Source organism: Synechococcus sp. W55.1 (assembly GCF_047461655.1).
GTDB lineage: Bacteria > Cyanobacteriota > Cyanobacteriia > Thermostichales > Thermostichaceae > Thermostichus.
Map to the genome: position 1 here is coordinate 1 of NZ_JANSHN010000024.1, position 54,339 is coordinate 54,339.

The following is a 54,339-nucleotide window of genomic DNA, read 5'->3' on the forward strand; positions in this document are numbered from 1 at the left end:
ATCTAAAAAAACCAACTTCATCCTCTTTCCTCTATAAATTACTCTCTCTATCCTAACATAAGATCAACACGACCTAGGGCGGCTTTGTGCTGTGCTACCCGCAGCGGCAGGGTAGTCAACCGCTTTAAAAACCCAACAGTCTCACGACTGGATACAGCCTCAATAGGCTTTGTAGTTGTTCTTTGCAACGGTACCTTTGGGCAAAAGGGAACCGCCCTGGATGCCAGCACGCGCGTAGCGCTTGGGGAAACGCCTGGGGAGACGAGCACCGCTGCCGTAGAGGGGCAACCCGATACGGTAAGTGCTGTCGCAGAACCAGGAACCAGAATCTCCTGCCTTTGGGCAGGGGAGTATGTCAACCGTACAGCCCAGCGAGTCAGAGCCGTTGATGGGTGTGGGGGTGCTGTTTGATGTTGTCGGCATCCTTTACCTCTACAACTGCATTGAGGAGCCGTCGCGGCTCAACGCTGTGATTGAGCCTGAACACCCCCCGCTCTGGAGTGCAGGTTTGGTGTAAGGGGATGTGGCGAAACTGGGGCTTGTTGCGATAGGTGCGGGCCGCTGCTTGCACCCGTTCCACGAAGTTTTCCCCCAACAGCACCCCCGGCGGGAAAACATCGGTGGGCAAGGTGGGGATCCCGTTGTTCACGATCTCGGCATAGGTTGTGGCGTAGAGGAGAAGATAGGAAGTGCTGCGGCGTTCTTGGGCCAGGCAGTCCAAATCGGCAGCAGGTACCGGCTCGGCCACCAAAACCTCTACCAGGCGGCCTTCCTGATCCTGCTGGAAACAAGTGGCCACTCCCAGTACCACGTACTCCAGTCCTTGCACTGGGCTAGAGCCAAGGTGGGTTTGAGCAGTATCCGACATCGGTGCCGATCTCCAAGCGGGGGAGCGAACTTTCACGGCTCCGGCAAGCGCCAAGATCCCTCAAGCCGGGCGCAGTTCTCACCATAGCAACAATTTTTGCGTCGGGCAGCGGGAGCTGTTGCAAGATAGAAGGCAGATCCCAGCCCAGCTCTCTGTAAAGGATGGCAAGGGCGGCACTTGGCTGCAGGGATCCAAACTTTGCCTTACCCAAAAACTGGGCCCTCAAGGCTCACGGCTCGCTGACGCAGTCGCGACAGCTTGCGGAGCAGTAGGGAGCGGCTTTGTGCTATGCTGCCGGCAGCGGCAGGGTAGTCAACCGCTGCAGAAGCCCAACGGTTTAACGACTGGGTCAAACCCAAACAAATAATAAATAAATAGTTTTGTAATAGTTTTTTGTTGTCTGCAACAACACCCTAGGGCAGGGGGAAGCCGCCTTGAAAAAGAAAACCACTGGGGAGACAAGCGCCGCTGTCGTAGAGGGGAAACCTTCTTGCGAAAGCGAGACGGAGTCCTTTACGGTAAGTGCTGTCACGGAACCAGTAACTGGAATCCTCGCCCTCTAGAGCAGGGAGCATGTCAATGGGGCAAAGCGGGGTCAGTGCTGCCCGAGGGGAGCAAGGGGTTGGGTTCCAGGCACCTTTGGCAACCCTTGATTCATCATTATCTAGGAAATACTTGCTCTAAGGATCCGACCATGGCGGATGGCGAATACAGACCAGGCTTGGAAGGCGTTCCGGCCACACGCTCCAACATTAGTTTTGTGGATGGCCAGGCGGGGATCCTGGAATATCGGGGCATCCCCATCGAGGAATTGACCGCCCACAGTACCTTTCTGGAGACAGCCTACTTGCTGATCTTTGGCAAGCTGCCGACCCAATCGGAGCTGGACAATTTTGATCAGGCAATCCGCAGTCATCGACGGGTGAAATACCGCATCCGCGACATGATCAAGTCGTTTCCAGAGTCGGGCAACCCGATGGATGCTCTGCAAACCTGTGTGGCGGGCTTGGGGCTGTTTTACCCGCTGCGGGAGATGGATCCCGACTATGTATTCGGCACCGTCACCCGCTTGCTCTCCAAGCTGCCGACCATGGTGGCCATGTTCCACCAGATGCGACAGGGCAACGATCCCATTCCCCCGGACGATAGTCTGGATCACGCTTCCAACTTTCTGTACATGCTCTCGGGCAAGAAGCCGGATCCCTGGTTGGCCCGCATTTTTGACATCTGCCTGATCCTGCACGCCGAGCACACGGTCAATGCCTCTACGTTTGCCCTTCTGGTGAGCGCTTCCACGCTGGCTAACCCTTACAGCAGCCTGGCCACGGCGGTGGGTACCCTTTCGGGGCTGTTGCACGGGGGGGCCAACCAACAGGTGATGATGCTGCTGCGGCAAATTGGCTCGGTGGAAAATGTGCGCTCGTTTATCGAGGAGAAACTGGCCAAAAAACAGCGCATCATGGGCATGGGGCACCGAGTCTACAAGGTGAAGGATCCGCGGGCCACTATCCTGCAGCGGCTGGCCGAAGAGCTATTTGAGCGCTACGGCCACGACAAGTACTACGACATTGCCCTGGAGGTGGAGCGGGTGTGTGAGGAGTTGCTAGGGCCGAAGGGGATCTACCCGAATGTGGACTTCTACTCAGGGTTGGTCTACGCCAAGCTGGGGATCCCAGAAGATTTGTTTACACCGGTGTTTGCCATTGCCCGAGCGGCGGGTTGGCTGGCCCATTGGCGGGAGCAGTTGTCCGATAATCGGCTTTTCCGACCCACCCAGGTGTACACAGGTGAACGCCAGCAACGCTACATCCCTATAGAAGAGCGGGGTTGAGAGCCGTTTGACAGGGCGCTGGGCCGAGATCCAAACTCAGTAAGGCCCAAGTCGTGCGTGAGGTGGTGTGTTGAGCCTCTTGGACTCTCCCCTTTGGCGAGACGGATTCACCCTGTTTCTGAGCCTTGTGGTGCAGGCCATGCCATTTCTGCTGCTGGGGGTGTTTCTATCGGGGCTGCTGGCGGTGTTTGTCGAGGGATCCCAGTTGGCCCGTTTCCTGCCCAAAGGCAAAATCGGCAGCGCGGTGGCCGGTGGCGCTTTAGGATTCTTTTTCCCGGTGTGCGAGTGCGGCAACCTGCCGGTGGCCCGTCAACTGGTGATCAAAGGGATCCCACCCCACGTGGCGGTGGCCTTTCTGTTGGCGGCGCCGGTGTTTAACCCGGTGGTGATCTTTTCCACTTGGATTGCCTTTCGCTCCATGCCGGAGCTGGTGATCTACCGAGTTCTCTTTTCCTTCGGCATTGCGGTGGTCATCGGCTTGATCTTCAGCCTGCAAAAGGATTTCCAGCCTCTGTTGCAGCCGGCAGTCTGGCGGGAGCTGCAGCGCAATTGCTCCCAAGAAGCTGATCCGAAGAACATCTCCCGCTCGCCGTTGTTGCAGGGGGGCACCTTCTGGATTGGATCCCAGAGCCCTGCTCAAGGGGCCTCTGGCGGATCCCTGGCCACTTTACAAACGGCTGAAGATGTGTATCGCTCTGCTCTGGCCGCTGCGCCTTCTCCCTCCAGGAGACAAAAAGGAGTTCTCCTGCTGCAGACCTGGGCCAGGGAGATCCGCGAATTGGGATCCGTGCTCATCTTGGGCTCGGCGATGGCGGCCCTGATTCAAACGGTGATCCCGCGTTCGTTTGTGCTGGATTATGGCCAAGATGCATTGCTCTCAATCCTGATCATGATGGCCCTGGCCGGGATCATCTCCATCTGCTCGACGGTGGATGCCTTTTTCGCCCTCTCCTTTGCCGCCACCTTCACGCCGGGATCCCTGTTGGCTTTTATGGTGTTTGGGCCGATGGTGGACTTGAAAGCCATAGGCTTGATGCTCACTCTGTTCAAGCCCCGCGCCATTTTCTACTTCGTGATCTTGACCTTGCAGTTTACCCTAGTGGGAACTTTAGCCATCAACTACTATGGCAGTTAAAGCATTTGTTTGAACCTTTCTCCACAGATGCACCCTCTCCATCCACTCTTCGTCAAATACAGTCGCTTCAGTTTAGGGTAAGACGCCTGGGCTATTGAGAACAGCCTTCTGGCTCGGTGCACCCTAGGTGTGGGTGCAGTGTTCCGGTTTAAGTCGAAATGACCATAGAAAGAGTTGTCTGGATAAGGTTTATCACCAGAGTGCTCTGCTCCCAGACGGTTGAGAACTCAGGTGTTACAGGCATTATTGTAGTAAACTCAAGAAAGACATAGTCTGGATTTGATGATTATCGCGACTCTATTGGCAGCAGGACAAAGCTGTGAGCAATCTATACTCGGCAGACTTTAACTTGTGGATTGACCAAACAACCCGGCTATTGCGGGAAAGGCGCTGGCATGAAATTGACCTAACACACTTAATTGAAGAGGTTGAGAATTTGGGTAAGAGCGAACGACGAGGGATTACCAGTCAATTAACTCGCCTTCTGCTGCATCTACTCAAGTGGCAATATCAACCTCAGCGCCGTTCAGATAGCTGGCTAGATTCCATCACAGATGCGCGAACCCAAATCGGATTGGCCATAGAAGATAGCCCTAGCCTAAAAGGTTATCTGGTAGAGCAACTTGAAGAGAGTTATCAACGGGCGCGCCGCCAAGCAGCCAGGCAAACGGGGATAGAAATCTCGACATTTCCAGATGTCTGTCCCTACTCTCCAGAGTTGGTGCTTGCAGAGGACTGGCTGCCGGAAGTTTGACAGTCCACACCACAAAGCATTTAACGGTGGACAGCATTCCCACAGTACTGACTGTAGAGCTTTGGACTGGTGTTGTCCTGCCCAGACAATCCATCAGGGATTAAACATGGGCAATACAGATAGACCAAGGCCAATTGCTGTGCTACTGTTGCTATTCCTCAAGCAGAGGCGCGCTCCTGCCAGGTGCGCATCTTGCCCGGATTAAGCAACCCATAGGGATCCACTTCTTCTTTGAAACGAATCTGGCGCGGATCCATCACCTTACGCCCACCGTCTTCGATGATGAAAGTGTGGGGGTTGGCAATAAATACTCCCTGCTCTTCGTGGTAGCGCATGATCTCGTTCAGGCGCTCTTCGGTGGTAAATCGGACAATTTGCAGGCCGACGGGGGTAGCTTGCCCGTTGATGCGAATCAACTCCAGGTGCATCAGCACTTCGTCGCCAAAATACTCGTACATGTGCTGCACCAGCTTCAGCTCCCGATCGGCGGGAAAAGCCGATTGTAAATAAGTCAGGCTGGGATCCACGCTGCGGCAGTGCAAAGTGGTGTGGTTCCAAGAAAATTCCCCCAGCGAGATCCCCTTGCTGGCCTCCTGGGCCGTTTTGTTGTAAACCACTTGGCCCCCATGTTCCCGGACAAGCTCCAACAGCGGCTCCAGGCTGCATTCGGCCACCATCAACAGGGCCACAGCGGATCCTTCTGGCAAATGACCCCGCAGCGGTGCAAAGTAGCTGGGGATCGGCCAAGCGTGCAGGCTGACCAATTTCTTGAGGATCCCATCGGCATCTCCCAGGGCTTGGCCAAAATGGGCACAGGGCATAAAGCCCACTTCAGGGGGAAAGGCCACCACCAGCTCCGCCCAAGGATAAGCAGGCGCCAGCGGGATCTCCACCTCGGTGATGATCCCATTGAGGCCCCAGGCATGGCTTACTTTGAATACCTCATCTCCCCGCAGCTCCAGCACCCGGGGCTCTTCCTCCAGGGTGACCACCCGCAGCCCCAAGATGTTGCCGCGATCCCGCAGTTGGCCGTAGGTCACAGAGCCAATGCCGCCGCTGCCGCCGGCAATGAACCCCCCGATGGTGGCCGTGCGATAGGTGGAAGGAGCCATGCGGATCTCCCAGCCCATCTCCCGGGTGTGTTTGTCGATGGCCATCAACTTGGCTCCCGCCTGCACCCGCGCCAAGCCCGGCTTCGCCCAGATCACCTGGTTCAACTTGCTCATGTCTAGGATCACGCCCCCGGCCAGCGGGATACATTGGCCGTAATTACCGGTACCGGCACCGCGCACCGTAACCGGGATCCGCAGCCTGGCACAGGCCGCTGCCACCCGCATCACCTCGGCCTCATCGGCGGGGCGCACCACCAAATCTCCCCGCTTGTCGCTCAGTTGTCGGCTCAGCACGGGGCTGTAGTGGTAAAAATCCAACGACAACTTGGCCACCTGAGCCGGATCAGTGATGATCTCAATACCCTCTAAGTCAGAACGCAAAGCCTGCAGCTTGTCAGGAGCGGCAACGATCATAGGTATCCGTATTTGGGTGCAACGGTTCTTCAGACTCCATCATCGGCAGAAATTGCCTGCAAAAGGGTTTGCCGAGAACAGTATGGGAAGGATCCCTGTCCGGCCAGGTCGATTAGCCGAAGCGGCCCTCCACATAATCTCTTGTGGCTTGCTTGGTGGGGCTGTTGAAGATGACTTCAGTTCTGTCAAATTCCATCAGCTCGCCCACACGGTTGGATCCCACCAGCTCCACACTGAAGAAAGCCGTCATATCCGAGACGCGGCTGGCCTGCTGCATGTTGTGGGTGACGATGATGATGGTATATTCCTCCTCCAGCTCCTTCATCAGCTCTTCGATACGGCGGGTGGAAATGGGATCCAGTGCCGAACAGGGCTCATCCATCAAAATCACATCCGGCTGTACCGCCAGAGCGCGGGCAATACACAAGCGCTGCTGCTGCCCTCCCGACAGCGACTGACCATTTTCTTTCAACTTGTCTTTGACTTCATCCCAGAGGGCAGCCCGTTTCAGCGAGGTTTCCACCACCTCGTCCAAGTCTACCTTCATCCCCAGCACCCGCGGGCCGTAGGCCACGTTGTCGTAAATGCTTTTGGGGAAGGGATTGGGTTTTTGGAAGACCATGCCGATACGCCGCCGCACCGCCACCGGATCGACTTCTTTGGCGTAGAGATCCTTGCCGTGGTAGGTGAGCTTGCCCTCTACACGAGCACCGGGGATCAAATCGTTGGTGCGGTTGAAGCAACGTAGGATCGTGCTTTTGCCACAGCCAGAAGGGCCGATAAACGCAGTAATCTGTCGGGCTGGGATGTCCAGAGTAACATTTTTTACCGCCAGATTGGAGCCATAGTAGACATTCAGGTTCTCGGTCCTGAAAACGTAAGAGGTCTGGTTAAGAGATTGAGTTTGCATAGCAGCACTCACAAAAAGAGCTAGAGTTCGACGAAGAGTTCGATTCAAGACTTTGTTGAGAATCCTCAGGCTACCTCCTGGTTTTGTGCACCAAAAAGCGAGCGGTCAAGCTGGCCGCCAAAACAATGGCTAACAAAACCAAAGCGCCCGCCCAAGCCAGCTCCTGCTGCACTCTGAAGGGAATGATGGAGAAAAAGTAGACCATCACCGGCAAGGTAGCCACCGGGCCAAAGAGATTACTGGACCAGAAATTGTTGTTGAAGGCGGTAAAGAGCAGAGGTGCCGCCTCGCCTGCCGCTCGGGCCAAAGCCAGGATTAGCCCGGTTACGATGGCCGGTGCAGCTGCCGGCAAAACGACGCGCATTGTGGTCTGAAAGCGAGTTGAGCCCAGGCCAGTGGAAGCCAAGCGCATGTCGGGCGAAACCAGCAGCAACGCCTCCTCGGTGGAGCGGATGACAATCGGCAGCATCAGCACGCCCAAAGCCACACCTCCCGAGAAAGCCGAAAAGCCGGATCCCCTCACCACCACGGCATAGGCAAACAAGCCGCAGAGAATGGCCGGCACACCCGTGAGCACATTGCAGGAAAACTTAACCAAATAGGCCAAGCGGGTGCCGCGACCGAATTCAGACAAGTACACTGCCGCCAAGATGCCGAAGGGAAAGCTCAAAGCCGCCCCCGTAGCCAGCACCATTAAACTGCCGACAATCGCGTGACCAAAGCCCCCTTCCGCCAGGCCGGGGGCGGGGTAGCGGGTCTGGGTGAGGACATCCCAATTTATCCGCTGGATGCCTTCCTTGCCCACATCCCACAGCACCCAAGAGAGGGAAGCTATGATCACCGCCACAAAGAGGCCACTCAGCAGGGTTAGGACAATGCCTGTGTAATTGCGGACAGGGGCAATGGCGGCACGGGTAATGTCGATGTCAACCTTCTCGGGGGCAAGCTGTGCTGAGTCCGACATGATAACAGTGCTCCTTCATCTTCTTTCTGCTTCTGAAGTTACTGCTCCAGGTTTTGAAACTTGCGAATAATGATCTCGGCAACGATGTTGACCAATAACGTCAGCACCATCAGCACCACGCCGGCATACATGAGAGCCGAAACCTGCAAGCGTCCTGCCTCCCCAAACTGAGAGGCAATCAAGGCAGTAATGGTGGATCCCGGCTGCATTAGGGAGATATTGATGCGGTTGGCGTTGCCGGAAAGCATGGCCGCTACCATGGTCTCTCCCAGGGCCCGCCCCAGCGCCAGCATGATCGAGCTGACAATACCCGACAGGCCGGCAGGGATCATCACCGTTAAGATGGTCTCCCAGCGGGTTGCCCCCAAAGCCAAAGCCCCCTCTTTTAGGCTGCGTGGTAGAGATTCAAAGGTACTGCGGGTAATGGAGATGATGATGGGAGAGATCATGATCCCCAGCACCATAGCCACTATCAACAAGCTGGGCCCCCGCGGAGCCGGGCCACTCAAGAAAGGGATCCAGCCCAGCGTCTGGTTAATGGCTCGAAAGATGGGCCGCACTGCTGGAATCAGCACAAAGATCCCCCACAGCCCCAGCACCACACTGGGAATGGCCACGATCAGCTCAATGGCAAAGCCAATCGGCGCCGTTACCCACTTGGGGGCAAAACCTTCCGTCAAAAAAATGGCAGTGCCAATGCCCAGAGGGATGGCAAAAATCAAAGCCACCAGAGAGGTCACCAAACTGCCATAAATCTGTGGTAGCACCCCGTAGATGTTTTCCACCGGGTTCCAGCGGGCAGTAACCAGGAAGCCCAAGCCAAACTGCTGAATCGCCGGCAGAGCCGCTTCGGTGGTTTGAAGAATCAACCAGATGAGAATAATGCCGGCAAACCCTGCCAAGGCCAGCGTCAGGCGGACAAAGCCCACATCAACAGCCCGAGACAGGCTCGCCTTTTTCTCAATGTCAACATCGATATCTGGGTTTGGTGGTGAACCATAACCCGTAGCCGCTGAAGTCATAGCCCCTCTCCCGTGATCATCTTCGGTTCACAATCCTCTCTTCGGCCTAAAATCTCTTCTAAAGGATCCCACCGTGCAAAGCAGAAGCCAGCAGCCGACCGAGAAAGCATTTAACTGCCCACTCCGCCGGCCACCGGCTACCCTCTAGTAGAGTTCAGGCTGCACCCCGGTCATCGCACCGCATTGGGGTTAACGGTGATGGCATCCAGCTCTGCAAAGATCCGCTGGATAGCCGCCTCAGGCATAGGGATGTAGTCCAGCTCCTTGGTGATGGCTTGACCCTCTGGCCCCTGGGTCCACTTCAGAGCCTCCACCAGCTTGGTCAGCTTCTGCTGATCGGGATACTCGCGGTACAGCATCACCCAGAACAAGCCCACGATTGGGTAGTCATTTGGCCCTTCAGGGTCGGGCACCAACAGCGCAAAGTCATCAGGAATGGGAGCATCAAGCGCCGAGGTAGCTGCCTCAGTCGAGAACTCAACAATGTTGCCCGCTTTGTTTTCCAAGCGAGCAGTGGCCATGTTTTCCAGCTTGGCATAGGACTGGTTCACGTAGCCAATCGTCCCTGGCTCCTGCTTGATGGTGGCGGCTACGCCCTCATTCCCTTGGGCTCCAATGCCAACAGGCCACTCGACAGAAGTACCAGCACCGGCTGTCCAATTAGGGCAGACAGTTCTGATGTGGTTGGTGAACACAAAGGTAGTCCCAGAACCATCAGAGCGGTGTACCCAGGTGATGTCCAGGGGTGGCAGCTTGTTTGCTATACCTGGGTTATCGGCCTTGATGCGATTGTCGTCCCAGCGAGTGATCTCGCCGGTCACGATGCCGCAGTAGGTTTCCCGCTTCAGGATGAGCTCTCCGTCTTCAATGCCGGGCAGGTTATAGGCAAACTCGATGGCCCCTCCCCCCAGAGGCAACTGTAGGGGCTCATAGCGGTATTTAGCTCGGAAGCTTTCCAAGCGAGCACCGGAGAAAGGCGCCTCGGAAACGCCGAAGTCCACAGTGCCATTGATCACCTGCTCTAGGCCAGCACCACTCCCGACAGACTGATAGCTGACTTGCACAGTGGGGTCTACGGTGCGGTTGTAGGCGTCGAACCAACGTTGCAGCAAAGGAGCCGGAAAGGTCGCGCCCGCCCCGGAGATTTGCACGGTTTGGGCTTGAGCCGAGGTCGCTGTTAGAAATCCTACTGTTAGAGCGGTGAGGGAGAAAAGAGAAGCAGAAAGCAGGGTTCGCATAGGTAATATCTGTTGCGAATCAACATTTTCAACCCTATAACCTCAAAGTTAACAGAGGGATATCTAAAGGTTAACTTTGGGTTAAGTCAAGAGAAAAATCGATATTTTTTGAGTGTGCTGGCTCGTTTCCAAACCTTGATTTTCCATCTGGTGGTTTTGGCCAGTTTGGATTTCAGCAAAATCAGGATCCTGGAGCCCAGGATCCGCGAAAAGGCTTATGCTGCTGAACTTCTATCTCATTTGACAACCAATCAAACGGACACAACTTGAATAAGAGCTAAGCTTAGACGGCTGCAAAAAAACTCGATCCAGATCCAAGATGTGTAAAATTTGAGACAAAGATGTTGCTCCCCTCTCGGCAAGCTTGGACATGATTTCAGCAGGGCGGGAAAAGCTCTGGCCAGAGCTTCTTCCGACTTTTGACAGAGAGAATTAGCTAGGAGATGGACTTCAACACTCCAGACGTGGGGCAGCTCTACATGTTCCCCGAGCAGAGAAAGATCTGGGCTCTAAGCTGGGATCCACCCGCCCCCCATGAGGTACAGCAGGGCCATGCGCACCGCCACGCCGTGGGTGACCTGCTGCTCAATCAGGTTCAAGCCGGGATCCTCCATCACCTCGGAGCTGAGTTCCACACCGCGATTGACCGGGCCGGGGTGCAGAAGCTTGACATCCGGGTGGCACAGGCGCAGTCGTTGCCGCGTGAGGCCGAAGAAGTGATGGTACTCCTGCAAGCTGGGGAGAAGGAACTCGCTCATGCGCTCCTGCTGCAGGCGTAGGGTGATAACAAAACGCGCCCCTTCGAGGGCAGGCTCTAGCTGCCAATGGACAGGGAGCGTATGGCCGGGCACAAACTGGGCAAAATCCTTGGGCAACAGGGTGGGAGGGCCGGCTAAGTGAACCTCAGCTCCGGCAGCCACCAAGGCATAGATATCGGAGCGGGCCACTCGCGAGTGGAGAATATCGCCGACAATGGCAATTTTGATCCCTTGCAGCAACTCCAGACGGGGACGCCGGGGATCCAGATGGCTGCAGAGGGTAAACAAATCCAGCAAACCTTGGGTGGGATGTTCGTGCAGTCCATCCCCGGCATTGAGAACGCCCACAGGGGATCCGCGGCGGTCGATCTCGGCAGCTAATTGTTGGGGCACTCCTGCCTGGGCATGGCGAACGATTAAGAGATCGGATCCCATGGCCAGAAAGGTGCGGGCCGTATCCAAGAGCGTCTCCCCTTTGCTCAAGGAAGAGGTGCCTGGGGAAAAGTTGAGCACATCTGCCGAAAGGCGCTTGGCCGCCAGCTCAAAACTGGTACGGGTGCGGGTGGAAGGCTCGAAGAACAGCGTCACCACCACCTTCCCCTGCAAGGTGGGCACCTTGGGCAACCGCCGCGTCAACACCTCCTGGAAACTGGCGCTGGTCTGCAAAACCATCTGGTATTCTTCGGGAGTAAAATCCGCCAAGCCCAAGACGTGCTGCCGCTGCCAAACCATAGGGGATCCCTCAAATGCCCAAGCGGGCAAAGATCTCGTCTAGGTGAGTTAGGTGGCGCTGGGGATCAAAGCAGTCCTGCAGTTCTGCCTCGCTCAGGTGGGCCATCACTCGGGGATCCGCCAGCAGATTGGCGCGAAAGTCCCCCTGCGGCTGGTTCCAGGCGCGATGAGCATTTTCCTGCACCAGGCGGTAAGCTTCCTCCCGGCTCAAGCCCTTCTCCACCAAGGCTAGAAGCACCTGCTGGCTGAAGATGACGCCGCCATAGATGTTGAGGTTGCGCTCCATGTTGCCGGTGTGAACCTGCAGGTGGCGCACCAGGTCGGCCATGTTCACCAGCAGGTAGTGGCAGAGAATGGAGGCATCGGGCAGGATAACCCGCTCCACCGAGCTGTGGGAGATGTCCCGCTCATGCCAAAGGGGGATGTTTTCCAGAGCCGGAAGGGCATACCCCCGCAGGAGGCGGGAAATCCCGGTTAGCTGTTCAGATTTGATGGGGTTGCGCTTGTGGGGCATGGCAGAGGATCCCTTTTGGCCGGGGGCAAAGTACTCCTCAGCCTCCAGTACCTCTGTTCGCTGCAGGTGGCGGATTTCAGTAGCAAAGCGCTCTAGGGAAGAGCCAATCAAAGCCAAGGTTTGCACGTATTCAGCGTGGCGATCCCGCGAGATTACCTGTGTCGAGGCTGTATCGGGCTTCAGGCCCAGGCGAGCGCAGGCCAACTGCTCCACCTGGGGAGGCACGTTGGCGTAGGTGCCCACGGCGCCAGAGATCTTGCCCACCGCCACCACTTCCCGCAGGCGAGCTAGGCGCTCTTGGTGGCGCAGGCACTCGGCCAGCCACCCTGCCAGCTTAAAGCCAAAGGTAATCGGCTCGGCGTGAACACCGTGGGTGCGGCCGATCATGAGGGTGTAGCGGTACTGCCGAGCTTGGTCGCGGATAGCAGCGATGAGGTCGGCCAGGCGGGCTTGCAAGATCTCCACCGAGGCCACAAGCTGCAGGGCCAGGGCCGTATCCAACACATCCGAGCTGGTCAGGCCCAGGTGGATGTAGCGCCCTGCCTCGCCCACGTGCTCGTTGAGGTTGGTTAAGAAGGCAATAACATCGTGCTTCACTTCCGCCTCAATTTCCAAAACCCGCGCCGGGTCAAAGGCGGCTTTGGCTCTGATCTCCTGCAGGGCTTCTTGCGGGATCCGCCCCAGCTCCGCTTGCGCTTCACAGACAGCCAGCTCCACCTGCAGCCAGGTCTGGAGCTTGTGGGCAGTGGACCAAATCTGGCCCATTTCGGGCAGAGTGTAGCGCTCGATCAAGGTGCCTTTTCCGTCGGTACAGTAGGATGAGCTAGGCTATTTTAGCCTTTGGCGTCCCCCCTCGAGGAAAAGCCGCTGGGGGATCCCTGCGGGCTTGGCTTGCGGTGTCGAAGGAGCAGCAAGGAGTTTGCAGATGACCGTCGGAGCTGTGCCAACTCAGGGAAAAAGAGCTTGGACAGCCGAAGAATTCATGGCGTTGTCCAGGGAGGGACATCGCTACGAGATTGTTGATGGGAAGCCAATTGATATGGGAAGCGCGGGGGCACTCCATGGTTATGTCTGCAGCCTCCTATTGGCAGCTTTGACCCCCTACGTTTTGTCCAACAAGCTGGGGATCGTTTTAGATTCCAGCACTGCTTTTAAGATGAAGAGTGGAAATTGGCGCTCCCCTGACATCTCTTTTTTTGCTAAAGAACGCTTGCAGGGCATGGCTGAACTGCCCACAGGATTTTTGGAAGGCGCTCCAGATCTGGCTGTTGAAGTGCTTTCCCCCCGCAATACGGTTGAAGAAATTCATGACAAGCTGGTGGAGTACTTTGAAAATGGCAGCCGCCTGGTTTGGCTGGTTCACCCCAGCGAGCACTACGTCCTGGTGTATCGCAGCTCTCAAGAGCCTGACCGCCTCCTGAAATCGGTTGATCTTCTAGAAGGTGAAGAGGTTATTCCAGGATTTGCCCTGCCGGTGGCTCATCTATTCCAGAAGCTTTCCTTGTAACATCCCCCCGCCCTCACTCTAGCCAATAGAGCTTGGGCCTCCCAACCTTGCCATTGGGCATTCCTGCCCCGCGTCACAGAACGACTTGGCAGAGGAGTCGGTATCTCGACCCTGACTTTCCCGCCAGAGCGCGGAACTTGTAGCTCCCCGCACCCCTTGCAAGTTAAGTGCAGGGGGTTGCCCCTCTCGCCGACGGTCTATATTGAACTAGTTCGGGATCCGAAGAGGACGTCATTAGCGGTGCGGAGCACAATCAAGTGTCGATGGGGAAGGATAGCTCTGATAGGTTTCTTGGCAGCATTCCTCGCTCCTGCCCCTGCCATCTCTTTGCCTGCCTTCCCACCTCCTCCTGAGAAGACCTCGGCCCCAAACACCGCTTCCGAGTTCAACTGGCAGGGATCCCTCAAGTTGCTGCGGGGGGATCCCGTGGCTGCCCTGTCGGATCTGGATCGGGCGGTGCAGTTGGATCCCAGCTATGCTCCGGCCTATGTGAACCGCAGCTACGTCTACAACCAGTTGCGCCAGCCGGAAGAAGCTCTGGCCGATGCGGAGCGGGCCATTCAGTTGGATCCGCGAATTCCAGAAGCCTACTTCAGCCGCGGCGTGGCCCACCTGCAACTGGGGGATCGAGAAGCCGCCATGGCCGACTTTCGCCAGGCCTTGGCTCTCTTTTCCAAGAGCGGCAACTTTGCCAACCAGGCCATCCTGCAGCAACTGCTGCGCCAGTTGGGGGTGGAGTAGCCGCCCTTGGATTAAACCTAGGGCCACCTCGAAGTTGGGTAACCTGTCTGGTCTTTCCCCTCACTTGCGCTTAGGCGTCTGAGCGGTTGATTCTCCCAGCAACTTGTCAGAAAGCCGAGGCTCTCCCAACCACTCGGCCAGGGAAACTGCCTGAGCCTGCAGCCCAAAGACCTGACAGAACGACTCCACCAGCACCGGAGCTACGGCAGCCATCGTTACCTCCGGACAAAAGTGCACCAGGGATCCCACCGGGCGATCAGGGATCCCACAGGGCACGATGGCCTCGAAGGCAGCTAGATCCGGGCAGACATTCAAGGCAAAGCCATGGTAGGTCACCCAGCGGGAAACCTTGATGCCGATGGCCGCCACTTTGCGGCCCTGCACCCAAACTCCTGTCAAGCCAGGGATCCGCTCCCCCTGTAGGCCGAAGTGGGCCAAGGTCTGGATGACCACCTCTTCTAGCTGGCGCAGGTACCAGTGGAGATCCAGACGGTGGCGCCTGAGGTTGAGGATCGCATAACCAACCCACTGGCCTGGCCCGTGGTAAGTGACTTCGCCGCCGCGCTCCACCCGCAGGATTTCCGGCTCTTGTTCAGAAGGAGATTCCGGGTGGATAGCCGGGGATCCTATCGGCTGAGAAAGGCTCTTGAGAAACTTGGGATCGGCTCCTGCCCCCAAGGTGTAAACCGCAGGATGGGTGAGCAGCAGTAATCCGTCCGGCAACTGGGGATCCCGGATCATATGGGCCAGTCTTGCCTGCTGCCAAGCCCAGGCAGTGCGGTAGGGCACTTCACCCGGCAGGTGAACCTGCAGAAGCGGCAGTTGCACGGGGGATCCAGAAAAGTTCACCTAGCTTACAGGTTTAGTTAACCTGCGCCCGCAACCGCTCCAACAGGGCCCGCGGCTGCAACAGCCCCTCAATGCGGTCAATCGGCTTCCCATCTTTGAAGAGGATCAGCGTTGGCACCGCTTGAATGCCCCAGCGAGCAGCGATGGTTGGGTACTTTTCGGTGTCAACCTTCACAAAAGTAACCGCATCCCCCACCTGAGGTTTTACCTGCTCCAACACTTGCGCCATAACCTGACAAGGGCCGCACCAGGAAGCATAAAAATCCACCAGGATCGGGGTTTTGGATCCCTGAATCATGTCGGCAAAACTTTTGAATTGCTGTTTGTGCGCCATAGGAAACTCCCAGAGTGTTCTGAAAAGCCTGAAATGAAATCTATTTGTAAGCTAACTGTTTGAGACTAAAAATTAGGTAGGGATCCCGCTACGGCCTGCTTCGGTTTCCCGGTAGGATGGCTAGGGTTTGGGAGAAGAGCTAGAGCGTACCTGTAGTCTAGGGTGTTGTGGTGGACAAAGGGGCAGACTTTAGCAGGGTTTAAGGACTTGGAGGAGTGGGATCCCGATGGCAACAAGCAGCAGCATGGTGAATCGTGGCGTGTTGGCCACAGTGCTGGCCGGGGTAGGACTCAGCCTATGGGGGGCTTGGCGTTGGCTGTGGGATCCCTGGGGCTGGGCTCAGGTAGTGGCCGGGTTGCTGCTGAGTTTGGGCAGCTTGCTCTACTGGCTCAAGACCCGCCCCGCCGATCACCTGGTGGTGGAGCCCCAAGGCTGGCGCATCAGCCGCCACACCCCCGAGCACTGGGTCATTCAAGCGGAGTTTGTGGCTCGCAACCTCAACCCCCTTTTGGAAGTCACCTTGGCCCAGGTGCAGCCGCGACTGCATTTGCTCAGCGCTGGCTCCCCAGAAGGCATTGACACCCGCCTACGCCTGCGCTCTCGCCATCCGGATCTTCCCCCCCGGCAAGACAACTACTGGCAGGCTTACATCCTCACCCCCCAGAGCCAGACTGGCCTAGAAGTCGAGATCGAGCTGAAGGGGAAAGGGCTAGCGGATCTGCGCTCGGCCTGGCTCCAGCTGGACTACATCCAGTACGGGCGGCAGCGGCGCACCCTCAAGACCAGCCATCTCATCCTGCCGTTGCAGGAGGTGGAGCCCTTGCCAGAGCTGAACTGGCAGCAGCAGGGATCCCTCCTTTGGGCCGCCGTTCCCACCCATCTGCTGACCCCCAGCGATGACTTGGCCGAGGTGCTACGGCGGTATGTAGGCCCTCACATCCAGCCCGGCGATATGGTGGCCATCTCGGAAAGCGCCGTGGCTATTGTCCAGGGCAACTTCCGCCATCCCCTGCAGGTGCAGCCCGGCTGGCTGGCCCGCACCCTGTGCTACTTCTTCCCCTCCAAGACCAGTCTTTCAAGCTGCTACGGGATGCAGACTTTGATCGACTGCTCCGGGGCCTGGCGGGTGGTGTGGGCTTTTGTGGTGGGATCCCTGGCCAAGCTGCTGGGGATCCCGGGGGTCTTTTATGCCCTGGCGGGGGAGCAGGCCGATCTCATCGACGACGTTACTGGCACCCTGCCTCCCTATGACCAGTTCATCGTGCTGGGGCCGCGGGATCCGGCCAAGTTGGTGGGGGATCTGCATCGGCAGACGGGCTACGAAGTGGCCATCGTGGATGCCAACGATCTGGGGCAGGTCAAGATCCTGGCAGCCAGCCCCGGCGTAGAGCGGGAGCTGGTGGAGCAAGCCCTGGGCAAGAACCCCGCCGGCAATGCCGCTGAACAAACCCCCCTTGTGCTGATTAGGAAGATGACACCTGACTGAGGCTCTGCTGGGATCCGAGGGCTTGCATCGCCTGGTGAGTGGAGAGGAAGAAGCGCTCAGCGCCCACTTTCTCCACAAACCCAGCCTTTTGGAGGCGATCCATCACCGGCCCCTTCACCTCGGCCATGGCAAAGCCCACCCCTGCCTGCTGCAAACGTTCCACCAACTGGGTCAGCACTTCCAAAGCGCTGCCGTCGATGAAGTTGATGGCGCTGGCAACGAGCAGCACCTGCTCTACTTCTGGCCGCGCCGCCACCTCTCGCAGCAGATACTCCTGCAAGTAGGCCGCGTTGGCAAAAAACAGGCTCTCGTCCACCCGCACTGCCAAGATACGGGGATCGGTAATCACCTCATGGCGCTGCACGTTGCGGTAGTGCTCCGTACCGGGCACCTGACCCACGATGGCAATGTGAGGACGGCTAGCCCGCCAAAGAAAGAGCAGGATGGAGACTAACACCCCTATTCCGATCCCCTGCTCCACTCCGATCCCCAGCACACTGGCAAAGGTTACCAACCAAACCAGGGCATCGCCACGGTCGTAGCGCCAGCTTTGCAGCAGGGGGTGAAAATCCACCAGGGCCAGCACCGCCACCAGAACAATGGCCGCCAGGGTGGTCTGGGGCAAGAAGGTGAACAGTGGATCAGCCAGATGACCGTCAAAGCCACCAACAGGCCGGTGATTAGGGAGGCCAGGCCACTGTTGGCGCCTGCTTGAAAGTTCACCACCGACCGGCTGATGCCTCCCGTTACCGGATAGCCGCCACTGCAAGCTGCTGCCAAGTTGGCTGCCCCCAAAGCCACCAGATCCTGGTTGGGATCCACCTTCTGCCGCCGCTGGCTGGCCAAGGACTGCCCCACGGCATAGCTCTCCGTGAAGCCCACCAAGCTAATGGCCAAGGCGGTGGGCAGAAGCGCTGTCCACTGTCCCCAGCTCAACGGGGGAAAGCCCAAGGGGGGCAACCCGGAAGGAATGGAGCCAACAACAGATACCCCTGCCCTCTCCGAGAGGTTTAGGCCCCAGACCAACAGGCTGGTCACGAGCACAGCCGCTAGCGGTGCCCCCTTGGTCAAAATCAAGGCCCAACCTGGAGGCACACCCCAACGCCGCAGTTGGTGGGGCAACTTTCGCTGAGCGTACACCAGCAGGGATACGGCCAGCAGCCCTAGGCCAAAGGTTGCCCAGTTCACCTTGTCCAGGCTTTGCCACAGCCGCTGCACCAACAGCAAGAAGGACTCCGTATTGGCGATCTTGACCCCCAGGAGGTGGCGGAGCTGGCTGAAGCCGATGATCAAGGCCGCCGCGCTGCCAAAGGCAGTCACCACCGTGTGGCTTAAGAAATTGGCCAAAAACCCCAGCCGCAACAACCCCATGGCCCCCTGGACCAGACCCACCTCCAAGGCCAGCCCCAAAGCCAACTGTCCATACTCCGGGCTGCCCGGCAAGGACTCCGTCCCGCTGACGCGACCGGCCAGGGGCTCCAACCCCGCCGCCACCAACAGGGAGATGATGGCCACCGGCCCCACCGCCAGGGCACGGCTGGATCCCAGTAGCCCATAGACGATCACCGGCAAAATACTGGCGTACAAGCCCACTTGGGGGGGCAACCCGGCCAACAGGGCATAGGCCATGCTCTGGGGCACCAACAGAATGGCCACCACAAGGCCGGCGATCAGATCTCCCGGCAAATCTGATCGTTGATAGTGGAAGACCCAAAGGGACTCCTTAGCAAAGGGCAGGTACCGCGCCAGGATCCCTTGCCCCGAAGAGGAAGCAGAAGGGATCCCACTCATAGCGCCTGACCTCGGTTCCAGGGCATGCGAGCCAAGAGCAGAGCCATGCCACAGGTGTTGGTTACACCCGCAAACACCAGCCCAGCGCCCACAAAGCCACTCAGCAGCAGCCACCAGGGGTTGACAAAGGCCCCCAGAAGGGTTCCGGTGAGCACCAGGGATCCCGCCGCAATCTGCACCTGCCGCATGATGGAGATGGGAGCATTTTGGGTGCGGGTAACAGGCAGCTTAGCCGCTTTCCAAGCCTCGATCCCTCCCTTAAGGCTAATGACCTCCGGTCAGCCGCGGTCTAGCAACTGACAACCGGCGCGGATGGAGCGGCTGCCCATGCGGCAGTGCAACACCACCGGCTTCTCTGGCGTGGAAGCAGGCACTTTGGCCGGGTCAAAGGTAGATAGGGGCATGTTGATGGCCCCCGGGATCCGCTCATCGGCATATTCTCCCGGCTCCCGCACATCAATGAGCTGGACTCGCCCCTGATCCAGCCACTGTTTTAAGGTCAGGGCATCGATCTCCTTGAGACGGGGATCCCGTTCTTGCGAAGCGGAAGGGATAGGGTTTTGTTGGGTTACGGTCATGGTTGTCTCCTTGCTTCTAGCGTTGTCTAAAATGCAAAATGCAGCGATTTTTGGGATTAATCCCCCTCCTCAAGCAAATGACTGGGCTCACCGGGGTAAAACCGGCTATCCAGGATTTGCTCTGAGGAATAAGGGCAGGTTTTGGGGAAAATCTTTCTGGGCAGCTTGGTCTCCTCCAGGGCCAGCTTCAGCGCCCCCAAGTAAGACTTGGAGATGGCCTCTGGCAAATAGGGCTTGAGACTTGGGCTTTCTTCAAGAAGCTCCAGAACTTCCTGCCGCTGCAGCTGGAGGGTGAGGAGCCAGCTTGCGGATCTCCCCTCTGGCTGGTACTCCCACTTGAGGAGATGCCCAACCAAAACTGCAAGTCGGTTTCGCAGTTCCTGCCGCTGTTGCCTGCCCAACGATTCAATCTCCTCGACTAAATTGGGCAGATCCAGCTTCTCCCAGGCCCGATCCCGCAGAAATTGAGCTTGTTGCTGGATCCAAGCGTAGAAATCGCTCTCATAGAGACTTTCTCGATCCACGCTCAAACTCTCCATTTCTGGCAAGCCAATTGAGAGAAGGTTACCCAGAGCAGCGGGCTCTCACCATCGGAGTTTCACGTGAGCTCCCCAGCCGGCGGGGGCTTGCCCTGCACCTCACTGCCCAGAAGGAATTAAACCGCTGCTGCCACTTGGCCGCACTGCTCGTTGGCCGGCACCGCTTCCTGGATCTTCTTGGGCTGGGGCAGGTTGAGGCTGTTCATCAGGGCAATGAAGCTCTCACGGGAACGCAGGTTGCCCGTTTCCGGATCCACAAAGCGCGGGTTCCAGCGCTTCTCCTCGCCAATGGTGGAGACGGTGTGCCCGCGATAGTCGTGGCCAGGATAGACCAGCGTCTCATCGGGCAGCGTAAACAAGTGCTGGGTAACATGGTCGTACATCAGGCCGGGATCCCCGCTTTGGAAATCCGTGCGCCCACAGCCGCGGATCAGCAGGGCATCTCCGGTAAGGACGCGATCCCCATTCACGCGGTAGGTCATGTGGCTGTCGGTGTGGCCCAGGGTAGCGATGGCTTCAATGACGACGGATCCCACTTGCAGCGTTTCCCCATGACCGATGAAACGATCTGCACATTGAGCCTTGGCCTGTACTGGCACCACCCCTTGGCAACCGGTCAGTTCCCGCAGCTTCCCGGTTCCCGTGATGTGATCCGCGTGAACGTGGGTTTCCAGGCAGTACTTCAAGGTTAGACCCAATTCCCGAATCAGCTTCAAATCCCGCTCCACCTGCTCCAGCACTGGATCCACCAGGGCGGCCTCGCGAGTTGTCGGATCCGCGATTAAATCCGCGATTAAATAGGTGTAGGTGCTTGTTTCTGCGTCGAACAGTTGGCGAAATAGCATAGTGCCCTCCTGTCTGGTATCGAAAGCCCGACGTGAACTTGGACTTTCTAGGAACACTATATAACTATCTAGTGTTAAAATCAAGTTGCATGGACAGCGCAAGCAGGTTTGTTGATTGGGGAAAAGTCGGTGAGCAGAGCGGATGTGAATGAGTGTCGCACAATCCTGACGCCGCAGGTTCTCGACAGCGTGGCAGAGTACTTCAAGGTTTTGGCGGAACCCAACCGCCTGCAGATCCTGTGTCAGTTGCGCTCGGGGCCCAAGAACGTCACCCAAATCTTGGAAGCTACGGGTATGGGCCAGGCCAATGTTTCCAAGCACCTCAAGATCCTGACCCAGGCAGGGATCGTCAGCCGTCAGCCCAAGGGGGTGAGTGTTTATTACCAAATTGCGGATCCCATGTGCTTTGAGCTGTGTGAAATGGTATGTCGGCAGTTGGTGAGTCGGCTGCAACAGCAAGCCCGCCAACTGGAGCCGCTGGCAGCCATTCACCCAGGTCAACCGAGCTGAGGCGGAAAGGGTTCTCAAGTAGGTTGGGATTTCGCGAGCACCCGAAGGTTATTCCAGCCCCAGCCGCCGACGAAAGTAAGGGATGGTCTGTTGCAGCCCAACTTGCAGCGGGATCCGAGGCTCCCAACCCAAGAGGGCGCGGGCTTTGCCAATATCCGGCTGCCGTTGTCTGGGATCGTCCGTCGGCAGAGGCCGGTAAACGATGGGAGAAGGGCTGCCGGTGAGGGCGAGCACCTGCTGGGCCAGCTCCAGGATCGTGAACTCCTCTGGGTTGCCCAAGTTAAAGGGTCCGGGGTAGGGGCTGTTCATCAGCCGGATCAAGCCTTCCACCAGGTCGGAGATGTAGCAAAAGCTGCGGGTCTGGGATCCATCCCCATAGACCGTCAGGGGATCCCCGCGCAGGGCCTGGACGATAAAGTTGCTCACCACGCGGCCATCGTCCTCCCGCATGGCGGGGCCGTAGGTGTTGAAGATGCGGGCCACCCGGATCTCCGTCTGGTATTGCCGCTGCCAGTCGAAGGTGAGGGTTTCCGCCAAGCGCTTGGATTCGTCGTAGCAGGCCCGCGGGCCGATGGGGTTGACGTGGCCCCAGTAGTCTTCCGGTTGGGGATGCACTTGGGGATCCCCGTACACTTCTGAAGTCGAGGCCAGCAGGAACCTCGCTCCCGTTTTCTGGGCCAGTTGCAGCAGGTGGTAGGTGCCCCAGAGGCTGGTGCGGATGGTGCGGATGGGATCCGCTTGGTAGTGGGGGGGAGAAGCGGGGCAAGCCAGGTGGTAGATCTGCTGGATCCCAGCCTCTGCCAAAGCGGGCGGCAAGGGATCCGCCACGTCGTGCCAGATGAGCTGAAAGGCGGGGTTGTCCAGATGGGCCTGGACATTGAGCTGCCGGCCTGTGGAGCCATTGTCCAGGCAAATGACCCAGTGGCCTTCTTGCAGAAGGCGGGTTACCAAGTGGGATCCAATAAATCCCAGGCCACCTGTAACCAAGATTTTCATGAATTCCCCTTGTTTCTCAGCGCCTACCAGCCCACTCCGATGAGGGTTATGCCCGCCTGCTGCACCGCCTCCCGATCCAGACAGTTACGGCCATCGATGAGCAAGGGCCGCCGCATGAGCTCTGCAATCCGTCGGTAATCCAGTGACAAGAACTCCGGCCACTCCGTCACCAGCACCAGGGCATCGCAATCTTGGGCCAGGCGAAACACATCCGTTTCCACCACCACATGGGCCAACCCCTCCCGCATCCCTGAAGCGGACACAACGGGATCATACGCCTTCACCTTTGCCCCAAGGCGGTGGAGCTGCTCGATTAAGGTCAGGGAAGGGGCATCCCGCAGGTCGTCGGTGTGGGGTTTAAACGTGAGGCCCAAAAGGCCAACGGTTTTACCCTTGAGCACCTTGAGGGCCTGCTGCAGCTTTTCCACCAGGCGCTGCCGCTGTTCTCGGTTAACCTCCACCGTGGCCTGCAACAGCTTGGCCTCATAGCCATAGTCAGCAGCGGTTTGGATAAGAGCCGCCAGATCTTTGGGGAAGCAGCTTCCGCCCCACCCTATGCCAGCGTTGAGAAAGGCGCGGCCAATGCGCCTATCTAGGCCGATCCCTTCCGCCACCTGGGTGATGTCGGCGCCGGTGCGCTCACAGATGTTGGCCATTTCGTTGATGAAGCTAATCTTGGTGGCCAGGAAGGCGTTGGCGGCATACTTGATCATTTCGGCAGAAGCCAGGTCGGTCACCAGCAAAGGCACGGGATCCCCGCCCAGACCCTGCTGGCGACTGAGGATGGGTTTGTAAAGCTGCCGCATGATCTCAATGGCGTGGGGGCTGTTAGAGCCAATCACAATCCGATCCGGGTATAAGGTATCTTGGATGGCGCTGCCTTCCCGCAGAAACTCGGGGTTGCTCACCACGTCAAACTGCGGCGTCCAAGGGGAGAGCTCTAAGGTGAGAGATCTGGCCTCAGGATCCCTCCCCACTTCCCGGCTGCTCAGCCGCTGCTTGGCAGCTTCAGCGGCCCCGTCCAGAATGAGCATGCGCACCCAGTCGCCGGAGCCAATGGGCACGGTGGATTTGTTGACAATGACTCGGTAGCGCTCGTCCAGGTGCTGGCCAATTTCCCGCGCCACCGCTTCCACATAGCGCAGATCCGGCTCCCCGCTGGGCAGAGCGGGGGTGCCCACGGCAATAAACACCACCTCGCTGGCCCGGATCCCAAGGCCCAGATCGGTGCTAAAGTGCAGCCGACCCGCCGCAGTTCCCTCCCGCACCAGCTCTTCCAGGCCGGGCTCGTAGATGGGCAGGCGACCCCGCTGCAGCCCTTCAATCTTGGCGGGGTTGTTGTCCACACAGATAACGCTATTTCCTAGGTGAGCCAGGCAAGCCCCTGTTACCAGGCCCACATAGCCAGCGCCTACCACAGCAACGTGCATACTCAGAGTTCGCTCCCCAATCGGCGGCCACTTGACTAAGCCTTAGCAGCTTGCTTTTAGGGTACCCTCCCTTACCCCTATTGAGGTCGGTGACAGAATAAAGCAGGATATCTGTGGATCCCCGCCCGAGCTGCAGTGAGCTTTCTGGATTCTGCTGCCATAGCCAGCCGCCGTCAGCGCCAAGTGCAGAGGGTGCTGTACGTCACGCTAGGGCTAAATGTCCTGGTGTTTCTGATCAAGTTAATCCTGGGGCTGACGACGGGATCCCTAAGCCTAATTGCCGATGCCCTGCACAGCTCCACCGACAGCGCCAGCAACATTTTGGGCTTGGTGGCCATGCGCTTTTCTTCGCCAGAGCCCGATGCCGACCATCCCTACGGCCATCGCAAGTTTGAAGCCATTGGAGCGCTGGGGATCGCTGCCTTTTTGGGGATGGCCAGCCTGGAAATCTTGCGCACAGCCGTGGAGCGGTTTTGGGAGCCCCAGCCCCACCTGCAGATTGACGAGCTAACCTTGGGGGTGATGGTGGGGGTGTTGGGCATTAACGTCTTTGTTACCCTCTACGAGCACCGCTGGGGCAAAGCGCTATCCAGCTCGCTGCTGTTGGCCGATGCTCGCCATACCCTCAGCGACGTTGGGGTAACGCTGACGGTCTTGCTGGGGTTGGCCGGCGTGCATTACTGGGGGATCCCTTGGCTGGATCAAGCCCTGGCTTTGCCGGTGGCGCTGCTGGTGCTCCGAAGCGGCTGGGAAGTGCTGCAGGAGAATCTTCCCTACCTCACAGATCGGGTGGCGATCCCTGCCGAGGTCCTGCGGGATCTCATCCTGAGCGTGCCAGGCGTGCTTGACTGTCATGACATCACTTCCCGCGGGATCCCAGGGGAAATGGTCTTTATCGAGATGCACCTGGTGGTGGAGCCACAGGACATTGAGTCCGCCCACCACCTTACCGAGGAAGTTGAACGCCTCTTGCAGGAGCGCTACGGGCCAGCGCGGATCCTCATCCACCTGGAGCCTCGCTCCCATATCGAGCAACCCTAGCAGGAGCTCGCCACCTGCCAACAGATAGCCTAGCCAAACCTCAGGGATCCTGATGTTTCCAAAAGAACACCAAAACGGTATCAACGCCTCTGCGAGCGTCCCTCAAAATCTCGGAAAAGCCCATTCTTTCGTCGGATCCCTCGACGCCTTGTGCCACAAGGCTTTCCGGCCCCAAAACCCCCTCGCCGAAACTCTTTTTGCCCCCTTTTTTCCGGATCCCTCGCAAACGGGTCTTGCATCCCTTGCCCTGCTTGGCTTTAATAGGGGTGGAGTTCCCCCTTCGGGGGGATTCCTAGAAATTGGAAATAGTACATTGTTTTCCCGTCAACAGTCCGAACCACCAACTTGGTTCCCCCTTCGGGGGGATTCCTAGAAATTGGAAATAGAGGCAGGTTTCGTCATTCCCTGCCAAAATCGGAGTTTGACATGGAAGTTCCCCCTTCGGGGGGATTCCTAGAAATTGGAAATACCGAAAACCATTCGAGACAGATGGCACTCTTGCCGTTCCCCCTTCGGGGGGATTCCTAGAAATTGGAAACGGTAACGAGTTTACTACTATGTCTGGCACACGCCATTGATGTTCCCCCTTCGGGGGGATTCCTAGAAATTGGAAACAGAAAGTGACCGACACAAATCCGACACCTGCAGGGTAGGGTTCCCCCTTCGGGGGGATTCCTAGAAATTGGAAACCTTGATTGGGGGAGGTTAGATTAACGTAACGTGCAGTTCCCCCTTCGGGGGGATTCCTAGAAATTGGAAACTCCTAAACAAATGGAGTACGCCGTACTGGCATGTTCCCCCTTCGGGGGGATTCCTAGAAATTGGAAACTACCCAGGACTTCAAACCTGCAGTCGAGTATACCGGCCGTTCCCCCTTCGGGGGGATTCCTAGAAATTGGAAACCTGTCAACCAGTTTTCACCTGAAAATACCACAATCGAATAGAAGTTCCCCCTTCGGGGGGATTCCTAGAAATTGGAAACGTTAAAGACGTAGCAACGTCCTTGGAAGACTTCATAAACGTTCCCCCTTCGGGGGGATTCCTAGAAATTGGAAACTGATCTCATGAGGAAGCGTTCTCAGCAGAGATTCCCGTTCCCCCTTCGGGGGGATTCCTAGAAATTGGAAACGTTCTTTCTATCCCGTGAAGGGAGGTACAAAATGAAGTTCCCCCTTCGGGGGGATTCCTAGAAATTGGAAACAGGATATTAAACAGTTTACGCAATACATAACGCTAGATCCTGATAAGTTCCCCCTTCGGGGGGATTCCTAGAAATTGGAAACTGGCTGTTAACAACCCAGCCTTGGAAGCAAAAGCGAGTGTTCCCCCTTCGGGGGGATTCCTAGAAATTGGAAACATGCCCACTCGTTGTGCTGGATTGCGGAATATACATGTTCCCCCTTCGGGGGGATTCCTAGAAATTGGAAACTTGTCCGATGGACAACTTCAGCGCATTCTTAGTTGGGTTCCCCCTTCGGGGGGATTCCTAGAAATTGGAAACACCCATCCATCATTAGTGTAATACACCACCACATAGTAGTTCCCCCTTCGGGGGGATTCCTAGAAATTGGAAACGTGACCCCAACAACCTGGAACCGTCCGACACTCGGACTCCGTTCCCCCTTCGGGGGGATTCCTAGAAATTGGAAACTTTGTAGAAGTTCAGCCATTGTAAACATACATCCTCCCTTCTGTTCCCCCTTCGGGGGGATTCCTAGAAATTGGAAACATGGTTAAAGCCTCCCTTTACGGAGTAGAAACAACACGTTCCCCCTTCGGGGGGATTCCTAGAAATTGGAAACCCACTTTGAGACTGTTTCCCGCCGCGACAAAGAGACGTCGTTCCCCCTTCGGGGGGATTCCTAGAAATTGGAAACACTAGACAAAAGCCGACAATACGGCAGCCTTTTTATTGTTCCCCCTTCGGGGGGATTCCTAGAAATTGGAAACTTTCACCTGGGTGTTGTTTCTACCCTGATAAGGGAGGGTTGTATGTACAGTTCCCCCTTCGGGGGGATTCCTAGAAATTGGAAACTCCATAATTACCTCCCTTATCAGGGTAGAAACAACACCCGTTCCCCCTTCGGGGGGATTCCTAGAAATTGGAAACACCTTTGGCCTGAGCTTTGTCTAGCTTAGTTAGCAGGTTCCCCCTTCGGGGGGATTCCTAGAAATTGGAAACACCAGCCAGTCTTTCGGAACGTGCCGACGGGATCGGTTCCCCCTTCGGGGGGATTCCTAGAAATTGGAAACCGTAGCAATAAGACGACAGGCGTACAACTACCCTAAAAGTTCCCCCTTCGGGGGGATTCCTAGAAATTGGAAACTATCCATACGATCCAAACAAAAGCAGAAAAACCTTACTGTTCCCCCTTCGGGGGGATTCCTAGAAATTGGAAACACCTACTGGAGGGATCCATTGGACGTTAACGATCGTTCCCCCTTCGGGGGGATTCCTAGAAATTGGAAACACGCTTTTCGGCTTTCGGACAGAGTTCCCAGCGACTCACTAAGGTGTTCCCCCTTCGGGGGGATTCCTAGAAATTGGAAACACTTCGCCACTGGCGGTTCCTTCCTCTTTGATAAGGAAGTTCCCCCTTCGGGGGGATTCCTAGAAATTGGAAACTATTACTCAATTTAAGGGAGTATATGGGGTTTTTCTAAGGTTCCCCCTTCGGGGGGATTCCTAGAAATTGGAAACATTCTGAAGCGAATCATTATTGCCATAGAAATCTCCCCACCAAGTTCCCCCTTCGGGGGGATTCCTAGAAATTGGAAACAGTATTCGTCGTGATTTGTAAAATTAAACTGGAGCCCTTGGGGTTCCCCCTTCGGGGGGATTCCTAGAAATTGGAAACCCCGACTTAGGTGTACCACCGGATCCTCTTGTCCTCGTTCCCCCTTCGGGGGGATTCCTAGAAATTGGAAACTGTGATCTGGACATAGCCGCGGCCTCGAAAGCGGTGTTCCCCCTTCGGGGGGATTCCTAGAAATTGGAAACAACTCATCATGAAGCATTCTTAGCTTATGTATTGAATGTTCCCCCTTCGGGGGGATCCCTAGAAATTGGAAACGTACCGCATGTAGTACGGGTCAAATGCATCAGGTAGCGAGGGTTCCCCCTTCGGGGGGATCCCTAGAAATTGGAAACTTGGCCTTTAGCCTACGCGCGTTCGGACGGGACTTACGAGTTCCCCCTTCGGGGGGATCCCTAGAAATTGGAAAAGAAATTGGAAGCGAACTGAAGCTGGGCCTGGTTATCAGGCGGGCAGCGAAAGCAACGGCTGAAACGCTCCAGAAATCGGCCTGCTGGCTGGGGAAAGTCGGGGAAAGTGAAGTCTGGATCCCCGGCAGCTACTGCTGCCCAAAAGTAGCGCAATCGTGGGGCCAAGGCTTGTGCTTGTTCCAGAGGCAGATTCAGCGGCGCAGAAGTTAAAAACTTAACCACCGCTGGTTCACTGCGCTGGGCCATCCATTCTCGCGAGAACGCCTGCAAATCGGGCCAATCCGGCAGGGATCCCACCCGGTAGCTTTGGATATGGACTTGGATCCCGGTCTCTCGATCCGACCGGATCTCGACAAGGCGGTAGGGATGGGGAAAGCTGACCAACGAGCCGGTGGTAATGTCGTAAACCCCTCCTCGCCGGGCGATGTGCTGGATGTGCAGATGTCCGGTGAACACCAGTTGCACGCCATAAGTTTGTAGCAGCCGCCGCAATTGGGAGGCATTGTCCAGCATGTAGCGACGCCCCCAGGGATGGAGAGACTGCCCGCGCAGATGCTCGACCACGTTGTGATGCACCATCAGCAGCACCAGCTCTTCTTTGGCTGCCGCCAATTCCTTCTCCAGCCAGGCCAGTTGTTCCGGGGTTAGACACCCCACCAATTGACCCTGAGCATCGAAATGGTTGGAATTGAGGCCGATTAAACGGATCCCTGGCCGCAACAGCCGACTGTAATCCAAAGACTGCCCGTCCTCATAGCCAAAAGCTTGGTAGTAGCGGGGAAAATCAGCCAAACCGATGGAGCGCCCGTTGGCCTTGGGCTGGGGCACATCGTGGTTGCCGGGCACCACAAAAGCCGGAAAGGGCAGCCGAGCCAGCCGCTCCGCCAGCCACGCATGGTTTTCCGGCTCCCCATGCTGGGTCAGATCCCCCGGCAACAGCAGAAAATCCAAAGGCAACTGCACCAGATGCTGCAAAACCTGTTCCAGAGCCGGAATGCTCACCTCTACCAAGTGAAACCGGCTGGGGTGATCCCAAAGGGTAGAAGGAAGGGTGACGTGGGGATCGCTCACCACAGCAAAGCGGATCTGCACTGATTACTCCCCTTGACAACAGCAAGCAGACAAAGCCTTCGGCCCACCGGGGGGGCAAGCGCTTCTGCTATTCTGACATCCATCACGGGATCCCTTTATCTCAGGAGCACAGCATGGCGGCCCAGGTGATTACCATCGATCACCCTCTGGTACAGCACAAGCTCAGCCTCATGCGCCGTGTTGAAACCACAACCGCCGACTTCCGGGCGCTGATGCGGGAGATCAGCCTCTTGATGGCCTACGAGGTGACCCGCGATTTGCCCCTCAAGCTGCAGCCCATTCAAACCCCGATGGCCCCAATGTTGGCGCCGATGTTGGCGGCAGAGAAAAAGCTGGTGCTGGTCTCGATCCTGCGGGCCGGCCAAGGGCTCCTCGACGGCATGCTGGAGCTGATCCCATCAGCACGGGTGGGGCATATCGGCTTGTATCGGGATCCCCATACCCTGATCCCCATCGAGTACTACTTCAAGGTGCCCACCGATATCGAGGATCGTGAGGTGCTGGTGGTGGATCCGATGTTGGCCACCGGCCATTCGGCAGCAGCGGCTGTGGCACGCCTACGCCAAACTCGACCCAAGTCGATCCGCTTCATTTGCCTGGTGGCCGCCCCAGAAGGGATCCGACATTTCCACAAACAGAACCCGGATGTGCCGATTTATACCGCTGCTGTAGACGATGGCCTAGACGAGCACGGGTACATCATCCCCGGCCTGGGAGATGCAGGGGATCGCCTGTTCGGCACCCGCTGATACAAGAGTGCCATGCCTACAGCACCCCGTCCAGAACTGCACTACTGTTGTGATTGGGAAGTTGGGTTAGGCGCCAACAACTGTTCTCCTCGCAGCATGCGGGCAGCAGCGCTGAGCAGCTCTTCTTCCAGATAGGGCTTGGTGAAGTAGGCAGTTGCTCCCAGTTCCCGTGCTGTTTGCCGGTGCCGTTCTGCCCCCCGCGAGGTGAGCATGGCAACCGGAAGATGCTTGAAGTTGCTGTCTTCTCGCAGGCGGGTGAGCAGCTCTAGGCCGTCCATGCGCGGCATCTCGATGTCGCAGAAGATAAGGTCGCAGGGCAGGCCGCCGCGCAGCTTTTCCCAGGCATCCTGGCCATCCCGCGCCTGTTCCACCCGGTAGCCCACCTTCTGGAAAGACATTGAGAGCAGCTCCCGAACGGTAATCGAGTCGTCCACGATCAGCACCGTGGTCTGACGCACCTCTTCCGGGGTCGGCTCCTCATCCCGGTGATCCAGCCAGAAGCGGTTGAGATCCCGACGGCGACCGTGGGCTATGTCCACCAGCTCGATGATGTCGGCAATCGGCAGCACCCGCCCGTTCCCCAACACCGTTGCCCCAGAAATGCCCGGCGGCTTGGGCACAGGCCCGCGCAGTTGCTTGATCACGATTTCCTGCTCTTCCACAAAGCTGTCCACCTGCAGAGCAACATACTGACCGGCACTTTGCAGGATGACAATGGGAATGATGCCCTCATCCTGAGTGATGCTGTACACCTCAGAACGGCTGCGGCTGTGGCTGCGGCTGTAGGCCAGCAGATTCGAGAGGGGCTGGAAGGGAAGGCGCTGATCCCGCCAGAGAATTGAGGGCCGCCCCTGCTCATCCGGCTGAACTTCGTCGGCAGGAACATCCAGCATCTCCTCCACGCCATCCAGGGGGAAGGCGATCAGGGCTTTGTCGCTGACACACACCATGGCCTTGGAGATGCTCAGGGTGAGGGGGAGGCGGATGGTAAAGGTGGTTCCTTTGCCCCGCACAGAATCCACTTGGATACTGCCGCGCAGATCGGTGATGTTGCGGCGCACCACATCCAAGCCAACCCCCCGACCGGCCAGATCGTCCACTTCGCTGGCCTCGCGAACGCTGAAGCCGGGGTGGAAGAGAACGTTGAACACTTCGTCCTCGTCGGCTTGTTCCGCCAGCAGCCCCAACCTTTGAGCTTTGGCCTTGACTTTCTCCACCGGGATCCCGGCGCCGTCGTCCGAGACGATGATGATCGTCTGGTTGCCCTGATAGAAGGCTTTGACGACGATCTTGCCCTCAGGGGGTTTGCCCGCCCGGCGACGCTCCTCAGGGGGCTCGATCCCGTGAACCAGAGCGTTGTTCACCAGATGGGTCATCGGGTCATAGAGCTCCTCCAGGATGGCCTTGTCGATAAGGGTGTCGCGTCCCTCCACCACCAGGCTGGCCTGCTTGCCCGTTTTGATGGAGAGATCCCGAATGGCGCGGGGCAACCGATCGGCAACTTGCGAGAAGGGCACCATGCGCGCCCGGTTCAGGCCCTCTTGCAGTTGGGTGGTCACCTGGCGAAATTGGCGGGTAATCTGCTCTGCCTCATCCACGGCAAACTCGATGTCGGAGGAGGACTCGCGCACCCGCACGATGAGCTCAATGATCTCCTGGGCCAGAGCGTGGAAGGCCGTAAACTGGTCCATCTCCAGCTTGTCGAACTCTTGGCCGGAGGAATGGCCGCGCCTGCCTCGGGTGGATCCCTCGCCATTTCGACCGAAGCCCACCGTCACCGTGCCGCCATAGGCTGAGCCGCTGCGGCTGGAGAACAAAGCCGATTCCAACAGAGAGCGGTCATACTGATCCCGCATGCGCTGGCCCAGATCCCCTAGCTGTTGCACACGGCCCAGTAGGCCATCCAGAAACTGGCGCAGACGGGTTTGGTTTTGCTCCATGCTGTTGCGGATGACCACCAACTCTCCCACCAGGTTGTTGATGGAGTCGAGGTGACGTACTTCCACCCGCATCACGGGGTTGCTGAGGGCAGCAGCTCGCCGTGAGGTTGGCCCAGTCACCGCCGGAGCGGGAGCAGCAACAGATGGTGAAGGTGTAGGAGCAGCGGCAGGCGCTTTGGGAGCTACAAAGGGCTCCGCACCGCTGACGCGATCGAGATCCCCCAGGAGAGACTCCAGTTGGGCTTCAAAATCGCTTCCAGCCTCGCCCGGCACTGCAGCAGCAGGCTCTAGGGTGGGAGCAAATGTCTCCTCAAAAGCCGCCGCCGGTTCAGCAGCATCGAAAAGAGCTGCCAAATCGTCCAAACGGGGAGCCGGAGCAGCTTCCAGCGCTTCTTCCTCTGGGGTCTCAGCCTGGCCAACAGGAACAGCCAAGGATTCATCCTCTGCAAACAGGCTGGCCAACTGGCTTTCCAGGTCGTCCTCCGCAGGTTGGGGGGCACTGTCCTCCTCCACTGCAGCATCAAGCGGCTCTGGCTCGGACACGGGCGCTTCGGCCAGGCTGCTCGCTTGCAAAGCCTCTGTGTCGCCCAGGAAGGTGGCAAAATCCAAGGGGGTCTCTTCCTGGAGCGCTTCCCCTTCTGCCAAGAACCGGCTCAACTCATCCAGATCCACCTGGTCGTAGAGCTCCGCTCCGCTAGCGCGACCGCCATCGGCATCCATGGCCGAGAGGGATCCGCCGGCTGCCAGGCTCAGTCCTTCTGCGTCGGATTCCTGGCTAAACAGAGCATCGAGGCGGTCGAAGGAGATCTCCGGGGAAGGGGTGGCTGTCTCCTCAGCCGTGGGTTGCAGCTCCGCGAAAGACTCCTCCTGCACCGGGAACAGATTCTCCAGAAGCGCCCACTCTTGGGCTTCTGCTGTGTCCCCGGCTTCTGATTGGGTTAGCGGGATGGAGTCCTCCTCGAGGGTCTCACCGGCAAAGAGATCCCCAAGGCTCAGCTCAGCCCTGAAGTCTGGAATTTCCGATTCCGTCGGCTCGTTGGCCATGTCGGGTAGAGAGGCAAGCTCGTCCAACGTGGGGAAGGGTTCGCCAACAGCGAGATCCCCAAGCTGCTCAGCCTCGGCAATGTCCAAAGAAAATACGGAAGGTTCACCGACTTCGGGCATCGACCAAGCCGGATCGGCTTCTGCCGCAGGGGTGGGAAAAAGGCTTTCCAGGCTGTCTTCGGCAGCATCAAAGACAGCAGGGTCAGCAAACCCCAGGGATCCCACCTCGTCGGAACCCGACTCTGCCAGATGATCTGCTGGGATGGAAAAATCCTCCGGCTGGATGTCTGCGGGAAATTCAGCCCAAAGATCTGCTGCGATTTCCCCATCCTCAAGGGTCTCTTGAAGGGGTGGAGACGGCTCAGCCGCCCAAAGATCGGCCTCCGGCTCACCAGCGGGAACGGCCTCAACGTCAGGAAGCTGAGACCCTTCTTGCCGGGAGGCGCTCTCTACGGGAAGTTCCTCAATCTCGAATAGCGCCTCTACCCCAGCACTTGCGGCTGCGTCTGGGACAAAGCCGGATCCCTCGCTCATGTCCGCAGCAGCGCTCCGGTCAGTCGGCTCCTGTCCAGCATCCCAGGCGAGCTCAGCAGAGACAAACCCCTCCGTCTCTTCACTCACCACTTCGGCAAACAGCTCCGCTAGATCTGCCTCGGCTCTCTCCTCGTCCAACCTTGGGCTCAGATCCTCAAAGGTCTGGGAGAGGGGCTCAGGAGAAGGAGGGATCAGCTCTGTTGGGAACTCTTCAATATCAGACAGCGCTTCTGCGTTGGCGAACAGCTCGTCAAAGGCCGAGGTGGCTTCTTCCTCCAGATCCAAGGGGGTGGCATAGAGCTCCGCTCCGCTGGTGCCCGCTTCCCCAAGGGATGAGGTCTGCTCTGCCACCAGATCCCAGCTTGTCTCTGCGCTCTCCTGCTCCGGCAACCGGTCGGCTCCGAGCTCATCTCCATCAAAAGAGGTCTCGGCGAGGGTTACCGCCTCTGGCACCGGCTCAGCTTCCCAGCTCAGATCGGGGGCAGCGCTTTCCTTCGCAGGGATCCCAGCAGCCGCAGCCCAATCCTCTGGGGCACCCCCAGGTTCTGGGAATGACGGCTCTGCCTCAGACCCCCAAGCAAGGCCAAGGTCGAAGGGCTCAGGGACTTCTGGCTCTTCAGGGGCTGCCGGAACAGGGCGGAAAGCCAGCAACTCAGCCGAGGGTCGGATGGTGTTTGCCGCTCCGCCGGCCAGAGCTTGGTGCGCTTGCTTCAGATCTCGCAGCACCGGCAGGGCCAGTTGTCGCAAATCCTGGCCGGGATCCGCCAAAATCTCGCCGATCAAGCGGGTCAAATCTGTCCAGCCCCCCAGTTCCAGAGCCGAGGATTGCCCCAAATCCTGCAAAGATTGCGCCAACGCTTGCAGGGCCGGTCGAGTGGCTGGGTCGTCGGGACGTTTGAAGAGTTCCAACATCTGGCGCAACAAGGCCGGGATCTGCTGATGCACCACCACCTCAAGGGGATCCGGCGGGGCAGGAGGGGCGGCAGGGCGAGCCAATTGTTGCAATTCTGAAGAAGGGGCAACCTGCTCAGGCTTGCCGGCCAAGATAAGCTGCTGCCCTTGCTTCAAATCCCGCAAGGCAACCAAAGCCAAAGTTCGCAGGTCGGCATCGGGGTTGCCCAGGGCTTGCTCGAAGGTTTCCGTCAACTGTTGCCAGCCCGCCAGATGATGGACTTGCCCGATCTCCTTGAGAACGGCGTTCGCCGCCACCAAACGCTCTCGGACATCTGCCTGATCCCGTTGTTTAAACAGCTCCAGCATCTGGCGCAACTGCTGCGGCACCACCTCCGCCATGTCCTGCTGCAGGGTGCGAACCGCCGGCGGCGAGACGGGAGCTGAGACAGGGCCCTCGCCGAGAAGATTTTGAATGTGCCTTTCGGTCTCTTGAAAAACCGGCTCCAATTCCGCCAGGGTGGTGTTGCTGACTTCCTGGGTGAGGCCGCGGGGGCTCTGCAGCTCCTCCAACAACATCGAAAGCCCATCAAAGGCCCGCAGCAGCAGGGTTTCCAGGTGCTGATCGACGGGCACTCCGCCTGGGCGAGAGCGAAAGATATTAAAAAAATCTTCCATGCGGTGGGCCGTCCGTTGGATACTGGTGAGACCCAGCATGGCAGCTCCCCCCTTGATGGAGTGAGCAGCTCGGAACAGCTCGTTGATCAGCTCGGGATCGCTCATGCTGTCCCGCAGGCTGAGGAGCACTTGTTCAATCGTTGCCAAGTGGTCGCGGGCTTCTTCGATGAAATAACTGAGGATCCGCTTCTGTGCTTCTTCATTCATGGCAGGAGGCCCTTCCTACAGCCCACAAGTTTTCATTCAGTAATAACAGACCGGACAGGGTGAGGCTCGCCTGGGCGAAAAGTCCGGCCAACAGTTGCAACAGGGGGATCCCACTGCCATTGAAGAGCGGGGACTTCTCCTTCATGGGGATCCTTGCCCCTAGAATGCCCTCAAAACAGCAAATTTGCTCATTCATCCCCAACCCGGAACCGACCGACAGAAGTTTGCAGCTCACGGGCAATGCTCACCAACTGTTGTAGCGAAGCTGCCACCTTCTGCGCCTCCTTAGAGGTCTCGTTGGCGGTCAACTCCACCGATTGCATCACCTGCGCCACAGAGCGAGAGGTTTCCGTCTGTTGCACAGTGGCCTGAGAGATCGCCCGCACCAACTCGTCGATCCGGCGACTGACCTCGATAATCTCGTCCAGGCTGTTCTTGGCCTGCTCGGCCCGCCGCGTCCCCTCGATCACCAGTTGGGTGCCTTCTTCCATAGCCGTCATCACGTTGCCGGTTTCCGATTGAATCTGCAACACGATCTGCTCGATCTCCTTCGAGGCTTTGGCAGCTCGGTCGGCCAGTTGTCGCACCTCATCGGCCACGATGGCAAAGCCCCGTCCCGATTCCCCGGCTCGTGCCGCCTCGATGCTGGCGTTGAGGGCAAGCAGGTTGGTGCGCGAGGCAATTTGAGAGATCAAAGCCACAATTTTGGAAATTTCCTGCGAGGATTCCGCCAATCGCTTCACTTTGCGGGTGGTTTCTGCCACGGTTTCGCGAATTTCCAGGATGCCACTTACCGTGCGATCCACAGCTTCTCCACCCCGAGCGGCTGCTTCTGTGGCTTGGGCAGTCACGTTGGCCGCTTCGCGGGCGTTGCTGGCCACCTGTTGAATGGAGTCCGTCATCTCCTGAATGGAGTTGAGGGAGTTGGAGATCTCCTCCGCCTGGCGCAAAGCATCGGCAGAGAGGCTGCGGGCAAAGTCCTCGTTCTGCAAGGCGGCATCGTTCACGGCGGCGGCGGCCCGCTTCACCTGGCTGACAATGTCTCGCAGACTGCGAATGGTCAGGTTAAAGGAGTCGGCCACAGCCCCCAGCACGTCGGCAGTCACCTCTGCCCGCACCGTCAGGTCTCCACGGGCAGCCCCTTCCACGTCGTCCAGCAGGCGAATCACCTGGCGCTGTAGGTCTTCCTTAGCTTGCCCTTGCTCGGCAGCCCGCTGGCTCAGTTCGGCGAAGTTGGCTTCAAGGGCAGCCGCCATCTGGTTAAAGCTGTCGGCCAAGCGCCCCAGCTCATCGTGGGTGTTGGCTGTGGCTCGTACTGAATAATTCCCCTGGGCCAAGGCGGCAAAGTGGCCGGCCAGCTCTTGGGCGGTGGAGCGAATTTGTTTGGCACTGCTGGCTCCAAGGATAACCCCTGCTCCTGTGCCGATCAGCCCGCCTCCAATCACCCCGGCAATCAAGCGAGCTCCCCCGTTGGCCGGGATCCCAAGGCCAATCGCCAGCCCGGCAGCCAAGCTCACCGCTCCTTGGATAAGCGCTATGGCCAATTGCCGATCCCCAATCGGTCGGTTGGCGATCCCGGCAGAGGTTCTTGCCCCTTGTTCGCCTGCACTGGGGATGGGGAGTGAGGCCGTGGGCAGACGTTGAGGCTGCAGAACTTGGGCCGCTCCGCTACCGGTCTCCGCCATTGGGCTCATCCCCCCGGTCGCCCCCTCATCTGGGCGGAAGGCACCCACCGGCTCACCGCCATCCATGCCGGCAAGTTCGCGATCCAGGCTGTCTAGCTCGTCAAGATCGAAAAGACTAGGCCTGGGACTGGCAGTATCTTCGTCGGGAGCGGGGATCGGCTCACTCATGGGGGCAGCCAATTCGGTCGGCAGGCTTTCTTCCAGGGATCCCCCTTCCTCTTCCTCAAGACCGGGCAGGGAGAAGCCCATCTCATCGGGAAAATCGGCATCGCCGGCCAACTGCGTAATGGAGTCGGAGTCGCCTTCTAGGGCTTCCAGATGCTCTCGATCGAACTCGTTGAGGAAGGCAAAGTCATCTTCGACCACCGGATCGGTTTGAGGCCCGCCCTCTTCCGAGCCTACCCGTCGCGAGGTGGCCGGTGGTGTTACCCGAGAATGGGTTGGCATCTGGTAAGATGAACCCAATGGATCAGCTCCCGGCATTTGCAGGCCGGTCTCAAAGGGATCCCCAAATCTCTCTTCTCCCATGAAGACTTCGCCATCGCCGCTAAGGCTGTCCGCCTCCAGCGGAAACGGATCTTGAGCGAAGGGATCCGACTCTTCTTCCCCCATTCCCTCGAACTGCAAGAAGGGATCGGGAGCAGAGAAAGCCTCTTCCGAAAAGGCATCCGACCCACGGGCAAACTCATCTGGAGAGCGAAACTCGTCCGCTTCTGGGGAATCGGGAAGATCCGCCAGCTCCGGTGCCATTTGCAACAGCTCTTCTAGACCCTTCCGGGCCGACTCCAGCTCATCGGGATCACTGGCTGTTTGTAAAATGGTGTTGTAGGTTTGGCGAGCTTCCAACAACTGCCCAGCTTGTTTTTGTGCTGAAGCCAGCAGCAGCTTGACAGCAGTATCTTGCGGTTGAGCAGCAGCCACTTGGTTGAACAACCGCACCGCCCGGACGTAGTCTCCCTGCCAAAAGGCGGCCATCGCATCGGTGTAGTCTCTCTGACTGTTCGCGCTCGGAACCATGGATCCTCCCTTCACTGCTTGCCTACCTCTGTTCACGCGTCAACACAGATGCAAACGGAACGCCCCCAACACCTCAAAACCCCATGGATGCAGGCTATCCCCCCTTTTCCACATTCAGTCAAGCAAGAGTGGGCCTTTCTGCCGCCGTCTCAGGGCTTACCCTCAACAGCCTCGATACGCATCGGTAGGGGATAGATTTGGTCCAACTTTCCCCATTGTGGCTGGAGTTAGCTTGGATCTTTGATAGGAACTATACACTTTCCTCCCGCTGAGCTCCCAGGGGGCCGTCTGTCAACCCCAACGATTGGATCGCAGGATGGCCGACTGATCCAGCAATGGCAAGCGCGATCCCGTTCCGGGCACCACCCATTCCCCTCGCAAAAAAGGAGCCATGGACTCAGGAGCCGTGAGGGCAGGCCGCACCAGTTCAGTCTTCAGCCACTCCATACCCACAATTAAATCCACAGCCAAGCCCATGATCAAATCCTGTTGATCCATCACGGCCACCACAGGAATCTCGGCTCGGTCGATGTTCAGGGGCGGGCTGATCCCCAAAAATTGCCCTAGGTCTGCAACCCAGATGATCTCGCCCCGCAAATTCAGCGTGCCCAGCAAAACCGGAGCGACATTGGGCATGGGGGTGATTTTCTCTGGGCCAATGCTCATCACCTCCACAACCGATACCGCTGGCAGCGCGAATTCCTCCCCGGTGGCAATCTTGAACTTTAGGAATAGCTCACCTTCGGGAGCCTCCATCTCCCGCAGTTCCTGGGTTTCATCCCCCATCAATAAATCCAGATCCCCCAGCATGATGCTCCCCCGCATGGATAGTCTTGTGGACTGTTGATCCCGCCCCCCTCCCTGCTTAAAACGCAGAGTCGTTCTCAGGACCTACCGAAAGGCGTGGAAGCAGAAGGGGCAGCTCTCAGCCTCTCAGTAATTGCTTAATCGTACCCACCAGTTCCCGGGGCTGGAAAGGCTTGGCAATGTAGGCATCCGCTCCCTGGCGGATCCCCCAGTAGCGGTCAAATTCTTCGCCCTTGGAAGAACACATGACGATGGGCGTTTTTTGGGTGAGAGGGTCGGCCTTGAGAAGACGGCACACCTCATAGCCGTTCATGCGCGGCATGACGATGTCCAGCACGATCAGGTCGGGTTTGTTTTGCTTCACCGCCTCTACGGCCTCCACCCCGTCTTCCACAGTCATCACCTCGAAGCCGTTTTCCTGCAGCAGCTTGCTGATCATCTCCCGCTGGGATTGGCTATCTTCCACCACCAAAACGCGACTCATTTCCGATTCATCTCCCGCAATTGATGTTTGATGGTCGCCAGGAGCTCTTGGGGCTTAAAGGGCTTGGTTACATAGGCATCCGCCTGGTTGCGCCTGGCCCACTCGATATCAAAGGTCTGGTCTTTGGTGGAACACACGACGATGCGAATGTGCTTGGTGCTCTCATCCCCCTTCACTTCCCGGCATACCTCGTAGCCGTTCATGCGCGGCATGACAATATCCAGCACCACCACATCAGGCTTTTGCTGACGAATGAGCTCCATCGCCTCTACGCCGTCTGTTGCTGTGGAGACTTCCAAACCGTTCTCGGAAAGCAAGCTGGAAATGGTCTCCAGGTAGGTACGGTTGTCATCCACCACCAGCACTTTGCTCATCGCCGTCTTGCTCCTTTTGCACTCCCGCGCAACCGTCGGGCTGCTTTGACTGAGATTTCGCCTTCTAACCTCACCCGGCTCCATGGCTCCAAGTCGGCCATGCTACCCCTATTGTTTCGGTGAGGCCACTCTTCTGTCCAGTACCCCGCCCACAGTCCTCTGTGCCAACATTTTGGCTGCCCCAACGCCTATTCGCCACCGCCCCGTTTGGGGGGAGGGCCTACGTAGGATTCAACAATGGTCAACAACTCCTTTTCCGCAAAGGGTTTGCTCAAAAACTCGTTGGCTCCGGCCATGCGGGCCTTAATCCGATCGGTGAAGCCATCCTTGCCGGTCAGCATAATCATGGGGGTTTCGCGGAACTGGCTGGATTTGCGCAACATGGCGCACAGCTCATACCCATCCAACTTGGGCATGGCCACATCACAGAGGATCATATCTGGGTTGAGGAGAAACACCTGTCCCAAGGCTTTGAGAGGATTGCCGATGGTGGTGACCTGGTAGCCCTCGTTTTGCAGGATGAACTCTACGGTTTTTTGGATGGCCATAGAATCGTCGATGCAAAGGATGTGGCTGGGCTTATCGCTGGGTTTGAGGGGACGGCTGGGCTTGGGCTCCACGATCAAGACGGGCTCGGACAGTTGAATGACCCCTTGGCGGACGTAGGGATAGATGGCCTTGGCCACTGTGAGGGTATCTCGGCCCAAGTAGCGGCTCATCTGGCGAATGCTGGTTTTGCCATCCGACCATTCGCTTAGGGCCTTGAAGACGGGGGCCGGCAAGTGTTGCTGCAGAGGAATGGGGTTGAGAATGGTGGGAGCTTGGTTGGGAGCTTGGATGTAGGGGTGCAGTTTTTTCCACTCCTGCACTTGGGCTACGATCTCGGTGAGCAGGGGGGTGACGGGGAAGGTGGTCAACTGGGGGGCCAGGGGGGATCCAGCCTCGAAAATGAAGGAGCCGTGGTGGAGGCTAAGCAGGTCGAAGAGGACTTCCCGCACCATGCCCAGCAGGATTTGCTTGCCCTGGTTGGGGTTGAGCTTGTGGCTTTCCAGCAAAGACCAGAGGCGGTTGTATTCGGGAGCGTTGACTGCAGCTTTGTGGGGAATTTGAATTTCCTCAAGGGCAGCTTCCACCTTGAACCGGCGCAAGTAGTCTTTGAGGCGGGCGATGTTCCCTTCTGCTTCAGAGGCGTAGATGATTCGTCCATTCAGGAAAAAGACAAACCAGTAGGCAGAGGGGCTGGCCTCTACGAAAAGCTCACCGGTGCGCTGGCCCAGCTCGATGAGCTGAAGGATGCTGCGGATATCGATCTCTTGTAGTTTTCCCTGCATGGGATCCCTGCCCGAAGTCCAGCAAGATACGACTATTATGACGCTAGTCTTCACGGTTGCCGCCCTGCAGCAAGGCTATTTTCGGGAATATTCGGGAACGCAGTTAAAGTCTAAAAAAGTTGTGGGTTGACTCGGGCCGAGCGTCTGCATTCCCCAGAGCATCTTCGGGATCCCGACAGGTTGCTCCCAGCCAGAGCAGAATGGATCCAGAGTATTCCCTAAAGCCTGGTTGCTGCAAAATCTATGCTGCCGATATTCACTGCCTGGGTGCTTGGCCCGCTGCTGGCGCTTTACACCATCTTGTTTGTGCTGCGCATCTTTCTGTCGTGGTATCCACAACTGGATACTTCCCGGTTGCCCTACTCGCTGGTGGTCGGCCTGACGGAGTTTCTGTTACGCCCGACCCGCCGCCTGATCCCGCCGCTGGGAGGTGTGGACATGGCCCCTGTGGTTTGGGTGGGCCTGGTTACCCTGTTGCGGGAGGTGTTGCTGGGGCAGCAGGGGCTGCTGACGATGGCTCTGCACTGAGAGCGTTTGTGTTAACAGTCTTTTATCAGAAAACTGGGTCTAAAACCCCGCCCTTAAGGCCTAGGGCCCGCTGACGCGACAGGGCGGCTCTTCTTGGTTTTGAATGTAGGCAACTAAGACTTGCAGGGGAGCACCACCCACACCTGATGCAAAGTAGCTAGGACTCCACAAGGCGGTTTTGCCGTAGGGCTTGGGAAACTTAGCCTGCCCGTACCTGCGGCTGGAGACTCCCTTGAGGGCGTTAACCATCCGGAAAAAGACCACTTAGGTGGGTAGAAAATCAAAAGATGAACATGGTCTGCTCCACCGTTAAACTCTAAAATCCCAAAATCCATCGATTGGGCAACGCTCTTAAATGCTGCCGCAATTAAGTCCAAACCTTAGTATCCTGCGTTTGTATTGGGTGACAAACACCAAGTGCGCTTGCAAGCTGGAAACGCTGTTGCGGTCTTTGCCACTCGGGTGGTGGTCTGCGATGGTTGTGGAGCAGTCCATGACCGGGATGAGGTGGCTTCTGAAAATATCGAGCAAGTCGGGATGGGGCAAAGCGCTCCGCGCCGCCAAGGCGAGCGCCCGACTCCAAAACGGAGGTGGAGACTGTTCGCGCCAGCGGGACGGAGTCCTAGTAAGACCAGCTTGCTGGCATCGGTCTGTGAAGCGTCAAGAATCCCCTGCCTTTAGGCAGGGGAGTATGTCAACATCCCAGGCATTCTGGAGAACCGGTGGGGCTTTCAAGAGGCTGGGGAATCGCTGCCGGGATTCCGATCCCCTACAATCAAGGGGGCTTGCTTTTCTGGGAGAGCCCGCTTGCTGCCGGCCTGTCTCTGGGCATTCTCGCTGATGTTTCCCCCTAGGCCCCTCGTTCTAACCCGTCTCTACCAGGAGTCCACTCGGCAGGCGGGGATCCCGAGATTCTTGTGTTTGTTCATACCAATTACTTCCGGCCCAAGATCAGATCAAGGTCAGATGTAGATGTAGATGCTGAAAAAGATGCTGGATGGCCGTCCCGACAGCCCACCCATCACGATTGCCCTGGCCAAGGGGGCCTTGCTGCCTGAGGCCATTCAATGCCTGCAGCAGGTGGGGATCGATTTCAGTCGTTTTTTGGATCCCGGCAATCGCCTGCTGCGGATTGAATCCCCCACCCGGCTGAACGGACAACGCTACGAAGCGCTGCTGGTGCGCACTCACGATGTGCCGGTGTACGTGGAGTACGGGCAGGCGCAGTTGGGCATTGTCGGCTACGACGTCTTGCGGGAGCGCTATGCCGGCACCGAAGCGCGGGTGGCCCACCTGTTGGATCTCCAATTTGGCCACTGTCGCATGTCGGTGGCCCTTCCCCAAGATAGCCCCTACCACTCGGCAGCTCAGTTGCCTGCTCATGCCCGCGTGGCTTCTAAGTTTGTCGGCTGCGCCCGGGAGTATTTTGACCGCCTGGATTTGCCGGTGGAGCTTATCTCTCTCTATGGTTCGGTGGAGTTGGCCCCCCTCACCGGCATGGCCGATGCCATCGTCGACTTGGTAGCCACAGGGCGCACCCTGAGGGAAAACGGCCTGATTGAGCGAGACTGCCTATTCGAGAGTACAGCTCGCCTGATTGCCCATCCCATCAGCTACCGTGTCAACCAACAGCCTATCCGCGAGTTGATCACCCAGATTCGGGAACGCTGGCTGGGATCCCTGTTGGTGGGTGGCTAATTTTGAGGCACTTCCTCTGAGGGGGATCACGATTGCGTACAATGGGGGCATTCGGGCTTATTTCCCCCAGCAGCGTTCAGAAAAAGGTTTTTCGAGGTTGATTATGCGGTACCGTCCACTGCTCGCCATCTTGTTGGCGCTTTGTTTGAGCGTCTTTGCCTTTCCGGCTGAGGCTGCCAAAGCCCCGCTGACCTATGACCAGATCCGCAACACCGGCAAGGCCGCCATTTGCCCTTCGGTCTCGGACAATGCCCGGGGCCGCATCGAGGTGCCCAGGGGGGGATCCCTGAAGCTGACGGATGTCTGCTTCCAGCCGGTGCAAATTGAGGTGGAAGAAGAAAAGCGGAACGGCGAGAAGGAGTTTATTAAAGCCAAAAACATCCTGATCTCAGCGGCCACTCTGGGGCCGATTAAAGCCGAGGTGACTCCCAAAGACGGCGTGCTGGAGCTCAAAGTGGTGGATGGGATCACCTTTCAGCCGACCACCGGCCAAATGCCCCGCCGCGAGCTGGTGCCGTTTCTGTTTAGCGTGAAGGACTTGGTCGCCACTGCGCGGGGATCTGCCATTGACCCTTCGACGGATTTTGAAGGGGAGTTCTTGGTGCCCGGCTACCACAGCAGCTCTTTCCTCGACCCGCGCGGGCGGGGATCCAACACCGGCTACGACACTGCGGTAGGTCTACAGGCTGCCAAAGATGATTTTGCCACCAACCGCAAGGTGGACGAGGTTTCCCAGGGGAAAATGTCGCTGCGGATCGCTCGCGTGGATCCCAGCACCGGGGAGATGGCGGGATCCTTTGTTAGCATTCAGCCTTCCAGCACCGAGCAAGGGGCGATGGAACCCCACACTGTTCGCGTTCAAGGCTTGTTTTACGCTCGCCTGGCGCAGGAGTCTTGAAGAGGCTTGAGGAAAGCCGAGAAGAGATCCAATTTCGGGCTTGAGATGGGCAGAGATCCCGGCGATCCCTGCCTATTTCTGTTGATACTATGTCTGTCTGGGTTTGCCCGTTGGGGAAGTGTGCAGCGATGGTGGGATCCCACAGCGTCTGTTTTGATCGGGCCGCCGATTTTTACGATGCCACCCGCAGCTTTCCTCCCGGCGTAGATGAAGCGATCGCCGATGCAATCTTGGCCGCGGTGGAAGCCACCCCTGAGACCCACTTTCTCGAGGTGGGCATTGGGACAGGACGCATTGCCTTGCCGCTGATCCGTCGCGGCTATTCCTATTCCGGCATCGACATTTCCGAGCGCATGCTGGCCGTCTTGCGGCACAAAATTCAACAAAGTCTGGGCCAAATGCCGCCACAGGTTCATTTGCAGATGGCCGATGCCACCAACCTGCCTTTTAGGGAGCAGTGTTTTGATGCGGTGATCACGGTGCATGTGTTGCACTTGATCCGCGAGTGGCAGCAGGCGATTGGCGAGATCCGTCGCGTGCTCAAGCCAGGTGGGGTCTACCTCTACGGCTATGGAGAGCGGGTGATGAGCGCCCGCCACTCGTTCGAGGCCCGGTGGACAGGCATTCTGGCAGAGCTGGGATTTGAATCCCAACAGGTTGGAGCCGATGCCGAGCAGGTGGAAGCGTTGTTGCAGTCTCAAGGGGCTCATGTGGAACAGAGGACAGCGGCAGAGTGGCAGACGGCCATCGCTGCCCAAGCTTTGTTTGATCTGTACGCTCAGCGCTGCTACAGCAGCTCCTGGCCGATCCCAGAGGAGATCTTCCAGGCGGCCATTGCCCGCTTGCGAGCTTGGTTTGGCGAGACTTATCCCGATCCCAAGGCAATTCTGCTGGGGGAGAGCCGATTTCAGATGCTGCTGGCCCGCTGGTAGGGATCCCTAGGCGACCTTGGGATTAGGGATGTGATCCTGAAAATCGTGCTGGTCGAACACGTAAACGGTGCGAATCGGGTAGGGGATGACCAATCCGGCTCGGTCGCAGGCCTGTTTGAGAGCCATCATCACCTGAGTGCGGACGCGCCGCACCTCCGGCTTGCGGGGCCGAGTCCAGTAGCGCACCACAAAATCAATGGAACTGTCTCCGAACCCCACAATGTCCAACTCAAAGGGGGGATCCGCCAGCACCCCCTCGACCCCCTGCATGGCTTCCCGCAGCACCTCCAGAGCTTTGGGCAGAGGTGTATTGTAGTCGAGGCCAATTTCCAGATCGGTACGGCGGAAGGGGCGATCGGTCAAGACCGTGATCGGGCTGGTAAACACAATAGCATTGGGAATGACCACGCGCTCCCCCTGATAGGTGCGAATCTGGGTGGAGCGAATGCTGATTTCTTCAACGGTGCCTTCGAATTCTCCGACGATGATTTGGTCGTTGAGTTGAAAAGGCTCGTTCAAAAGCAGCAGCACACCCGCCAAGAAGTTCTTGAAAATGTCTTGAAAAGCAAAACCAATGGCTACCGACCCTAACCCCAGTAGCCCGATGAGGTCACCCAAGCGCAGATCCGGGAAAGCCACCACGCTGGCCGCGAGGATCCCGACCACCCAGGCGCCCACTTGGCCGATCTGCACCAGCAGCATTTGCAGGGAAGGGCTGGGGATCCACCGATTGGCTGCGGATCCTACCAGACGCCGCACGGCTCGAACGCCATAGCGGGTAGCCCAGAGGATGACTGCGGCGATCAAAAAGCCCGGCAACAGCTCAATGCCTCGCCCCACCATCTCCAGGAGACTGCGGTTGATGGTTTGAAGTAGTTCGTTCATACCCTCATCCTTGCTATGCAATTGGCTACGATGAACACAAATGGACTTTGGCAGACTCTGAACCCGAGGAGACTCTCAATCTGGACTCAAAGAAGCCCTTTGCGAGTTCCTCTTCAGCCAGTATCGGCCACCGGTGCAGGCTTAGGTTCTGCTGCGCTTGCTACCCTGAACGGAGCCACTTTGCCGCAAGATGAGGTTCAGGGCAACGAGGGAAGCGATGGCCAACTACGACTGGATCGTGATCGGTGGCGGGATTACCGGGGCAGCTCTGAGCTATGAGCTGGCCCGCCAGGGGGGATCCGTTCTCCTCGTGGAGAAAGAAGCGGTGCTGAAGGGGGCAACCCGCTACAGCTACGGGGGCTTGGCCCATTGGGCGGGCAAAACGCCGATGCTCAAAGCTTTGGGGGAAGAAGGGATCCAACGCTACCGCACCCTGTCAGAGGAGTTGGAGGCAGACATTCAATTTCGTGAGCTGGACCTGCTCATGCCCATTGCCCCCGGCTGTGATGTGGAGGCTGTCGAGGCGGATCTGGCCGACTGTCGCATCCCACCCCGGCGGATTTCGGTGGAGGCAGCCTGCGAGCTGGAGCCACTGCTGGATCCGGCAGCTCTGGAAGCAGTGCTCTGGGCTCGGCATGGCCACATCAACCCCTTGTTGACGGCGCTGGCCTTTCAAACAGCCTTGCAACGATTGGGGGGATCCCTCTTGATCACAACAGCAACGGCCCTGCGGCGGCAGGAAGCGCGTATCACGGGCGTAGAGGCTGGAGCCAACTGCTATGGAGCAGGCCAGGTGGTGGTGTGTGCCGGCGGCTGGACGCGGGCTTTGTTGCGCCAAGCGGGGATCCGGGTGCCCATCTACTTCACCCATGCCGAATCCCTGGAGCTGGAGCCCTCGGATTTGCAATTGAGAGCGCTGGTGATGAGCGCGCCTGTGCAACGCTTGGAACTGGAGCGGCAAGCCGCCCATCCCGATCGGGATCCCCTCTGGGACGAGCCGGGGCACGAGCTTGGCCCGCCGATTTTGGATGCCGGGATCCTGCAATTTGTGGATGGCAGCATTCGCATGGGCCAGATCAGCCGGGTATTGACAGATCCCCATGCCGAGGTGGATGCAGCCGCCAGCGAAGCCCAGATCCGGGAACAGGCTGGTCGCTACCTGCCCAAGTTGGCCCACCTGCCCGGACGGTGGTATCACTGCTTGGTGGCCTTTAGCGCCGATCACCAGCCTCTGGTCGGATCCCTGCCCGGCTGGGAAGGCTTACAACTGTTTTCCGGCTTCAGCAACCCCCTGCCCATCGTGCCCGCTTTGGCCCGTCGCTTCGCCCAACAAGCCTATGGACAGGCGGATGAATGGATCCCTGCTCTATCGCCGGGGCGGTTTGCCCAGGTTTGGAGTTGATGCCTTGCCTGCTCTCGATGCTCCTCGCCGAGCAAGTGTAAACTACCCGCACCACTCATGCTGACGCAAAGCGCTCGGCGCCGCTAAAGCGAAAGAGTGCGGGCTTTCAGTAGCCCTGAGCCTGTTATGCTCTGCCAGAGAACAAAACAAACCCGTTCGCGAAGCGAGCCGTAGGCTTAACCTCTAGGCTGGTTTACAGCAGCCCCCAAAAGCGCAATCACATTCGCACCATTCAAGTCCGCATCCCCTTCCCATCCACAGTGCCCACACTTAAACTGCTTCCCACTGCGGTAGGACTGTTCAGGGTCGGGATGAATGCGCAAACACCGGTGGCAAGTTTGACTACTGTAGCGGGGATTCACCAACACCACCCTAACTCCTGCTTGCAGAGCTTTGTAGCCAATAAAGGTGCGCAGTTGGTAGAACGCCCAACTATTTGCACGCCTACGCTCTGTCTGACTGCGCGGCTGTTGATTGACCCTTTCCCGAATCCCTGTCAAGTCCTCTAAAGCAATAGCGCTGTTCGTTGCTTTTGCCCTAGCCACAATAGCTTTGGAGATGCGATGATTGACCCACGCTTGAAAGCGCCTCTCCTTGCCAGACAGCCGTTGCAGCAGCTCTCTGCACCTGCGCCGGGAACTGCGGCTGCCCTTACTGGCTTTTTGCTGGAGTACCGCTCTCAGCTTGGAATAATGCTCTCGTATTTTGCTCAACTGCTGTCCATGCCAGTTCTCTCCCTCCGATGTATGGGCAATGTCTGTTCTCCCCAAATCCACGCCTATTACTCGCTCTTGCGGTTTGGTAACAGGTGTTTCTGTCTCTAGGCAAATTTGCAGATAGAACCCACCACCACGACGCTGAACCAGAGTCGCTGCTTTGGGTTTTGTCCCTGCTAACTTCCTGCGTTGATAGTTGCCGATGGCTAACTCAAACCGTTCCCTGCCATCAACGGTAGTGATGGACACTGTCCAATCTTTCTCTCTGAAGGAAAAGATGCGGGCATCGTAAGTAACAAACGGTTTCTTGAACTCCTTGACGGGTCTATTTTTCCGTTGTGCTCCTTTGCGACTACCTGCGACTCTGCGGCATACCTGCTGAGCCAAGTTACTGGACAAGCCAAATCGCGACCTAAGTTCGTAGTAGCAAAGGGATTGGAGCTTGATGGCATTGACTACCTTTGCTGGGGTGTTGGCATTGACCCAGTTCAAGGCTTCTGTGAAAGCAGAAAGGGTAGCAGAGAGTTTTGCCGCTTGAGCTTCTGCTACCCTGAGCTTGCAGGAAAGGGTCAGGACTTGGGTCATAGCTCTACCATACTTCATCAAGACGCATTCCTCCCGACGCTGACCCTACGGGTACAGCGCGGGGCTCCTGCGCGAGTAAGCTGAATTCCTATTTCCCACCTCCCCAACAACTCCCAAAATCCTCAGGGCAACCTTGCTAAGATTTCCATGGCAGGGATCCGGGAATATGCAAGGCGTACTGCTAATCCTCTACATGTTGGTTGTCAGTGGCCTGATTGCCGTCGTTGGGGATCGGGTAGGCTATCGCATTGGCAAAAAGCGCCTTACCTGGTTTAACCTGCGCCCCCGCCACACGGCCATTCTGGTGGCTGTGGTGACCGGTGTGAGCATCTCCGCGCTGACCTTGGGCACGCTGCTGCTCCTCAACCGCTCCCTGTCGGAGGCTCTGTTCAGCTACACCAACCAAATTGCCCAGGCGGAGCAAGAGCTGCGGGCCCTCAACCGCCAAAAAGCCCTCTTGGAAGCGGAAAATGCCGCTCTCAGGGTTGAGCGAGACCACCTCAAGGTGGATCTGGATCAATTTCGCACCCAGCAGTCGGCAGCCCAAACCCGCCTGAGCGAAGTGCGCGATCAGCTGGCAGTGGCGCTGCAGGAGCGGCAGGAGGCGGAGGCCAAGCTGGCGGCAGCCAACGAGCAACTGGCCAAGGTGCAGCCCAGTTTGGATCGAGCCCATGCCGAGTTGGAGGCAGTGAAGGCAGAGGTGGAGTCGGCCCGCCAGGTGATCGCCACCCTGGAGTCGCAAAAACAAGCCCTGCAACTGGATCGGGATCAGCTGGAGCGCTCCCTGGATGTGGTGCAGGCGGCCTTAACCCAACTGGAGAACCAGAAAAACCAGCTTGAGCAGGAGATCGAGCAGCTCAACCAATTGGCGGTGCGGCTGCGGCGGGGGGAACTGGCCATCTTGGCGGGGGAAGTTTTGGCAACAGGAGTTGTGGAGGCTCCAAGAGGGGCAAAACCAGAGGCGATCCGGCGGCAGTTTGAGCACCTTTTGGCCCAGGCGGAACAGCGGGCCCTTGCCCTTGGATCCCAGCCCATGCCCCCTCTGGAAAACGCGATCTTGATCCGCCGCGAGGATGCCGATCAAGCCTTGGAGAAGTTGCAAGAGCCCGGTAGCTGGGCGGTGCGCATTCTCTCTGTTACCAACCGGCTCAAGGGGGAGCCTGTGCCTGTGCTCGTGCAGATTTACCCCAACCAGCGGATTTTCGCCAAGGGATCCGTGCTGGCCCACGGGGTGATTCAACCGGGTTTGAGCGAAAATCAGATCCAACAGCAACTGCTGGGGCTGCTGAACCAGGCCAATCAGCGCTCGCAAGAGGAGGGGCTTCTCTCCGATCCCATCACCGGCACTGTGGGGGAGTTCTCCCAGGTCAAGTTTCTGGAGGTTGTGCAGCATCTCCGCCAGAGCACCACCCCTCTGGATGTGAAGCTAGTTGCCGACACCGACATCTACACAGCGGGGCCATTGCGGGTGAGTTTTCTGATGGCAGAAGCTTCCGGTCAACCCGGCTCTTCTGGGGCTCAGCAGGCGGGGCGTCCTGAGGGATGACGGATCCACTCCACCCGGCAAGACTGAAGGGCCAACGAGTGCTGATCGGTTTCGACCCAGGGCGCGACAAATGCGGCATTGCTGTGGTGCAGGTGTTTACGCAAACGGAGCTGAAGGTTTTACACCGGGAGGTGGTCCCTTCCGCGGCAGCGCTGTCTAGACTACAAACGCTCCGGCAACAGTTTCAGGCGGAGCAAGTGATCCTGGGCAATCAGACGACGGCCCAAGCCTGGAAGTCTCAACTGGAATCGATCCTCCCCCCGCAGCAGATTGTCCTGGTGGATGAGCGGCACAGCTCCCAAGAGGCCCGTCAGCGCTACTGGGATTTTCACCCACCGCAGGGATGGGAGCGGCTGTTGCCCAAGGGGATGCGGGTGCCCGCCAAGGCTTACGATGATCTGGTGGCTCTCATTCTGGTGGAGCGGTACTGTCGTGGGCGAGATACGGCTGAGCCGGCGTGAGCTGCTGCAGGGGATCCTGCTGGGGCTGGTGGCAGCAGGATGTGGGGGGCCGGATGCGCACTTGCCTCTTATCGTGGCGCTTAAGCAAGGGATCCCTGCCAGTTTGCTCAACGAGTTTCGCCGCAGGACTCAGGCCCGCTTTCGGCTGCAACTGTTGGATAGTCGGGATCAGTTGTTGGCCTATCTCCGGCAAAGTGTTCAGCCGGCTGATCCGGCCTGGTGGGATCCGGGGGGATGGTTCCGGCGGCGGCTGCCGGTGGCGGCTTTGAGTTTGTTGGGGGCCGACGCTTTGGATCGGGCCATAGCTGCCGGTTGGCTGGCTCCTCTGCCGGCAAGCCTGTTGGGAGAACGATGGCAGAATCTGGATCCCCGTTGGCAAGCTGCGGCACTCCGGGAGGGGCAGATTTGGGGTGTGCCCTGGCGCTGGGGGGTAACGGCCATTGCCTACCGCCGGGATCGGGTGAGGGAGCCCATTCGGGACTGGGCGGATCTGTGGCGGCCTGAGCTGGCCGGCAAACTGACTCTGCCGGATCACCCGCGGGAGGTGATTGGGCTAACCCTAAAGAAAATGGGCCGCTCCTACAACGATCCCCTCAACCCTGAGGATGTGGAATTACGGCAAGAGCTGGGATCCCTGCATCGCCAGGTTTTAACTTACACCTCTTCCGACTACCTGCCCATCTTGCGCTTGGCCGATAGCTGGGTGGCCGTGGGCTGGTCGCAGGATCTCTACGCCACCCAAGCCAACTACCCTGAGCTGGCAGTGGTGATCCCGGCCTCCGGATCCGCCATCTGGTGGGATGTCTGGGTGCGACCCCACGTCGAAGACAATGCCCACACAGAATCAACCCAGACAGATTCCGGATCCCTGTTGGCTGACTGGCTTGATTTTGTCTTGAATCCTGAATTTGCCCCCCGCTTGGTCAATCTGAGCGGGATCCCTTCGGTTTTGCCGCTGGATTTGGCTCAACTTGCCCCCCGCCTGCAACGCAGAGCCGACTTGCAAATCTCCACTTGGCAACGCTCGGAGATCTGGCGCCCCCTGAGCTCAGCCGAAGCCGAGTCCTATCTCAACCTCTGGGATCAAATGCGGCGGGGCCTTTTGTAGAAACACAGCGAGCGCGAGCCCTCCACTCTGCAACACTTCGTCAAGGTCCGCAATGCTTCTGAGGAGCTGTGGTAGGATGCCTGCTGTCTGATGAGCCAGTTGCACTTGCATCGAGGAGAGCACCTTGAGTCTGAGAGTTGCTGTTGTGGGGGGCGGCCCAGCCGGAGCCTCTGCTGCCGAAGTTCTGGCCCAAGCTGGAATCGAGACCTTTTTGTTTGAGCGGAAGCTGGACAACGCCAAGCCCTGCGGGGGCGCCATTCCCCTCTGTATGGTCTCCGAGTTCGACCTCCCCGAGGGGATCATCGACCGCAAAGTGCGCAAGATGAAGATGATCTCCCCTTCCAACTATGAGGTGGATATCGCCCTCGAAAAAGAAAACGAGTACATCGGCATGTGCCGCCGCGAGATCTTGGATGCCTTCTTGCGCAATCGTGCCCACCAAAAAGGGGCGGAGCTGATCAACGGCAAGGTAATGCATCTGGAAATCCCCCAGAATGGCCGGGATCCCTACATCCTGCACTACAACGATTTTTCCGACGGATCGAGGCAAGGGGTGCCGCGTTCTTTGGCTGTGGATGTGGTGATCGGGGCGGATGGGTTCCACTCCAAGGTGGCAGAAGCCATTGGTGCTGGCGACTACAACTATGCGCTGGCCTTTCAGGAGCGCATCCGGCTCCCGGACGACAAAATGGCCTACTACGCAGAGCGGGCAGAAATGTATGTGGGGGACGATGTTTCTCCAGACTTTTATGCCTGGGTGTTTCCCAAGTCCAACCATGTAGCCGTGGGCACCGGCACCATGAGGGCAAACCAAGCCCACATCCAAAAGTTGCAAGCTGGGATCCGCGCCCGTGCTGCCGAGCGTATCCGCGGCGGCCAGGTGATCAAGGTGGAAGCCCATCCGATCCCAGAGCATCCCCGTCCGCGCCGTGTGGTGGGCCGTGCTGCTTTGGTGGGAGATGCGGCGGGATACGTCACCAAATCCAGCGGCGAAGGGATCTATTTTGCCGCCAAGTCAGGCCGCATGTGCGCCGAGACCATCGTCGAGACCTCCAACGGTGGGGCGCGCATCCCCAGCGAAGAGGATCTCAAGCTGTATCTTAAGCGCTGGGATCGCCAATACGGCCTGACCTATAAAGTCTTGGATATTTTGCAGCGAGTGTTCTACCGTTCCAACGCTACCCGCGAAGCCTTTGTGGAGATGTGCGCCGACCGGGACGTGCAAAGGATGACCTTTGACAGCTACCTCTACAAGACGGTGGTGCCCATGAGCCCTTGGGTGCAGTTCAAGATCACGGTCAAAACCCTGGGCAGCCTGATTCGCGGCAACGCTTTGGCTCCCTGAAGTAACCCTACTGCCACTGGAAGGTCACCGTGACGCGATCCCAATTGGCCTCGGTTTTCAGCACACTGGCAGAGGCCCTTTGTCCGGGGGGCACGTCGCTGGGCTCAAACGCTGCCACTCGCGTATCGACAACTTCCTCCCCCCGATAGAAAGTGAAACGAGCACGGGCGTTGAGAACCGTGCGGGTGCTGCGGTTGATCGCCTCCACGCTCAGGCGGCTACCGGCCCCCACTCGGTCTTCCCGAATGGATCCCACGATTACAAAATCTCCTGGGCTGGCAGCAGACTCGGCTGGGGTGGCGGTCGGAACTGGGGTGCCAGGCTGTGGGGCCGTCTCGCTTTGCTTGGGATCCGACTGCCTCAGCAGCTCCAAAACACGGGCCAACTCCTGCTGAAAGAAAACAAAGGCTTCCCGCGATTGGTTGGCCACCTGGGCCAAAATCAGTCGATCCGACTCCTCTACCGGAATTTCCAGGAGGGGAGCTGGCCCTTTTAGGGTGACTCGGATGCTGGCGACTTCTTGGTTGATGAACTTATCCAGGTAGGGAAAGATGTTGAGAATGCAATCTTGGAAGGATCCCATCGGCATGATGCGATTGTTGGTCAGCACCAAGTCGGCCCGCTCACAGCTAGTCCGATCCTCCATATCAATTTCCAAGGGCACCCGAAAGGAGCCGAGGCTGGTGTTGGTGATGGTAACCCCAATGCCGTACACCTCCTGCCGCCAGCCATGAACGATCTCCAGGCTGGGGCTGGTGACTTCCTCGGTGAAATACTCTCCGGCCCAGGTCGGGGATCCCCACAGAGGCAGGGCCAATAGCAGCACAGGGAAATGGCAGGTCAGTCTCCCCTTCACCTCAACCTTCCTTAACTCAACTCGCGGACTTTGGGGCAGAGCAGCGGTGTTTCTTGCTCCCCCGGGATGGCAATAGCCTAACCCAGGGCTGGCGCAAACCAGGGGGAGTCTTTGAATAATCTTTCCAACAATAACGGCTTTGAACTTCATCCGCTCTGCCCAAAGGGATAGCCCAGTACCCGTCTTCATCGAGCTGGGGGTTGCCTTTGCGGTGGATCCCAGGGGCCATTTTGTCGGGGCAGCGCCACGGGCTCTGCCGTTTTCCGCTGGGATCCCGTCTGCGATAGGATCAGAAAGTTCAGCTTACTAGCGCAGGAGCCCCGCCCTCTGTCCGTAGGACGAGGGTCGGGAGGAATGCGGAAGTTACGATAGAACCATGACCCAAGTCCTGACCGTCTCCTGCAAGCTCAAGGTGTCCCAG

At 58.1% G+C, this 54,339-nt stretch carries 41 protein-coding genes, 5 pseudogenes and 1 CRISPR repeat array; of the genes and pseudogenes, 18 read left to right on the forward strand and 28 right to left on the reverse strand.

Features of this window, described 5'->3' with window-relative positions; genetic code table 11:
• Nucleotides 1–376: 376 nt before the first annotated feature.
• Nucleotides 377–868 carry a hypothetical protein gene (locus tag NW816_RS11420; protein ID WP_414409231.1) on the reverse strand — a complete coding sequence of 164 codons (492 nt, stop codon included), beginning with the start codon at nucleotides 866–868 and terminating at the stop codon, nucleotides 377–379.
• Nucleotides 869–1,562: 694 nt separating this feature from the next.
• Here NW816_RS11420 and NW816_RS11425 point away from each other — a divergent pair.
• The 3 genes from NW816_RS11425 (at nucleotide 1,563) to NW816_RS11435 (ending at nucleotide 4,588) form a co-directional block, all read left to right on the forward strand.
• Complete coding sequence (locus NW816_RS11425) at nucleotides 1,563–2,699, forward strand: citrate synthase (protein WP_414341728.1); 1,137 nt, start codon at nucleotides 1,563–1,565, stop codon at nucleotides 2,697–2,699.
• 79 nt (nucleotides 2,700–2,778) lie between these two features.
• Nucleotides 2,779–3,834, forward strand: a complete 1,056-nt coding sequence (locus NW816_RS11430) for a permease (protein WP_414409257.1) — start codon at nucleotides 2,779–2,781, stop codon at nucleotides 3,832–3,834.
• Nucleotides 3,835–4,153: 319 nt separating this feature from the next.
• A complete protein-coding gene (locus NW816_RS11435) occupies nucleotides 4,154–4,588 on the forward strand; it encodes a DUF29 domain-containing protein (protein WP_414409232.1) in 435 nt (144 codons plus the stop codon).
• Between the two features lie 158 nt (nucleotides 4,589–4,746).
• On the opposite strand, the gene NW816_RS11440 is transcribed toward NW816_RS11435, so the two are convergent.
• The 7 genes from NW816_RS11440 to purB form a co-directional block, all read right to left on the reverse strand.
• Entirely contained in the window at nucleotides 4,747–6,114 is a 1,368-nt protein-coding gene (locus tag NW816_RS11440) for an FAD-binding oxidoreductase (protein WP_414409233.1), read from the reverse strand.
• A gap of 112 nt (nucleotides 6,115–6,226) precedes the next feature.
• A complete protein-coding gene (gene pstB, locus NW816_RS11445; RefSeq protein WP_414409234.1) occupies nucleotides 6,227–7,024 on the reverse strand; it encodes a phosphate ABC transporter ATP-binding protein PstB in 798 nt (265 codons plus the stop codon).
• A 70-nt stretch (nucleotides 7,025–7,094) separates the two neighbouring features.
• Entirely contained in the window at nucleotides 7,095–7,988 is an 894-nt protein-coding gene (gene pstA / locus NW816_RS11450; protein ID WP_414409235.1) for a phosphate ABC transporter permease PstA, read from the reverse strand.
• A 38-nt stretch (nucleotides 7,989–8,026) separates the two neighbouring features.
• Complete coding sequence (gene pstC, locus NW816_RS11455) at nucleotides 8,027–9,010, reverse strand: phosphate ABC transporter permease subunit PstC (protein WP_414409236.1); 984 nt, start codon at nucleotides 9,008–9,010, stop codon at nucleotides 8,027–8,029.
• A gap of 170 nt (nucleotides 9,011–9,180) precedes the next feature.
• Nucleotides 9,181–10,248, reverse strand: coding sequence for a phosphate ABC transporter substrate-binding protein PstS (gene pstS, locus NW816_RS11460; RefSeq protein WP_414409237.1), 1,068 nt, complete (start codon nucleotides 10,246–10,248; stop codon nucleotides 9,181–9,183).
• Between the two features lie 509 nt (nucleotides 10,249–10,757).
• Nucleotides 10,758–11,738 carry an aspartate carbamoyltransferase catalytic subunit gene (locus NW816_RS11465; protein ID WP_414409238.1) on the reverse strand — a complete coding sequence of 327 codons (981 nt, stop codon included), beginning with the start codon at nucleotides 11,736–11,738 and terminating at the stop codon, nucleotides 10,758–10,760.
• A 10-nt stretch (nucleotides 11,739–11,748) separates the two neighbouring features.
• The gene (gene purB, locus NW816_RS11470; protein ID WP_414409239.1) at nucleotides 11,749–13,044 is read right to left on the reverse strand and encodes an adenylosuccinate lyase; all 1,296 of its coding nucleotides are present in this window, start codon (nucleotides 13,042–13,044) and stop codon (nucleotides 11,749–11,751) included.
• Between the two features lie 133 nt (nucleotides 13,045–13,177).
• On the opposite strand from purB, the gene NW816_RS11475 reads away from it, so the two are divergent.
• Nucleotides 13,178–13,759, forward strand: a complete 582-nt coding sequence (locus NW816_RS11475) for a Uma2 family endonuclease (protein WP_011430559.1) — start codon at nucleotides 13,178–13,180, stop codon at nucleotides 13,757–13,759.
• A 291-nt stretch (nucleotides 13,760–14,050) separates the two neighbouring features.
• Entirely contained in the window at nucleotides 14,051–14,500 is a 450-nt protein-coding gene (locus NW816_RS11480) for a tetratricopeptide repeat protein (RefSeq protein ID WP_414409240.1), read from the forward strand.
• A gap of 60 nt (nucleotides 14,501–14,560) precedes the next feature.
• On the opposite strand, the gene lipB is transcribed toward NW816_RS11480, so the two are convergent.
• Nucleotides 14,561–15,328 carry a lipoyl(octanoyl) transferase LipB gene (gene lipB, locus NW816_RS11485; RefSeq protein ID WP_414409241.1) on the reverse strand — a complete coding sequence of 256 codons (768 nt, stop codon included), beginning with the start codon at nucleotides 15,326–15,328 and terminating at the stop codon, nucleotides 14,561–14,563.
• Nucleotides 15,329–15,362: 34 nt separating this feature from the next.
• Complete coding sequence (trxA, locus tag NW816_RS11490) at nucleotides 15,363–15,683, reverse strand: thioredoxin (protein WP_011433516.1); 321 nt, start codon at nucleotides 15,681–15,683, stop codon at nucleotides 15,363–15,365.
• Nucleotides 15,684–15,909: 226 nt separating this feature from the next.
• Between trxA and NW816_RS11495 the strand changes: the two genes are divergently transcribed.
• Nucleotides 15,910–17,169, forward strand: a complete 1,260-nt coding sequence (locus tag NW816_RS11495; RefSeq protein WP_414409242.1) for a hypothetical protein — start codon at nucleotides 15,910–15,912, stop codon at nucleotides 17,167–17,169.
• Here NW816_RS11495 and NW816_RS11500 read toward each other — a convergent pair.
• From NW816_RS11500 to NW816_RS11520, 5 genes and pseudogenes are all read right to left on the reverse strand, one after another.
• Nucleotides 17,147–17,761 (reverse strand): SulP family inorganic anion transporter, encoded by a 615-nt coding sequence (locus NW816_RS11500; RefSeq protein WP_414409258.1) that lies wholly within the window; start codon nucleotides 17,759–17,761, stop codon nucleotides 17,147–17,149. The genes NW816_RS11495 and NW816_RS11500 overlap by 23 nt on opposite strands.
• Nucleotides 17,735–18,960 (reverse strand): annotated as a pseudogene (locus NW816_RS11505) (SulP family inorganic anion transporter); the annotation flags it as partial. The pseudogene NW816_RS11505 and the gene NW816_RS11500, both read right to left, overlap by 27 nt.
• A pseudogene (locus NW816_RS11510) lies at nucleotides 18,957–19,538 on the reverse strand (rhodanese-like domain-containing protein). The pseudogenes NW816_RS11510 and NW816_RS11505, both read right to left, overlap by 4 nt.
• A 56-nt stretch (nucleotides 19,539–19,594) precedes the next feature.
• Nucleotides 19,595–20,077: a DUF29 domain-containing protein gene (locus NW816_RS11515; protein ID WP_414352140.1), complete on the reverse strand. Its 483-nt coding sequence runs from the start codon at nucleotides 20,075–20,077 to the stop codon at nucleotides 19,595–19,597.
• A gap of 116 nt (nucleotides 20,078–20,193) precedes the next feature.
• Nucleotides 20,194–20,922, reverse strand: a complete 729-nt coding sequence (locus NW816_RS11520; RefSeq protein ID WP_414409243.1) for an MBL fold metallo-hydrolase — start codon at nucleotides 20,920–20,922, stop codon at nucleotides 20,194–20,196.
• A 129-nt stretch (nucleotides 20,923–21,051) separates the two neighbouring features.
• Between NW816_RS11520 and NW816_RS11525 the strand changes: the two genes are divergently transcribed.
• Entirely contained in the window at nucleotides 21,052–21,432 is a 381-nt protein-coding gene (locus NW816_RS11525; RefSeq protein WP_414381749.1) for an ArsR/SmtB family transcription factor, read from the forward strand.
• Nucleotides 21,433–21,480: 48 nt separating this feature from the next.
• Here the strand turns inward: NW816_RS11525 and NW816_RS11530 are convergent, their stop codons facing one another.
• Together NW816_RS11530 and NW816_RS11535 are read right to left on the reverse strand one after the other, a co-directional pair.
• The gene (locus NW816_RS11530) at nucleotides 21,481–22,428 is read right to left on the reverse strand and encodes a UDP-glucuronic acid decarboxylase family protein (RefSeq protein WP_414409244.1); all 948 of its coding nucleotides are present in this window, start codon (nucleotides 22,426–22,428) and stop codon (nucleotides 21,481–21,483) included.
• Between the two features lie 23 nt (nucleotides 22,429–22,451).
• Nucleotides 22,452–23,858 carry a UDP-glucose dehydrogenase family protein gene (locus tag NW816_RS11535; RefSeq protein WP_414409245.1) on the reverse strand — a complete coding sequence of 469 codons (1,407 nt, stop codon included), beginning with the start codon at nucleotides 23,856–23,858 and terminating at the stop codon, nucleotides 22,452–22,454.
• 135 nt (nucleotides 23,859–23,993) lie between these two features.
• Here NW816_RS11535 and NW816_RS11540 point away from each other — a divergent pair, with 135 nt between their 5' ends.
• Nucleotides 23,994–24,899 (forward strand): cation diffusion facilitator family transporter, encoded by a 906-nt coding sequence (locus tag NW816_RS11540; RefSeq protein ID WP_414409246.1) that lies wholly within the window; start codon nucleotides 23,994–23,996, stop codon nucleotides 24,897–24,899.
• Between the two features lie 271 nt (nucleotides 24,900–25,170).
• A CRISPR array of direct repeats spans nucleotides 25,171–28,125; the repeat unit is 36 nt; unit sequence GTTCCCCCTTCGGGGGGATTCCTAGAAATTGGAAAC.
• A 438-nt stretch (nucleotides 28,126–28,563) separates the two neighbouring features.
• On the opposite strand, the pseudogene NW816_RS11545 reads toward NW816_RS11540, so the two are convergent.
• Nucleotides 28,564–29,217 (reverse strand): annotated as a pseudogene (locus NW816_RS11545) (metallophosphoesterase family protein); the annotation flags it as partial.
• A 113-nt stretch (nucleotides 29,218–29,330) separates the two neighbouring features.
• Between NW816_RS11545 and upp the strand changes: the two are divergent.
• Complete coding sequence (upp, locus tag NW816_RS11550; RefSeq protein WP_414409247.1) at nucleotides 29,331–29,966, forward strand: uracil phosphoribosyltransferase; 636 nt, start codon at nucleotides 29,331–29,333, stop codon at nucleotides 29,964–29,966.
• A 41-nt stretch (nucleotides 29,967–30,007) separates the two neighbouring features.
• Here upp and NW816_RS11555 read toward each other — a convergent pair whose 3' ends face one another.
• The 6 genes from NW816_RS11555 to NW816_RS11580 form a co-directional block, all read right to left on the reverse strand.
• Nucleotides 30,008–35,260 (reverse strand): response regulator, encoded by a 5,253-nt coding sequence (locus tag NW816_RS11555; protein WP_414409248.1) that lies wholly within the window; start codon nucleotides 35,258–35,260, stop codon nucleotides 30,008–30,010.
• Between the two features lie 188 nt (nucleotides 35,261–35,448).
• Nucleotides 35,449–37,962: a methyl-accepting chemotaxis protein gene (locus NW816_RS11560; protein WP_414409249.1), complete on the reverse strand. Its 2,514-nt coding sequence runs from the start codon at nucleotides 37,960–37,962 to the stop codon at nucleotides 35,449–35,451.
• A gap of 291 nt (nucleotides 37,963–38,253) precedes the next feature.
• The gene (locus NW816_RS11565; RefSeq protein ID WP_414381795.1) at nucleotides 38,254–38,772 is read right to left on the reverse strand and encodes a CheW domain-containing protein; all 519 of its coding nucleotides are present in this window, start codon (nucleotides 38,770–38,772) and stop codon (nucleotides 38,254–38,256) included.
• Nucleotides 38,773–38,887: 115 nt separating this feature from the next.
• Nucleotides 38,888–39,253, reverse strand: coding sequence for a response regulator transcription factor (locus NW816_RS11570; protein ID WP_414409250.1), 366 nt, complete (start codon nucleotides 39,251–39,253; stop codon nucleotides 38,888–38,890).
• Nucleotides 39,250–39,627 carry a response regulator gene (locus tag NW816_RS11575; RefSeq protein WP_414375291.1) on the reverse strand — a complete coding sequence of 126 codons (378 nt, stop codon included), beginning with the start codon at nucleotides 39,625–39,627 and terminating at the stop codon, nucleotides 39,250–39,252. The genes NW816_RS11570 and NW816_RS11575 overlap by 4 nt, the downstream gene beginning before the upstream one ends.
• Nucleotides 39,628–39,815: 188 nt before the next feature.
• Nucleotides 39,816–40,958, reverse strand: coding sequence for a response regulator (locus NW816_RS11580; protein ID WP_414409251.1), 1,143 nt, complete (start codon nucleotides 40,956–40,958; stop codon nucleotides 39,816–39,818).
• Nucleotides 40,959–41,201: 243 nt separating this feature from the next.
• Between NW816_RS11580 and NW816_RS11585 the strand changes: the two genes are divergently transcribed.
• Nucleotides 41,202–41,486 (forward strand): YggT family protein, encoded by a 285-nt coding sequence (locus tag NW816_RS11585; protein WP_414355918.1) that lies wholly within the window; start codon nucleotides 41,202–41,204, stop codon nucleotides 41,484–41,486.
• A gap of 60 nt (nucleotides 41,487–41,546) precedes the next feature.
• Here NW816_RS11585 and tnpA read toward each other — a convergent pair.
• Nucleotides 41,547–41,981 (reverse strand): annotated as a pseudogene (gene tnpA, locus NW816_RS11590) (IS200/IS605 family transposase).
• A 495-nt stretch (nucleotides 41,982–42,476) separates the two neighbouring features.
• Between tnpA and hisG the strand changes: the two are divergent.
• From hisG to NW816_RS11605, 3 genes are all read left to right on the forward strand, one after another.
• The gene (gene hisG / locus NW816_RS11595) at nucleotides 42,477–43,184 is read left to right on the forward strand and encodes an ATP phosphoribosyltransferase (protein ID WP_011433162.1); all 708 of its coding nucleotides are present in this window, start codon (nucleotides 42,477–42,479) and stop codon (nucleotides 43,182–43,184) included.
• Between the two features lie 103 nt (nucleotides 43,185–43,287).
• Nucleotides 43,288–44,082 (forward strand): photosystem II manganese-stabilizing polypeptide, encoded by a 795-nt coding sequence (locus tag NW816_RS11600; RefSeq protein ID WP_414409252.1) that lies wholly within the window; start codon nucleotides 43,288–43,290, stop codon nucleotides 44,080–44,082.
• Nucleotides 44,083–44,171: 89 nt separating this feature from the next.
• On the forward strand, nucleotides 44,172–45,014 hold the full coding sequence (locus tag NW816_RS11605; RefSeq protein WP_414358263.1) for a class I SAM-dependent methyltransferase: 843 nt from the start codon (nucleotides 44,172–44,174) through the stop codon (nucleotides 45,012–45,014).
• A gap of 6 nt (nucleotides 45,015–45,020) precedes the next feature.
• On the opposite strand, the gene NW816_RS11610 is transcribed toward NW816_RS11605, so the two are convergent.
• Entirely contained in the window at nucleotides 45,021–45,899 is an 879-nt protein-coding gene (locus tag NW816_RS11610; RefSeq protein WP_414409253.1) for a mechanosensitive ion channel family protein, read from the reverse strand.
• Nucleotides 45,900–46,116: 217 nt separating this feature from the next.
• Here NW816_RS11610 and NW816_RS11615 point away from each other — a divergent pair, with 217 nt between their 5' ends.
• Nucleotides 46,117–47,301 (forward strand): NAD(P)/FAD-dependent oxidoreductase, encoded by a 1,185-nt coding sequence (locus NW816_RS11615; protein ID WP_414358258.1) that lies wholly within the window; start codon nucleotides 46,117–46,119, stop codon nucleotides 47,299–47,301.
• A 42-nt stretch (nucleotides 47,302–47,343) separates the two neighbouring features.
• Here the strand turns inward: NW816_RS11615 and NW816_RS11620 are convergent.
• Nucleotides 47,344–48,602: pseudogene (locus NW816_RS11620) on the reverse strand (RNA-guided endonuclease InsQ/TnpB family protein).
• Nucleotides 48,603–48,768: 166 nt separating this feature from the next.
• On the opposite strand from NW816_RS11620, the gene NW816_RS11625 reads away from it, so the two are divergent.
• The 4 genes from NW816_RS11625 (at nucleotide 48,769) to chlP (ending at nucleotide 53,062) form a co-directional block, all read left to right on the forward strand.
• Entirely contained in the window at nucleotides 48,769–50,148 is a 1,380-nt protein-coding gene (locus tag NW816_RS11625) for a DUF3084 domain-containing protein (RefSeq protein WP_414406884.1), read from the forward strand.
• Complete coding sequence (gene ruvX, locus NW816_RS11630; protein WP_414409254.1) at nucleotides 50,145–50,609, forward strand: Holliday junction resolvase RuvX; 465 nt, start codon at nucleotides 50,145–50,147, stop codon at nucleotides 50,607–50,609. The genes NW816_RS11625 and ruvX overlap by 4 nt, the downstream gene beginning before the upstream one ends.
• Entirely contained in the window at nucleotides 50,581–51,717 is a 1,137-nt protein-coding gene (locus tag NW816_RS11635) for an extracellular solute-binding protein (RefSeq protein ID WP_414409255.1), read from the forward strand. Before ruvX ends, NW816_RS11635 begins: the two co-directional genes overlap by 29 nt.
• 124 nt (nucleotides 51,718–51,841) lie before the next feature.
• On the forward strand, nucleotides 51,842–53,062 hold the full coding sequence (gene chlP / locus NW816_RS11640; protein ID WP_414331046.1) for a geranylgeranyl reductase: 1,221 nt from the start codon (nucleotides 51,842–51,844) through the stop codon (nucleotides 53,060–53,062).
• A 7-nt stretch (nucleotides 53,063–53,069) separates the two neighbouring features.
• Here the strand turns inward: chlP and NW816_RS11645 are convergent, their stop codons facing one another.
• Nucleotides 53,070–53,918, reverse strand: a complete 849-nt coding sequence (locus NW816_RS11645; RefSeq protein WP_414409256.1) for a hypothetical protein — start codon at nucleotides 53,916–53,918, stop codon at nucleotides 53,070–53,072.
• Nucleotides 53,919–54,339: the final 421 nt, after the last annotated feature.

Coding starts and splice junctions, on each gene's coding strand:
- NW816_RS11420 (WP_414409231.1), bottom strand. CDS start 868: ATGTCGGATACTGCTCAAACCCACCTTGGCTCTAGCCCAGTGCAAGGA.
- NW816_RS11425 (WP_414341728.1), top strand. CDS start 1,563: ATGGCGGATGGCGAATACAGACCAGGCTTGGAAGGCGTTCCGGCCACA.
- NW816_RS11440 (WP_414409233.1), bottom strand. CDS start 6,114: ATGATCGTTGCCGCTCCTGACAAGCTGCAGGCTTTGCGTTCTGACTTA.
- pstB (WP_414409234.1), bottom strand. CDS start 7,024: ATGCAAACTCAATCTCTTAACCAGACCTCTTACGTTTTCAGGACCGAG.
- pstA (WP_414409235.1), bottom strand. CDS start 7,988: ATGTCGGACTCAGCACAGCTTGCCCCCGAGAAGGTTGACATCGACATT.
- pstC (WP_414409236.1), bottom strand. CDS start 9,010: ATGACTTCAGCGGCTACGGGTTATGGTTCACCACCAAACCCAGATATC.
- pstS (WP_414409237.1), bottom strand. CDS start 10,248: ATGCGAACCCTGCTTTCTGCTTCTCTTTTCTCCCTCACCGCTCTAACA.
- NW816_RS11465 (WP_414409238.1), bottom strand. CDS start 11,738: ATGGTTTGGCAGCGGCAGCACGTCTTGGGCTTGGCGGATTTTACTCCC.
- NW816_RS11475 (WP_011430559.1), top strand. CDS start 13,178: ATGACCGTCGGAGCTGTGCCAACTCAGGGAAAAAGAGCTTGGACAGCC.
- trxA (WP_011433516.1), bottom strand. CDS start 15,683: ATGGCGCACAAACAGCAATTCAAAAGTTTTGCCGACATGATTCAGGGA.
- NW816_RS11495 (WP_414409242.1), top strand. CDS start 15,910: ATGGCAACAAGCAGCAGCATGGTGAATCGTGGCGTGTTGGCCACAGTG.
- NW816_RS11515 (WP_414352140.1), bottom strand. CDS start 20,077: ATGGAGAGTTTGAGCGTGGATCGAGAAAGTCTCTATGAGAGCGATTTC.
- NW816_RS11520 (WP_414409243.1), bottom strand. CDS start 20,922: ATGCTATTTCGCCAACTGTTCGACGCAGAAACAAGCACCTACACCTAT.
- NW816_RS11530 (WP_414409244.1), bottom strand. CDS start 22,428: ATGAAAATCTTGGTTACAGGTGGCCTGGGATTTATTGGATCCCACTTG.
- NW816_RS11535 (WP_414409245.1), bottom strand. CDS start 23,858: ATGCACGTTGCTGTGGTAGGCGCTGGCTATGTGGGCCTGGTAACAGGG.
- upp (WP_414409247.1), top strand. CDS start 29,331: ATGGCGGCCCAGGTGATTACCATCGATCACCCTCTGGTACAGCACAAG.
- NW816_RS11555 (WP_414409248.1), bottom strand. CDS start 35,260: ATGAATGAAGAAGCACAGAAGCGGATCCTCAGTTATTTCATCGAAGAA.
- NW816_RS11560 (WP_414409249.1), bottom strand. CDS start 37,962: ATGGTTCCGAGCGCGAACAGTCAGAGAGACTACACCGATGCGATGGCC.
- NW816_RS11565 (WP_414381795.1), bottom strand. CDS start 38,772: ATGCTGGGGGATCTGGATTTATTGATGGGGGATGAAACCCAGGAACTG.
- NW816_RS11570 (WP_414409250.1), bottom strand. CDS start 39,253: ATGAGTCGCGTTTTGGTGGTGGAAGATAGCCAATCCCAGCGGGAGATG.
- NW816_RS11575 (WP_414375291.1), bottom strand. CDS start 39,627: ATGAGCAAAGTGCTGGTGGTGGATGACAACCGTACCTACCTGGAGACC.
- NW816_RS11580 (WP_414409251.1), bottom strand. CDS start 40,958: ATGCAGGGAAAACTACAAGAGATCGATATCCGCAGCATCCTTCAGCTC.
- NW816_RS11585 (WP_414355918.1), top strand. CDS start 41,202: ATGCTGCCGATATTCACTGCCTGGGTGCTTGGCCCGCTGCTGGCGCTT.
- hisG (WP_011433162.1), top strand. CDS start 42,477: ATGCTGGATGGCCGTCCCGACAGCCCACCCATCACGATTGCCCTGGCC.
- NW816_RS11600 (WP_414409252.1), top strand. CDS start 43,288: ATGCGGTACCGTCCACTGCTCGCCATCTTGTTGGCGCTTTGTTTGAGC.
- NW816_RS11605 (WP_414358263.1), top strand. CDS start 44,172: ATGTCTGTCTGGGTTTGCCCGTTGGGGAAGTGTGCAGCGATGGTGGGA.
- NW816_RS11610 (WP_414409253.1), bottom strand. CDS start 45,899: ATGAACGAACTACTTCAAACCATCAACCGCAGTCTCCTGGAGATGGTG.
- NW816_RS11615 (WP_414358258.1), top strand. CDS start 46,117: ATGGCCAACTACGACTGGATCGTGATCGGTGGCGGGATTACCGGGGCA.
- NW816_RS11625 (WP_414406884.1), top strand. CDS start 48,769: ATGCAAGGCGTACTGCTAATCCTCTACATGTTGGTTGTCAGTGGCCTG.
- ruvX (WP_414409254.1), top strand. CDS start 50,145: ATGACGGATCCACTCCACCCGGCAAGACTGAAGGGCCAACGAGTGCTG.